Genomic DNA, 57671 nt, shown 5'->3' with positions numbered 1-57671 from the left:
AGGAAGCCGTCGTCCTGCGCCGGCTGCAGCAGATGGTGAACACGGCGATGCTCAATCCGCTGTGGCGCGACCGCCTGCGCAACGCGGGGACCGTGCACGCCCCCGAGACGTACGAGGCGTGGCAGCGCATCCCCCTTTCGGACAAGGACATCCAGCGCGACTTCTTCATGGAGTCGCGCCCCGGCATGGTCGTGCCCCTGACGCGCGGCGCGTTCGAGGTCGTGGCCAGCGGCGGCACCAGCGGCGGGCGCCCGCTCGAAGTCGTCTACTCGCTGCGGGAGTTGAAGGACACGTACGAGATCGCCGGACGCTTCATGGGCACCTATCAGCTCGACCGGTACCTCGCGGGCACCGACCCCAAGTGGCTGTTCACCACGCTGGCCGACTACCAGATGTGGAGCAGCGGCACGATGGTGGGCGGCGTGCTCCAGCACGTGCCCGGCGTCAACTACGTCGGCGCGGGCCCCGTCACGGCCCCCGTCCTGGAGCACATGTTCTCCTACAAGGGCCCCAAGGCCCTGATGGGGATCTCCGCCGGCATCGCCATCCTGAGCGAGCTCGGCGCGGGCATGCGCAGGGAGTCCAGGGAGAGCTTCCGTGTCGCCCTGTACGGCAGCGGGGTGCTCTCGCAGCGCAAGCGGGTGGAGCTGCAGGCGCTGTACCCGAACCTGGCGATCCTCAGCTACTTCGCCGCCACCCAGGCGGAGACCATCGGCCTCCAGCTGGACCCCGGGTCACCCGACCTGTCGGCGGTGCCCGGCCTGCACTTCATCGAGATCGTGGACGAGAACGGCCGCTGGGTGGCCGAGGGCGAGGAGGGCGAGCTCGTCGTCACCCGGCTGCACGCCCACGAGGCGCCCCTCCTGCGGCTCAAGCTGGGCGACCGGATGATCCGGCGGCCCCGGACCGAGGGCCCCGGCCTGAAGACGCAGCGGTTCGAGTTCGCCGGCCGTACCGGTGACGTGCTGCACATCAACGACAGCCAGTACTCCGCCGCCCGCGCCTACGCCGCGCTGCGCGACGAGCTGAAGGCGGTCGAGGCGGTGGACCTGGACGCGGTGGCCCACGAGGTCCAGTTCGTGAACAACCGCGAGGGCAGGACCATCACGCTGTTCGTCTCGGTCGACGACGTGCTCGGCATGACGTACCGGACGGACACGACCCTCGGCCCCTACGGCGTCCAGCAGGTGTTCGTGAACGCCCTGCCGCGTTCCCTCTCGCTGTTCAACCACGGGGAGGCGAACCCCGCGTCGATCGAGAAGACCGGTTACAGCTTCCAGCTCAAGTTCGTGCCCCGGCTCTCGGCCGAGATCGAGCGGACGGCCGTCGGCAAGGTCCCGCTGGTGCGGGACCGGGGCTAGCGCCTCAGCGCCAGGCACCACCGCGCCTAAAGGAGGAGTGAGGATGAAGCATCAAGTCAACATCATCGCGGTCGTCGACGTCATCGGAGCGCTCTCGGGCAGCACACTGCTCGACGGCAACCTCTGCATGATGGACGACGGCGGCCACAACAGCGCCCATCAGGGGACGCCGAACCTGTGCACCGTGGTCAGGCCCGGCCAGGTCGTGTCGTGGACCGCGCTCGCCGTGGACCTGCAGACGCCGGTCGAGATCAAGAACATCTCGTTCGTGCCCGCGAACGGGGGCCAGACGCAGAGCCGGACGCCGGACCGGCAGCCCGACCAGCAGCCGGGCCAGCAGCCCGGCCAACCCCACGGCCAGCAACCCCACGGCCAGCAGCCCCAGGGCCAGGCCCACCCGCAGGGCACCCAAGGCGCCCAGGGCGGCAACCACTCCGAGGGCGACAAGCTCGACCTCGACGTCTGGACCGGCGTGGTGCCCAACTGGCTGACGCCCGGCGTGGCCTACCAGTACCGCCTGGAACTCCAGATGTACGAGGGCGAGAACAGCGTCATGCACGTCGATACACCCGCGTTGATGTGTCAGTAGCAGCCGGAGCGCGACGGCAAGGGCCGGGAATCAAGTAGCGGCGACAAAGGCGGAATCATGCCCCAACAATTGGCGATCATCGTGCTCGTGGACGTCGGCAGTGCGCTGGAGTCCGAGTCACTCGAAGGCAACACCTACCTCTTCGACAACATGAAGCTCCAGGGCTCCACGAATCAGGGAACCGGTGAGCTCGTCACCGCGATCAACGGCTCCTACTGGAGGGACGGATCGCAGGCCAGCGAACAGGTGCTCAACTGGCTGCCGTACAGCCTCGGTTCCATCCCGCCCACCGTGCCGCGCGGTTACGAGTTCGACCGGGCGCGGCAGACCGACGAGCAGGCCCTGGCCGAGCTCCAGGACCTCGCGAGCAAGTCCTCGGTCGCCGGCACCGACCAGACCGAGCAGCTGAGCCAGGTCCGCAAGACCGTCGGCGCCCGCGTCAAGACCACGCGGCGCACGCGCGGCCGTCTTTCCGGGCAGAAGATCCTGGACGTCACCGGCAAGGTCCTCACCGAGGACAACACGGCTGCCTACACCTACCCCGCCCCGGTGATCACCGACATCTACGGCGAGGCCGTCGACTCGAAGATCATGTATCCGGCGGAGTACGGCTCCCCCGACCTGGTCACCGACGGCTGGTACTGGTCCGCGACCGTCGACACCTCGCGGCCGGGCACCTACTCGTACGTGATGCGGATCCAGCTGCACAAGCTGGTGGGGCTCAACGGCGAACTGCGGTGGGAGGCGGTCAACCTGGTCTGCCCCTCGGCCCTCAAGATCACCTCGGAGCCCCGGCGGAACGCCTTCACCAAGGCGGGCATGGGCATGCTGCCCATCCCCCCGGACGCGGCGTCACACCCCGGCACCCCCTGATCCCGCACGGACTTCAGTCAGAAGGAGGAGCAGATGACCACCACGCCCAGGCGGCGGGAGAACAGTGCCGCGAAGCGGCCCGTCTCCATCACCGCCGTTGTGGACTGTGTGGGTGCCCTGGCAGCCGGCAACATGCAGGGCCACCTGTACATGTACGACACGAACAAGTCCGCGGGATCCACCGGCTTCGGCACCGAGGAGCTCCAGACGCACGTACGCAAGGGCGACCAACTCCTTTGGAACGCACTCGCGTTGGAGTGCGAGGCGTACGTCGCCATCGACGGCATCGTGATCGACAGCTCCATCTGCGTGCCGGAGCGGAAGGTCTACCCGGGCACCGACGTCGCCTACTGGATCGGCACGGTGAAGAAGGACGCGGCCAACGTCACGTACCAGATCAAGTTCAAGCTCGGCACGAGGGACGAACCGATCGCCACCACTCTGTCGTCGTCCCTCGTCGGCTAGGGCCGGGCATGACGGCGTACGCGAAGGAGGAGCGTTGAGCAGCAGCGTGCAGGAGAAGTCGGCAAGCGGCGTGCATCAGAAGCAGAACCCCGGACAGCTGAACTCGGTCCAGCTGAACATCGTGACGCTCATCAACATGGAGCGAGCGGTGGAGACGGGCTCCCTGAGCGACTCGATGTACATGATGGACAACAGCATCGGCGGCAAGGGACAGGGCACCTCGTCCCTGGAGACGGTCTGCAAGCAGGGCCAGGTCCTGAACTGGATCGTGCGCCCGATCGACATGGAGAAGCGCCCGGACGGCACCTGGCCCCCCATGCCGAAGATCAACAACATCACTTTCCTGGACACCGAACTGGGTGACGAGGAGGACGTGGCCGAGCGGAAGATCTTCACCGAGCTGAAGATCTACGGGATGCCGGACCGCATGCGGTCGCCGTTGACGCCGGTCTACTACTACTGGGCCGGCACGGTCCTGAGCACCGCCAAGCCGGGCGTGCACCGGTACCGGCTCGTGATGGAGCTGGAGCAGGACCGCAAGAAGGAGAAGCTGTACCTGAACACGGCCATCCACCCGTCGATCAGGATCCTCGGGGTCTGACGGACCGGGTGCGAGCCCTGCCGGACCGCATGACCGCCAGGCCGATTCTCGGTCTGGCGGTCATGCGGCGCCGGGCGTAGAGAGAAAGGTTCACCCCAGGAACCCCAGGGAGGCCGTTCGTGGACAGGACCATCGGCAAGGGCACGTTCCGGGACGCGTTCAAGAACCAGGTCATCGCGCTCTCCGCGCTGGCGCCGGGCACGGGGCGGCGGCTCGCAGAGCGGGCCAACGCGGCGGCCGGACCGACCGATGCCTCGCTGCGGACCAAAGCCGAGTTCAACACGTTGTACGACCTGCTGCTCGCCGAGCAGGCAGGCGCGTCGGGCACATCGGCCGAGGCCAGTCTCGTACTCCTCGACGCGGACGGGCAGCTGACCGCGATCGGCCGGATCGTCGACGCTTACCTCAACTCGGCAGAGAACAAAGCGGAGTTCTTCGCTCAGGACATGTATCAGGTCAAGGTCACCGGCTGGCCGCCCGGCGTCCTGACGGCCGACGAGGTGGTCCAGGCGCCACAGGGCGCCCGGCTGACCCTGGCGAGGAGCAACGCCCCGGACGACACACTGCTCTCGACGCCATCGTTCTCGATGGTCAACAGCGGCAATCTGACGGCGCATGCGCCCAAGCGCTCCTGGAAGATCGACTTCGAGGTCGGCGAGAGCGAGGACCGGCTCTACGGCATGGAGCGGATCAACCTCAAGGCGATGTACAACGACCCCTCGCAGATGCGCGAGGCCGTCGCCTGGCGGCTCCTGGAGCGCGCGGGCATCCCGGCGGCGCAGCACACGTACGCGACGTTCTCGATCAACGACCGCTACATGGGTCTCTTCTCGGTCATCGAGCAGGTCGACAAGAAGTTCCTGAAGGACCACTTCGGCAAGAACTCCGAGGGCAACCTCTACAAGGCGTACTGCGGCGACGTCGGCTGCGCGACCCTGGAGCACCGTACCGGCACGGACGGCGTCGACAGCGGGCGGCAGTACTTCACGGCGGGCAGCCTGGAGGACGACCGTACGTACCGCCTGAAGACGAACGAGGACAACCCGTCGGCCAACACCTACGACGACCTCGCCACGCTCGTGCGGACCATCAACGGCGTCCAACTGGGCGGCGGCGAGGGGAAGTTCGCTACCGACGCCTTCCGTGACTCGGTCGAGCAGGTCCTGAACGTCCCCGCGTTCCTGCGCTGGGCGGGCGCCAACGTCCTCCTGGGCAGCTGGGACAACTACTTCGCGACGCCGTCGAACTACTACCTCTACAACTCGGGCCGGCTCGGCGACCCGACGGGCTTCATGGTGCGCCCGTACTTCACGTTCATCCCCTGGGACTACGACAACAGCTCGGGCATCGACTTCTTCTCGACGCAGTGGCAGTACACGGACCTGCTCGACTGGCCCGCGATGAGCCGCAACTACTGCCGGATCACGCACGCGCCGCACGAGGTGTCACACCTGCCGCTGTTCACCAATCTGCTGCGGCACCACGACTTCTGCCAGTACTACCTCGACCACCTCGAATACCTCCTGGACACGGAGTTCGGCCCCGAGCGGGTCGCCGCGCTGCTCGGCTCGGAGGGTTCGGGGCGGTCCGACGGCCTGTGGCAGCTCATCTCGTCCGCCGCGTACGGCGAGTCGACCAGCCCGCACGGACAGCCCTTCACCGGGCGGCAGTTCACCAACGACGAGGTGTACCGCGCCGCGTACCGGCAGTGGGAGCTGAGCCGGGGCTCGCAGTTCACGTACGGGATCTTCCACTACACGCGCATGCGCTACGACCACGCACGTCAGCAGCTTGCCGAACTGCGCAAGACCTATCCCAACGGCGCCAGTGGGGCGGCGTTCCCCGGTGCGATGGAGGTACTGCCCTCATGACCGCAACGAAGAAGTCGGACAAGTCCAGGACCAAGGCCAAGGAGCCGAGGGAGCTGCGCCTGGTCAAGGAAGCCAAGATCCAGGATCTGATCGGCGACGACGCGGGCACCCGCCTGGAGGCGAGCGGCGTCCTCTACCGCGACGGCGCGTTCCTGATCGTCTGCGACAACCTGCCCTCTCTCATCCGGGTCAGCAGCGAACTCTCGCCCAAGGCTCCCGAGAACGGCGTCCTGACCCACAACAAGGCCAAGAAGGCGGGCGGTTCGGAGGCGAACGTCGGGTACGAGGATCTCGCCCACGACGAGCTGCACGACCACTACTTCACGCTGAGCGAGGCCGAGCCGGTCAAGCCCAAGGGCTTCCGCGCCCGCGTCCACGAGTACGACGAGAAGCTGCGCCCCATCGGATCGGCGCAGCTGGACTTCGACTTGGCGGACGCCAACAAGGGCATGGAAGGCCTGGAGTGGGTCGAGCGCTCGGGCACGGGCCACCTCCTCGCCCTGTGCGAGGGAAACCGGTGCGAGGGCGGCAAGAAGGGCAGGACGCCGGGCGGCGGCCGCATCCAGGTCTTCCGCAAGGGCGGCAAACGCTGGATCAACACGGGCACGATCCAGCTGCCCAAGTCGCTGCCCTTCGAGGACTACGCCAGTGTGTCCGTGCGCGACGGACGGATCGCCGTCCTGTCGCAGGCGTCGTCCGCGCTCTGGGTGGGCCGCATCTCCACCAAGAAGTGGCAGGTCGACGAGGGCACGGTCTACCGCCTGCCCACCGACGGCAAGGGCCGCACGGTCTACGGCAACCCGGAGGGCGTGTCCTGGGTCTCGGCCGACCATGTGGTGATCGTGTCCGACCGGGCGAAGAAGGGCGCGGAGAACTCCCGGTTCCGCGAGAAGGACCAGTCGATCCACCTGTTCCTGATCCCGGGCAACAACATCTGACGCCCGCCGGGCGCGCCGGCCGAGCTAGTCGGCCGCCCACAGGCCGCGCACGTGACCGAGGTGGCGGGTCATCACCGCGCGCACCGCCTCCTCGTCACGGGCGAGCAGCGCGTCCAGGATCTCCAGGTGCTCCTCGGCCGACGCCTCCAGACGGCCCGCGTCGACGAGCGCCTGAAGTCCGTACAGACGTGAGCGCTTGCGCAGGTCGCCGACCACCTCGACCAGGTGGTCGTTGCCCGAGAGCGCGAGCAGACCGAGGTGGAAGCGGATGTCGGCCTCGACGTACGCGATGAGGTCGCCGTCCGCCGCCGCGGTGACGATCTCCCGCGCGGCCGGGCGCAGTGCCTCCAGCTCGGCGGGGTCCGCCGACGTGGCGAGCTCCGCCGTGGTGGGGATCTCGATCAGCGCGCGGACGTGCTTGTACTCGTCGAGCTGCTTCCCGGAGACCGCGGTGACCCGGAAGCCCTTGTTCGGCACCGTGTCGACCAGCCCCTCCTTGGCGAGGTCCAGCATGGCCTCGCGCACCGGAGTCGCGGAGACGCCGAAGCGCACCGCGAGGGTGGGCGCCGAGTAGACCTCGCCCGCGCGCAGTTCGCCCGCGATGAGGGCGGCGCGGAGCGCGTCCGCGACCCGCTCGCGGTAGCTGCTGCGGGTCCCGCCCAGGTTGGGCAGGGCGGGACCGGCGGGGGCGGACGGCGCGCGGTTGCGCTGGGCGGCCATGGGGGCGGTTCCTCCTTGGTGCAATGTCACGTGCCACGAGTATCCCAGCCCGCCGGGCCGGGCGGGCCCCTAGAGGACGAACCCCGCGGGGAAGGGGTCGTCCGGGTCGAGGAGGTACTGCGCGGTGCCGGTCACCCAGGCGCGCCCGGTGAAGCTGGGCAGCACGGCGGGGGTGCCCGCGACCTCGGTGGTGCCCAGCAGCCGCCCGCTGAACTTCGTACCGATGAAGGACTCGTTGACGAACTCGGTGTCCAGCGGCAGCTCGCCGCGCGCGTGCAGCTGGGCCATGCGCGCGCTCGTCCCGGTGCCGCACGGCGAGCGGTCGAACCAGCCGGGGTGGATGGCCATCGCGTGCCGGGAGTGGCGGGCGGTGGCGCCGGGCGCGTAGAGGTGGACGTGGTGGCAGCCGCGGATGGACGGGTCCTGCGGGTGCACCGGCTCCTCCTCGGCGTTGATCGCCGCCATCAGCGAGAGGCCCGCCGCGAGGATGTCGTCCTTGCGGTCGCGCTCGAAGGGGAGGCCGAACTGCTCCAGGGGCAGGATCGCGTAGAAGTTGCCGCCGTAGGCCAGGTCGTACGTCACCGAGCGGCCGTCGGGCAGGGTGATCTTGCGGTCCAGGGCGACGGCGAAGGACGGCACGTTCTTGAGCGTGACCGCCTTCGCCGCGCCGTCCTGGACGGCCACCTCGGCGACGACGAGGCCCGCCGGGGTGTCCAGGCGGATCGTGGTGACCGGCTCGACGACCTCGACCATGCCGGTCTCGACGAGGACGGTGGCGACGCCGATGGTGCCGTGCCCGCACATCGGCAGATAGCCCGAGACCTCGATGTAGATCACGCCGTAGTCGCAGTCGGGCCGGGTGGGCGGCTGGAGGATCGCGCCGCTCATCGCCGCGTGGCCGCGCGGTTCGTTCATCAGGAGCTGCTTGATGTCGTCGCGGTGCTCGCGGAAGTACAGCCTGCGTTCGTTCATCGTCGCGCCGGGGACGGTGCCGATGCCGCCGGTGATCACCCGCGTCGGCATCCCTTCGGTGTGCGAGTCGACCGCGTGCAGGACGAGTTTGCTGCGCATGGGCGGTGCCTTTCGTACGAGTCCTACGAGGGCGGGGCGGGGGACGCGGCTAGGCGAGCCCGGCGGCGACGGCCCGCTCGGTGGCGGTGCGCACCGCCTGCTCCTGCTCGGGAAGCAGCGGCACTCGGGGCGGCCGGCAGGGGCCGCCGTGGCGTCCGGCGATGTCCATGGAGAGCTTGATGGCCTGGACGAACTCGGGCTGGGAGTCCCAGCGCAGCAGCGGGTGCAGCTGCCGGTAGAGCTTGGTCGCCGTGTCCAGGTCGCCCGCCACGGCGGCGCGGTAGAGCTCGACGCACGCGGCGGGCAGCATGTTGGGATAGCCGGCGATCCAGCCCTTGGCGCCCGCGACGGCGAGTTCGAGCAGGACGTCGTCGGCGCCGATCAACAGGTCCAGCTCGGGGGCGAGTTCGGCTATGCGGTAGGCACGGCGGACGTCTCCGGAGAACTCCTTGACGGCGTGCACGTACCCCTCGGCGTGCAGCTTCGCGAGGAGTTCCGGCACCAGGTCGACCTTGGTGTCGATGGGGTTGTTGTACGCCACGACCGGGATGCCCGCCTTCGCGACCTCGGCGTAGTGGGCGAGGACGGAGCGCTCGTCGGCGCGGTAGGCGTTCGGCGGAAGGAGCATCACGGAGGCGCAGCCCGCGTCCTTGGCCTGCTCGGCCCAGCGGCGGGCCTCGGCGGAGCCGTAGGCGGCGACGCCGGGCAGCACCCGCTGCCCGCCGACCGCCTCGACGGCGGTCTCCACGACCTTGGCGCGCTCCTCGGGGGTGAGCACCTGGTACTCGCCGAGCGATCCGTTGGGCACGACGCCGTCGCAGCCGTTCTCGACGAGCCAGGCGCAGTGCTCGGCGAACCGGCCGTAGTCGACGGACAGGTCGTCGTTCAGCGGGAGCGCGGTGGCGACGAGGACGCCGTGCCAGGGGCGGGGGTGAGGGCTGTTCATGGGCGCGTTCATGGGCGTGTTCCCTTCGGTGCGGTGCGGCTGGGTGCGGCTGGGTGCGGCGGCTAGGAGGGGTCGGGGTCCGGCCGGTCGTCGGCGGCCCGTGCGAGTACGCCGAGCGGGACGGGCCGGGCGAACGGCCGCCGCGCGGAACGCTCCGCGCAGCCCGCGAGCCCGGCGACGGCCGCCGAGCACATCCGGCCCTGGCACCAGCCCATGCCGGCGCGGGTCAGGAGTTTCACGGTCCGCGCGTCCGTGGCCCCCAGCTCGTCGACGGCCTCGCGGACCGCTGATGCGGGGACCTCCTCGCAGCGGCAGACGAGGGTGTCGTCGTGGAGCTGTTCGGCCCAGTGCGCGGGCGGTGTGTAGACGGAGGCGAGCACCGCGGCGAACTCCCGCATCCTCGTACGGGACTTGGCGGCGGCGGCCCATGCGCGCGGGTCGGGGGTGATCCCCCGGAGCCGGGCGGCGGCGGAGCGTCCGGCGATGTGACCCTCGGCGAGCGAGAGGGCGGCGCCGCCGATGCCGGTGGCCTCTCCGGCGGCCCAGACGCCGGGGACGTCGGTGCGCTGCTCGGCGTCGACGGCGACGTTCAGGCCGTCTACGCGGCAGCCGAGTCCCTCGGCGAGATCGGTGTGCGGCAGCATGCCGTGACCGACGGCGAGGGTGTCGCAGGGGATGCGCCGCCCGGTGCCGGGCCTGACGCGTCCCGCCGGGTCGAGCGCGGCGATGGTCACCGCCTCGACGGCGTCCTTGCCGTGCGCTTCGACGACGGTGTGCCGGGAAACCAACGGGATGTGGTGCCGGGCGAGTCGGGCGGCGTACTGCGCCCCCTCGGCGAGCTTGTCCGGATGGGCGGCGAGGGTGGCCGTGTGCCGCGCGAAGGCCTTCGGGTCGGCGGACTCGACCAAGGCGGCCACGTCGGCACCTGCGGCCGCGAGCCCGGCGGCGACGGGCATGAGCAGCGGCCCGGTCCCCGCCACGACGACGGTGCGCCCCGGCAGCACGAGACCCCCCTTGAGCATGGCCTGCGCACCACCGGCGGTGACCACCCCGGGCAGGGTCCATCCGGGAAACGGCAGGACCTTCTCGTATCCCCCCGTGGCGAGCAGCACGGCATCGGCACGCACGGCTACGGACTCTTCCTGCTCGGGCCCGAGCAGCGCATGCACGACAAACCCACCTCCCCCGGCATCAACCACGAGCCCCGCAACGGACGAACCCGGCACCCCGGGGGACACCGCCCCGACCCCGTCACCCAACACCCCGGCAGGCAACTGCCCGCCAGGCGCATAAGCAGAGGCGCCGCCCGACGCGCCGGAAGCCAGTGCGTCAGGGCGTGCTTCGGCTCCCCTGCCCGGCCCCGGCGTCGGCGGTCGTCCGGTCGGCGACGCCCCGGCGTGGCGTTCCACGAACCAGACGTGATGTTCCGTCAAGTACGTGACGCGGCCCGCGGCGATCTCCTCCGTGAGGCCGGACCGTAGCCGCTCCCACGTCCGCCACTGGTGGTGCAGTGCCTTCGGGCGCCGCGCGCGGAACGCTTCGGCGGGCTGGCGGTAGAACTGGCCGCCCGCCTGCGGCGCCGAGTCGAGCACCGTCACGTGCACACCGCGCCGCACCGCGGCGAGCGCCGCCGCGAGGCCCGCGGGCCCTGCGCCGATCACGGCGAGCGTGGGCCTCCGGGCCGGGGCCGCAACCGCACCCTCAGCCGTCCTCATCGGCCACCTCCCGTCGACGGCCCGCCACAAGCCGCGGCGCCGCCGTGCCCGCTGCCGTCCTGCGTGCGGATCTCGGCGCCTGGGATGGCCGGGACCAGGCAAGCCCGTTGATTCGCGCGGCCGTTGACCTCCACCAGACAGTCGAAGCAGACGCCGATCCCGCAGAAGACTCCCCTCGGCCCGCCCTCGCGCCGCGTGGTGCGCCACGCCGTGATGCCCGCCGACCAGAGCGCGGCGGCCACCGTCTGCCCCGGCAGGGCCGGGATCTCGCGGCCGTCGAACGTGACGGTGTGCGCTGGGGCGGGGCGGGCGCGGACCAGGTTCAGGGGGGTGCGGTCGCTCACGAAGCCTCCTGGGGCGGGCAGTTGGCGAAACGGTCGGGGAGGAAGGGGGCAAGGGCGAGATCCGGGCTCACCCCGGTAAGCACCTGGGCGATCAAGTGGCCCGTCCCCGCCGCGAGGCCGATCCCCGCGCCCTCGTGCCCGCAGGCGTGGACGAGCCCCGGCACCCGGGCGTCGGGGCCGACGGCGGGGAGGTGGTCCGGCATGTAGGGGCGGAAGCCCACGTACGCGCGCATCGCGCGGACGCCCTCCAGGAACGGGAAGAGCCGGGTCGCCCCCGCCGCGAGGGCCCGCATCACCGGCAGGGAGAAGGAGCGGTCGAAGCCGACCCGCTCGCGGCTCGCGCCGATCAGGACGGGCCCCGCGGCCGTTCCCTCGACCACCGGCGACGTCTGGAGCGCGGCGGATCCGCTGGCCACGTCGGCCACGTAGTCGGCGGCGTACACCTTGTGCCGGACCATGCGCGGCAGCGGCTCGGTCACGAGGACGAAGCCGCGCCGCGGCAGCACGGGGAGGTCGGTTCCGGCGAGGGCGGCGAGCTCGCCGCCCCAGGTGCCCGCCGCGTTCACGACGTACGGGGCGTGGATCTCGCCCCGGTCGGTGCGCACCCCGCGCACCTCGCCGCCCGCGGTCCGCAGCACGGCGGTGACGGTCCAGCCGGTGCGCAGCTCCGCCCCCGACGACCGTGCCAGGCGCACCAGTTGGGCCGCGGCCAGGGACGGCATCACCTGGCTGTCCTGCGGATAGAAGACGCCGCCCGCCGTGCCGGGAGCGAGGTGGGGTTCGAGTTCGTACAGCTCGTCGGCCGCGACGGCTCGCGCGTCGACCCCGGCTTCGCGCTGTCCGGCGGCGAACTCCCCGAGTGCCGCGAGCCCTTCGCCGGACGACGCCACGACGACGCCGCCCTTCGCCTCGTACTCGATGCTCGCGCCCACGCCCGGCTCGGCGGCGAGCTCCGTCCACAGTCGGCCGGACAGGAGGGCGAGTTCGAGTTCGGGGCCGGGTTCCTTGTCGGAGACGAGGAGGTTTCCCTCGCCGGATCCGGTCGTGCCGCCGGCCACGGGACCGCGGTCCACCAAGGCGACGGACAGACCGGCCCGCGCCGCGTACAGAGCACAGGCGGCGCCCACCATCCCGGCGCCGACTACCACAACATCGCAGGTCAGCCGCTTTGTCACGCCAGTACTATGTCACATGTTCCCTTACGGGCCAAGGGTCTCTACGCTGGCGGAATCGCCACTGAGCACTCCGCCACGAGCCCCGGAACGGGGAGGAAAAGGTGAACCCCATGGCCGAGTCCAACCAGGTCAGCACAGCCACCGAGACCGACAAAGCCAGCAAGGCCGGCAAGTCCACGGTGCGCAAGAACGGGCTGTACCCCGAGATCTCCGACGAGCTCTCCGCCCTGATGAGGACGGGCTGGGCCGACACCGAGCAGCGCGACCTGCGCCCTGCCGAGCAGTCCTCGCACGCGGCGCGGCGCCGCGCCGCCCTGTCCGCGCTGTTCCCGGGCGAGCGCCTGGTGATCCCCTCCGGGCAGCTCAAGATCCGCTCGAACGACAGCCATTACCCCTTCCGCCCGTACTCCGCGTACGTCCACATGACCGGCGACCAGGCGCGGGACTGCGCCCTGGTCCTCGAACCCCGCGCCGGAGGCGAGGGCCACGACGCGCACCTCTACCAACTCCCGCGCGACAGCCGGGAGAGCGACGAGTTCTGGATCGGCATGACGGCCGAGCTGTGGATGGGCCGCAGGCGCAGCCTCGCCGAGTCCGAGCTGCTCCTGGGCCTGCCCTGCCGCGACGTGCGCGACGCCCCGGCCGAGCTTGCCGCGTCGCCCGCCGTGCCGACCCGCATCGTGCGCGGCCACGACCCGGCGCTGGAGGAGGCCCTGACGACCGACGAGGAGCGCGACGCCGAGCTGGAGGAGGCACTCTCCGGCCTGCGCCTGGTCAAGGACGACTGGGAGATCGGCGAGCTGCGCAAGGCGGTGGACTCCACGGTCCGCGGATTCACCGATGTCGTACGGGAGTTGGCCACCGCCGTCGCCACCTCGGAGCGGTGGATCGAGGGCACCTTCTTCCGCCGCGCCCGCCTGGAGGGCAACCACATCGGCTACGGCTCGATCTGCGCGGCCGGCGAGCACGCCACGATCATGCACTGGCAGGAGAACGACGGCCCCGTGCGCCCCGGCGAACTCCTGCTCCTGGACGCGGGCGTGGAGACCCACACCCTCTACACCGCCGACGTCACCCGCACCCTCCCCATCGACGGCACCTTCACCCCGCTCCAGCGCAAGATCTACGACGCGGTGTACGAGGCACAGGAGGCCGGCATCGCCGCCGTGAAGCCGGGCGCCGCGTACCGCGACTTCCACGACGCGGCGCAGCGGTACCTCGCGCACAAGCTCGTCGAGTGGGGCCTCCTTGAAGGCGACCCGGAGCGGGTCTTCGAGCTCGCCCTGCAACGGCGCTTCACCATGGCGGGCACGGGCCACATGCTCGGCCTCGACGTGCACGACTGCGCCCAGGCACGCACCGAGGAGTATGTCGGCGGCGTACTCGAAGAGGGCATGGTGCTCACCGTCGAGCCCGGCCTGTACTTCCAGCCGGACGACCTCACCGTGCCCGCGGAGTACCGGGGCATCGGGGTCCGCATCGAGGACGACATCCTCGTCACGGCGGACGGCAACGAGAACCTGTCGGCGGGTCTGCCGCGCGGCGCCGCGGCGGTGGAGGCCTGGATGAGCGGCCTGGCGGGCGGTCGCTGAGCGGGCACCCGCGGCCCGCACCTCCGGCGTACGTCTGCCGCACACAGCGGCGGCGCACACTTGACGACCCCTCTATGCACTGTGTGTATACGCGCTATGTATAGTGCTCGCATGTCCGCTGCGAAAAGCAAGATGAAGAGATCCGTCAAGGGGTTCCGTCGCGCCGCTTCTTTGACGGCCATGGCCTCCGCGGCCATGGCCGTCGCGCTGACGGGATGCACCAAGGTGGACACCACGGCACCCAGTTCCGTCCGCAAGGACGCGGCGGCCGTGAGCCTCAAGAGCCAGGCGAAGCTGGGGACGGTCGACTGCCGCAAGGCGAAGTGCGTGGCCCTGACCTTCGACGCGGGGCCGAGCGAGAACTCGCCGCGACTGCTCGACATCCTCAAGGAGGAGAAGGTGCCCGCCACCTTCTTCCTGCTCGGCAAGAACCACATAGCCGAGCACCCCGGCCTCGTGAAGCGCATGGCGGACGAGGGCCACGAGGTGGCGAGCCACACCTGGTCGCACAAGATCCTCACCGACATCACGCCGGACGAGGCACGCCGGGAACTGCGCAGGACCAACGAGGCGATAGAGAAGCTGATCGGCCACAAGCCGACGCTGATGCGCCCGCCGCAGGGGCGCACCAACCCCGACGTCAACGAGATCTCGCGCGAGGAGGGCCTCTCGGAGGTCCTGTGGAGCGTGACCGCCAAGGACTACACGACCAACGACTCCGCCCTGATCCAGAAGCGCGTCGTCGACCAGACCCGGCGGGACGGCATCATCCTGCTGCACGACATCTACAAGGGGACGGTGCCCGCGGTGCCGGGCATCATCGACGAGCTGAAGAAGCGCGGCTACGTCTTCGTGACGGTGCCCCAGCTGCTCGCGCCGGGCAAGGCGGAACCGGGGAAGATCTACCGGCCCTAGCCTGCGGGTTTCCGCGCCGGGGCCTGGCAGGATCTCCCTGTGGCTCTCTTCCGTATCGACCGGCAATCGTCCCTGCCCGCCGACGAGGTCTGGCGCCGGCTCACCGCGTGGGAGCGGCATGCCGATGTGGTCCCGCTGACGCGGGTGACCGTCCGGACGCCGCCGCCCAGCGGGGAGGGGACGGTGTTCGTCGCGCGTACCGGGATCGGTCCGGTGGGCTTCGACGACGTGATGGAGGTCGTGACGTGGCGCCCGGCCGCCGGGGGCGGGGGCCTGTGCCGCCTGGAGAAGCGGGGACAGTTCGTGACCGGCTGGGCGGAGATCGAGGTCTCCCCCGGGGCGACGGGCCCCGGGTCCGGGTCCGGGTCCGGGTCCGGGTCGACGGTGGCCTGGCGGGAGGACCTACGGGTGCGGTGGCTGCCGCGGGTCTTCGACCGGGTGCTCCTGGCCGCCGCGCGGTGGATGTTCGGCCGGGCGGTGGACGGCCTGCTCTCCTCTCCCCCGCCCCGCCCCTACGCGTGACGGGGACGCCCCCGGTCAGCTCCTCGATGCGCGGACGCGGTGCGTCCGTACGCCGAACCGCGTCGGGGCCCAGGCCCTTATGCCGTCGGGGAGTTCGGCCAGGGCGGCACGGCCGTGCTGCCGCAGCCGGTCCGCCTCCCCGTGGAGATCGCGGCCCGCGGGGTCGGGACGTCGGAGATCAAGATCACCCCAGGTGTCCGTACCCTCCCCCGCGCAAGCCCTCGGCTCAGTTCCGCGAAGCCTGCGACCGGCCGTGCAGCGTCCGCGCCACCCGCGGCCCCAGCCACCGCTTCATCCTGCGCAGCGGCTCCAACTGCTCGGCCGCGCGGTCGATTCGGTAGTACAGCTGCGGCGGGATGTGCGGCAGGAGCGGTGAGTGGCGCTGGCCCAGGAGCGCGAACATCTGGGCCGGGTCGAGGCCGATGTAGCGCGGCAGGTTCTCGTACCACTGGGCGCTGTAGCGGGCCGCGCTCTGCACGGAGAGGAGGGCGGCCCTGCGCTCGCGCTCGTATCCCGCCAGGGCGGGGCCCAGCTCCGGGCTTTTGCGCAGTGCGCCCGCCAGGGCGATCGCGTCCTCCAGGGCGAGCGTCGTGCCCGCGCCGATGGAGTAGTGCGTGGTGTGCGCGGCGTCGCCGAGCAGGACCACGTTGCCGCGGTGCCAGGTGCGATTGGTCAGCGTACGGAAGTTGAGCCACTGCGCGCTGCCGTCGGACTGCGCGCGGCCGATCAGGCGGTGCCCGTCGAGCGGCCCCGCGAACAGCCGCTCCAGCAGGGCGAGCCCGTCGGCCTCGCTCGCCTCGTGCAGGCCGAGACCCGTCCAGGTCTCCGGGGAGCACTCGATGACGCAGGTGCTCTTCTCGTCGCTGAAGCGGTAGCCGTAGCACCAGATCCAGCCGTGCGCGGTCTCCACGAAGGCGAAGGTGAAGGAGTCGAAGACCTTGGTGGTGCCGAGCCAGATGTATTTGTTGCGCCCGAGCGTGACCTGTGCGCCGAAGTGGCCGCTGTGCCGCTCGCGCAGCGTGCTCCTGACGCCGTCGCCCGCGACGACCAGATCGGCGTCGGGCAGCTGCGCCGCGTCCGTGATCTCCCGCTCGAACTCGACGCGTACGCCCAGGGATTGGGCCCGGGTGGCCAGGATGTCGAGCAGCCGGTGGCGCCCGATGCCGAAGCCCTCGTCGCCGTGGTGGACCGTGGTGCGGTCGCCGACGTGCGCGACGCCGTCGCTCCAGCGGACCGAGTGCTCGGCCACGGCGCGCGCGGACTCGGGGTCGCCGTCGCGGAGCTTCTCCAGCAGGCCGCCCCAGTAGGTGACGCCCCAGCCGTAGGTCGATCCGGCCGGGTTCCGCTCGTGGACGGTGATGTCGTGGGACGGGTCCTGCCGCTTGAGCAGAATCGAGAGGTACAGGGCGGCTGGACCGCCGCCGACGCAGGCGACCTTCACACGTGCTCCCATTGCGTCACAAAGTGGTCATTTTGTGACGCAACGTAGCAGGGGTGACGGTCGATCCCGTGGATCTCGGGCGGGCGGCGGACCGAGCCGGGACGTCAGGCCACGGACCCTATGCGCCCCGCGGGACGCCGCGAGCCGTCGTGGTGGATCGGCGTGTGCGCGCCCGTCAGCGAGACACCGCTGCCGCCACGGCGGTTCGCGACGATCTCCGCGGCGATCGACAGGGCCGTCTCCTCCGGGGTGCGCGCACCCAGGTCGAGGCCGATGGGTGAGCGCAGGCGGGTCAACTCCAGCTCGGTGACGCCGACTTCACGCAGGCGCTCGTTGCGGTCCTCGTGCGTGCGGCGCGATCCCATCGCGCCCACGTAGGCGACCGGCAGCCGCAGGGCCAGTTCGAGCAGGGGCACGTCGAACTTGGCGTCGTGGGTCAGCACGCACAGCACGGTGCGGCCGTCGACCTCGGTGCGCTCCAGGTACTTGTGCGGCCACTCGACGACGATCTCGTCGGCGTCGGGGAAACGCGCCGCCGTCGCGAAGACGGGCCGCGCGTCGCACACGGTCACGCGGTAGCCGAGGAACGCGCCGATCCTGACGAGCGCCGACGCGAAGTCGATCGCGCCGAACACGATCATGCGGGGCGGCGGGACGCTCGACTCGACGAGGACCGTGAGGGGCTGCCCGCAGCGCGAGCCGTCCTCGCCGATCTCGGTCGTGCCGGTGCGCCCGGCGTCCAGCATCGCGCGGGCCTCGCCCGCGACGGTGCGGTCCAGCTCGGGATGGCCGCCGAGCCCGCCCTCGAAGCCGGCGTCGGCATCGGAACGTACGAGAAGAGCGCGGCCCACCAGCTCGGCGGGGCCGGAGGTGATGCGGGCGACGGCCGCGGCCTCGCCCGACGCGGCCGCGGCGAGCGCGGCGGCGACGACCGGCCGCACGGAGGAGTCCGCGCGGACCGGGGTGACGAGGATGTCGATGATGCCGCCGCAGGTCAGGCCCACGGCGAAGGCGTCCTCGTCGCTGTATCCGAAGCGTTCAAGAATGCTCTCGCCGTCTTCGAGTGCCTGCCGGCACAGGTCGTAGACGGCGCCTTCCACACACCCGCCGGAGACGGACCCGATGGCCGTGCCGTCGGCGTCGACGGCCAGGGCCGCGCCCGGTTGCCGGGGCGCGCTGCCACCGACCGCCACCACGGTGGCGACCGCGAAGTCGCGTCCCTGCTCGACCCACCGGTTCAGCTCTTCGGCGATGTCCAGCATGTCCGTCTCCTAACGGGTGTGTGATGACCAGGATGGGCTACTTGACGCCCATCCAGTTCTCGATCGGGTGGAGCGCGAAGAAGGCGAGGAACACGAGCGCCAGCACCCACATGAGCCAGCCGATCTCACGGACCTTGCCCTGGGCGGCCTTGATCAGGACGTGGGCGATGACACCGGCCGCGATACCCACCGTGATGGAGTACGTGAACGGCATCAGGACGGTGGTCAGGAACACCGGAATGGCGGTGGCCTGGTCGGTCCAGTCGATGTGCCGGGCGTTGCTCAGCATCATCGCGCCGATGACCACGAGCGCTGCGGCCGCGACCTGCGTCGGGATGAGCTGGGCCAGCGGGGTGAAGAAGAGGCACAGGGTGAAGGCGAGACCGGTGATCACGCTCGCGAAGCCGGTGCGCGCGCCGTCGCCGACGCCCGCGGTGGACTCGACGAAGACGGTCTGCCCGGAGGCACCGGCGAAACCGCCGACGACACCACCGGCACCGTCGATCGCCAGCGCCTTGTTCAGGCCCGGCATCTTGCCGTCCTTGTCGGCCAGGTTGGCCTGCTGGCCGATGCCGATGATGGTGCCCATGGCGTCGAAGAAGCCGGCGAGGACCAGGGTGAAGACGATGACGCCCACGGTGATGGCGCCGATGTCGCCGATCCCGCTGAAGGACACCTCGCCGAAGAGGCCGAAGTCGGGCGACGAGACGATGGAGCCGTCGAGCTCCGGGGCGTTGAGGCCCCAGTCCTGCTGGCTCATGCCCGCGACCTGGTTGACGATCGCGGCGAAGACGGTGCCGCCGACGATGCCGATGAGGATCGCGCCCGGAACCTTGCGGACCTGGAGCAGGAAGATCAGCAGGACGGTGACGGCGAAGCACAGGACGGGCCAGCCGATGAGCTTGTCGTCGATGCCCATCTGGATCGGCTTCGCGCCCATGTCGCCGTGCTTGGACGGCATGGAGGTGACGAAGCCCGCCTGGACCAGGCCGATCAGCGTGACGAACATGCCGATGCCCATGGTGATGGCGTGCTTCAGGGCCAGCGGGATCGCGTCCATGATCAGGGTCCGCAGACCGGTCAGGACCAGCAGGATGATGATGACGCCGTAGATGATGCACATCGCCATCGCGTTGCCCCAGGTCATCTCCGGGGCGACCTGGAAGGCCATCACGGCGGAGACACCGAGTCCCGCCGCCAGGGCCAGCGGCACATTGCCGAGGATGCCCATGACGAGGGTGGTGGCGGCCGCCGCGAAGACGGTGGCGGTGGTCAGCTGATCACCGTCGAGCCGGTGTCCCGTGGCGTCGGGCACCGAGAGGATCACCGGGTTCAGAAGGATGATGTAGGCCATCGCCATGAAGGTGGTGATGCCGCCACGCACCTCCCGACCGACCGTCGATCCTCTGTGCGTTATGTGGAAATACCGGTCGAGCCAGGACCTGCCGGCCGGGACGCGTGAGCCGTTGCCCGCGTCCTCTGCCGTGGTCTTCGGCTCCGTTGACTGCTGGGTCATGGTGCCTAACTCCCAAGGTTCAAAGGGGCACCCGCAACAGGCTGTTCCCTACCGGGACCTGTGGAGACTGCGGGATTTGGGATGGTGCGTTTGGCTGCACGACCCGGGGGACGGCCCGAGACGAACTGGGGCTCCGAGGAGCATGGGTGCTGCGTAGGTACTGCGATGACCGCGAGCGGTGCGGTACTGGGGTTCTCCGGGCGGCACGGGCGACGGGAAGTGTGACGTTCCGTGGGAGGCACGCGCCGCCCGGAGAGATCGTGGGACCAGGCGCCGGTCAGGTACCCGTGAGGTGTTCCGGACGGACCGGGGTCTTGTTCAGCTCCAGGCCCGTCGCGTTCCGGATCGCCGCGAGGACGGCCGGGGTGGACGAGAGGGTCGGGGCCTCGCCCATGCCGCGAAGGCCGTAGGGCGCGTTCGGGTCGGCCAGTTCGAGCACGTCCACCGGGATGGTCGGCGTGTCGAGGATGGTCGGGATGAGGTAGTCCGTGAAGGAGGGGTTGCGCACCTTCGCGGTCTTCGGGTCGACGATGATCTCCTCCATCACCGCGACGCCCAGGCCCTGGGTGGTGCCACCCTGGATCTGGCCGACCACGGAGAGCGGGTTGAGCGCCTTGCCGACGTCCTGGGCGGTGGCCAGTTCGATGACCTTGACCAGGCCGAGCTCGGTGTCCACCTCGACGACCGCGCGGTGCGCGGCGAACGAGTACTGGACGTGGCCGTTGCCCTGACCGGTCTTCTTGTCGAAGGCCACGGTCGGACGGTGCCGCCACTCGGCCTCGACCTCGACGCTCTCGCCTTCGAGCAGCTCGGCCAGGTCCGCGAGGGCCTCGCCGCCGTCGGTGACGACCTTGCCGCCCTCCAGGAGGAGTTCGGCGGTGGCCCACGCCGGGTGGTACGAGCCGAACTTGCGGCGGCCGATCTCCAGGACCTTCTCGCGCACCAGCTCGCAGGAGTTCTTGACCGCGCCACCGGTGACGTACGTCTGACGGGACGCGGACGTCGAACCGGCGCTGCCCACCTGGGTGTCGGCGGGGTGGATGGTCACCTGCTGGACGCCGAGCTCGGTGCGGGCGATCTGCGCGTGGACGGTGATGCCGCCCTGGCCGACCTCCGCCATCGCGGTGTGCACGGTCGCGACCGGCTCGCCGTTGATGACCTCCATGCGCACCTTGGCGGTGGAGTAGTCGTCGAAGCCCTCGGAGAAGCCGACGTTCTTGATGCCGACCGCGTAGCCGACGCCGCGGACGACGCCCTCGCCGTGCGTGGTGTTGGAGAGTCCGCCGGGCAGCGCGCGGACGTCCGCGCCCTCGCTGGACTCCCACTGGCGCTCGGGCGGCAGCGGGCGGGCCTTGACGCGGCGCAGGATCTCGGCGACCGGGGCCGGCGAGTCGACCGGCTGTCCGGTCGGCAGGAGCGTGCCCTGCGACATGGCGTTGAGCTGGCGGAACTCGACCCGGTCCATGCCCACCTTGTCGGCGAGCTTGTCCATCTGGGCCTCGTAGGCGAAGCAGGCCTGGACGGCGCCGAAGCCGCGCATCGCGCCGCACGGAGGGTTGTTGGAGTAGAGGGCGATCGCCTCGATGTCGACGTCATCGACCACGTACGGGCCGACCGACAGGGACGAGGCGTTGCCCACGACCGCCGGGGACGCCGACGCGTAGGCGCCGCCGTCCAGGACGATCCGGCACTTCATGTGCGTGAGCTTGCCGTCCTTGGTGGCGCCGTGCTCGTAGTAGAGCTTCGCCGGGTGGCGGTGCACGTGGCCGAAGAAGGACTCGAAGCGGTTGTAGACGATCTTGACCGGCTTGCCGGTGCGCAGCGCCAGGAGGCAGGCGTGGATCTGCATCGAGATGTCCTCGCGGCCGCCGAACGCGCCGCCGACGCCGGAGAGCGTCATACGCACCTTCTCCTCGGGCAGGCCGAGGACGGGGGCGATCTGTTCGAGGTCCGAGTGCAGCCACTGGGTGGCGACGTACAGGTCGACGCCGCCGTCCTCGGCCGGTACGGCGAGGCCGGACTCCGGGCCGAGGAAGGCCTGGTCCTGCATGCCGAAGGTGTACTCGCCCCTGACGATGAAGTCGGCCTTCTTGGCGGCCTCTTCGGCGTTGCCCCGGACGATCGGCTGGTTGTGCACGATGTTCGGGTGCGGGACGTGCTGGATGTACTCGTCGCTGCGGTCCTCGTGCACGAGGACGGCGTCCGGAGCGGTCGCCGACGCCTCGTCGGTGATGACGGGCAGTTCCTTGTACTCGACCACGATCTTCGCGGCGGCACGGCGTGCGGTCTCCGGGTGGTCGGCGGCCACGAGGGCGACCGGCTCACCGTGGTGACGGACCTTGCCGTGCGCGAGCACCGGGGTGTCCTGGATCTCCAGGCCGTAGTTCTTCATCGCGGCGGGCAGGTCGTCGTACGTCAGGACGGCGTAGACGCCGGGCGTCTTGAGGGCCTCGACGGTGTCGATCGACACGATCTCGGCGTGCGCGACGGTGCTGCGGAGCGTCTGGCCCCAGAGCATGTCCTCGTGCCACATGTCCGAGGAGTAGGCGAACTCGCCGGTGACCTTCAGGGTGCCGTCCGGACGGAGCGTGGACTCGCCGATGCCGCCCTTGTTGTGCTTCTGGGTGACGTCGGTGGGCGCGCCCGTGGTGGTCTTGGTTCCAGCCATGATCAGACCGTCTCTTCCTGACGGGCGGCCGCCAGGCGGACCGCGTCCAGGATCTTCTCGTAACCGGTGCAGCGGCAGAGGTTGCCGGAGAGCGCCTCACGGATGTCGGCGTCCGACGGCGACGCGTTGCGCTCCAGGAGCTCGTCGGCCGCGACGAGGAGACCGGGGGTGCAGAAACCGCACTGGACGGCGCCGGCGTCGATGAACGCCTGCTGGATCTGGGAGAGTTCGCCGCCCTCGCCCGTCTGGCCGTCGGTGCCCTTGGCCTGCCACTGGCGGGCCTCCTGGAGGCTGGTGCCGCCGCAGACGGAGCCGCAGGCGCCGCCCGGGTGGGCGTCGTCGCGGTGCTTGGCGTAGTCCGCCAGGCCCTCGACGGTGACGACCTCCCTGCCCTGTACCTGACCGGCCGCGACGAGGCAGGAGCAGACCGGTACGCCGTCGAGGCGGACGGTGCAGGATCCGCACTCGCCCTGCTCGCAGGCGTTCTTCGAACCGGGAAGCCCCATGCGCTCGCGCAGGACGTAGAGAAGGGACTCGCCCTCCCAGACGTCGTCGGCTTCCTGCTGACGGCCGTTGACCGTGAAGTTCACGCGCATTATGCGACTCCCTCAGTGCTGCGGCCGTTGCCGCGGTACGACTCCCAGGTCCAGCCGAGCGTGCGGCGGGCCATGATGCCGACGGCGTGCCGGCGGTAGTTCGCCGTGCCGCGGACGTCGTCGATCGGGTTGGCGGCACCGGAGGCGAGCTCCGCGAACTGCTTGGCGATCGAGGGGGTGATGATCTTCTTGCTGTCCCAGAAGCCGCCCTCGTCGAGCGCGGCGTTCAGGAATTCCTCGGCCGCCTTCGCCCGGATGGGCGTCGGGGCCGCGGAGCCGATGCCGGTCCGCACGGTCCGGGTCTCGGGGTGCAGCGCGATGCCGAAGGCGCACACCGCGATGACCATCGCGTTGCGGGTGCCGACCTTCGAGTACTGCTGCGGGCCGTCCGCCTTCTTGATGTGGACGGACTTGATGAGCTCGTCCTGGGCGAGCGCGTTGCGCTTCACGCCGGTGTAGAAGTCGTCGATGGGGATGAGGCGCGAGCCCCGCACGGACTCCACCTCCACCTCGCAGTCGGCGGCGAGCAGCGCCGGGTGGGCGTCACCGGCCGGGGACGCCGTGCCGAGGTTGCCGCCGACGCCGCCGCGGTTGCGGATCTGCGGGGATGCGACCGTGTGCGAGGCCAGCGCGAGACCGGGGAGCTCGGTGCGCAGCTCCTCCATGATCGTGGTGTAGGGAACCGAGGCGCCCAGCTGGACCGTCTCCTCGCCCACCGACCACTCGCTCAGCTCGGCGACGCGGTTGAGGTCAAGCAGGTACTCGGGACGACGGTGGTCGAAGTTGATCTCGACCATCACATCGGTGCCACCCGCAATCGGCACAGCGGTGGGGTGCTCGGCCTTCGCGGCGAGCGCCTCCTCCCAGCTGGCGGGGCGAAGGAAGTCCATGAGGCTCTCTTCTTCTTCATATCGAGGGTCGTTCGTTCGAGAGATCCAGCCAAGTCGGACCGGAGGTCCCTCGACTGCTCGTTCATGTGCTGTTAACGCGGAGTGGGCCAAGTACACCGCCCCGTCGTCCGATGGGGTCAGTCACCGAAACCATGAAGGAGTTGGCTGGCCAAGCCGCGCGTCTTGTAGATTCGTATGAAGAACGGGCCTCAGTAACCTCGCGGATTCCCCCTGGAAACCGGAGGCACCCCAGGACACGAGGGGCCCGGGTCGACTGTCGGCGACACAGAGTCGACAGACGTGAACTGTCTGTACATCCCATTCGAGACAAGATCGGCGGCGACCACCATGCGGCTGCGCGCACTCCTTGACACCGACGCGCTGGGCCTGCGGCTGCTCGGCGGTGAGGAAGAGCTCGACCGCACCGTGCGCGGTGTGATGACCACGGACCTGCGCGACCCCAGCCGGTACCTCGCGGGCGGCGAGCTGGTCCTGACCGGCCTCGCCTGGCGCCGCGACGCCTCGGACACCGAGCCCTTCGTACGCCTTCTCGCGAGCGCCGGGGTGGCCGCGCTCGCCGCGGGCGAGGCCGAGCTGGGCGACATCCCGGACGACATCGTCGAGGCCTGCGCACGCCACCGCCTGCCGCTGTTCGCCGTGAACGAGTCGGTCGCCTTCGCCACGATCACCGAGCACGTCGTCCGCCAGGTCTCCGGCGAGCGGGCCGGTGACCTGGCCGCCGTCGTGGACCGCCACCGCCGCCTGATGACCTCGGGCCCGACCGGCGGCGGCCCCGACGTCGTCCTCGACCTGCTCGGCTCCGACCTGGACCTGCGGGCCTGGGTCCTGTCCTCCGCGGGCCGCGCCATCGCCGGGTCGAGCGCGGCGGGCCCCGCCCTGCCCACGGCGGTGTGCGCGCGCCTGGCGGCCGAACACCTGGCCGCGGCCAGGACGGGGCGGCGGGGCCCGCACCGGGTCCAGGTGGAGGGCGCGACGTACTCCCTGTTCCCCGTCCGGAGCAGTGGGCGCGGTGCGACTTCCGCCGCGGCCGCCGCGAGCACGGCGGCCCTGCGCGACGTACGCGAGACGGTCCTTTCGGACTGGCTCCTCGCGGTCGAGGCCGACGCCGGCGACTGGCCCGAGGAGCGGCTCGACCTGCTGCAGGGCGTCACCCAGCTGATCTCGGTGGAGCGCGACCGGCGCGACGCCGCCCGCACCGTGCGGCGCAGGCTGGCCCAGGAGGTGCTCGAACTGGTCCAGACGGGCGCGGCCCCCGCGGAGATCGCGGCGCGCCTGCGGGTGGCCGCCCCCGTGCTGCTGCCCGGCCTGGGCGCGGCACCGCACTGGCAGGTCGTGGTGGCCCGCGTCGAGTGGGACGGGGGCGAGATCGAGGGCGGCCCGGTGGCCCAGTCCCTCCTGGAGGAGATCCTCGTGGACCCGCTCTCCGCGGGCCCCGAACCGTCCGACCGCATCGCGGTGGCCCATACGGGTGACGAGGCGATCGCCCTCGTGCCGCTGCCCGCGGTCTCCTCGGAGCACGACGGCTCGGAGACGGGCCTGCTGGCCGATTCTCTCCTGGAGTCCGTCCGCGACCCCCTGTCGGCGGGCCTGGACGGCGACGGGCGCCTCACGCTCGGCGTCAGCGCGTCCGTGCACTCGGCGGAGGGCCTGCGCGGCGCCCTGGAGGAGGCGCGGCACGCCCGGCGGGTCGCGGCGGCGCGCCCGGGGCGGGTCTGCGCGGCGGGCCACCAGGAGCTTGCCTCGCACGTCCTGCTGCTGCCCTTCGTCCCGGACGACGTGCGCCGGGCGTTCACGGCCCGCCTCCTGGACCCGCTGCGGGACTACGACCGGCGCCACCGGGCGGAGCTCATCCCGACCCTGGAGGCGTTCCTCGACTGCGACGGTTCCTGGACGCGCTGCGCGGCGCGGCTGCACCTGCACGTCAACACGTTGCGCTACCGGGTGGGCCGTATCGAGCAGTTGACGGGTCGTGACCTTTCGCGGCTCGAGGACAAGCTCGATTTCTTCCTGGCACTGCGGATGAGCTGACACGGGCGACCTCGGTCAAACACCTTTCATGGCCAGCCCTTTGTGAATTCTTTCACCCAGCCCCTTGGCCGGGTGCGCCGATCCGTGCTGAGATGCGCCCACGACTCAACAGCTCAATGGCGTGCTCGGGGAGGGCAACGTGGCGCATACCGCCATGTCTGGTTCCGGAACGACTGCAGGGGACGATCCACTCCAGACCGCGGTATGGCGGCTGCGCTCGCGCGGCTGTTGGACCGACGCGGCCGCGCTGCTGGCCTCACGCGAGGGGCCCGCGGCAGCGCTCCAGAGAACCTCGCTCCTGGTCGAGCGCTGCCTGTTCACGGGCGAGGGCTGGGCGGAGGCGGAGGACGGCCTGCGCAGCGCCGAGGCGCAGGCCGTGGCGGACGACGACCGCGGGGCGGCGGCGTGCGAGCGCGGTCAGCTGGCGTACGCGTCCACGGTGCTGGCCGTGCGGGACCGGGCGGACGAGGCGCGTACGGCGCTGGGGCGGGCGGCGGCGCTGCTGGCCCCGAACGCCTCGGGGCGCCCTCTCCTCGACTTCCGCCGGGGCCTGATCGCCGAGCACATCGCGGATTCGCCCCAGGCGGCGCGGGCCGCCTACCGGCGGGCGCATGCGGGGGCGACGGCGCACGGCGATCCCCTGCTGCTGTCCTTCACCTGGCGCCACCTGGCCGGACTCGCCCTGCGGGAGGGGGAGTTGGCGGAGGCGCGGCACGGTTTCGCGGAGTCGCTGCGGATCCGGGAGGAGCTGGGGTACCTGATCGGCACGGCGCCCGCGCTCGCGGCTCTCGCCGACGCGGAGCCGGAGCCCGAGGCGGGGCGTCTGCGGGCCGAGGCGGCGCGGCTGTTCCGGTTGATGGGCGGGGTGCCGTCCTGGCTGGCCCAGCATCTGTCGCCGCCGGCACCGGCGGCCTGAGGCAGGGCCTTGCGTACCGTCAGCACCGGCTTCGCCGAGTTCGTCCTCAAACGCCGGACGGGCTGGACTTCCAGCCCGTCCGGCGTTTGAGGACATCTTGCACCGGGCCTGGGGCGGAGCCCCGCGGGACCGCCCGAACCTAGTCCCCCGCCCCCGCGAAGTGCTCCCGCACCAAGACCTGGACGACCCCGAAGTCCTGTGCCACCAGCGCCTCCAGCAGCGCCATGTGCTCCGCCGCGTCGGCGACGAGATCCGCGCGCCGTCCGGCGACGGGGCCGCTCACGAGGGGCCACTGCGACCGGCGGTGCAGGTCGTCCGCGACCTGCACCAGCTGCCGGTTGCCCGAGAGGCCGAGCACGGCCCCGTGAAAGGCCCGGTCCGCCTCCGCGTACCGGGCCAGGTCCCCGCCGGCCGCCGCCACCGCACTCGCCTCGGCCAGCGGCCGCAGCTCGCACCACCGCGCCGCGGGCACCGTACGGGCCAGCCGCAGCATCACCGGCACCTCGATCAGCGCCCGCACCTCCGCCAGCTCCCCCAGCTCGCTCGCGCTCCGCTCGGTGACGCGGAAGCCGCGGTTCGGTACGACCTCCACCGCTCCCTCGATCGCCAGCTGCTGCATGGCCTCGCGCACGGGAGTCGCCGAGACCCCGAAGCGCTCGCCGAGCACGGGCGCCGAGTACACCTCGCCCGGCGCGAGGTCGCCCCCGACGAGCGCGGCCCGCAGGGCGTCCAGGACCTGTCCGCGGACCGAGTTCCGCCGCACCGTCTTACGGGGCGCGGGCACCACCGGCACGGTCGGCACCACCGGCACGTCGGGCCCCGCCGCTTCCCCGTGCGTGTGCTCGCCCCGGGCCGACGAGGCCCGCACCTGCTCCGGCACACGGACGGCGAGGCGGTACGCGTCATGCGCTCCGGCCTGCTCCACGAGGTCCACCCCAAAGTCCGCTCGGTCCGAAAGGTACGAGAGGCACCATAGGCGGACAGCCCCGCAGTTGAAACCTCGATCATTCCGGGTAAGGTTAGGCTTACCTGCAATCGATCGCGATTCGGTGGTCCCCCCTATGTCCGTTCCCACCCTGGCCAAGCGCGCCCCGAGCGCCCTCGCGGACGCCTACGCACGCCTCAACGAGGTGTTCCCCGGACTGCGCGTGACCGAGCTCGGCGACGAGGAACAGGCCCCACAGGGCGGCGGCTGGGTCACCGCCTCCCGGCTCGCGGAGGGCGGGGCCGACCTCGACGCGTTTCTCGCGTGGGACGAGGCGCAGGTACTGAAGGACTACGGACAGGCGGGGCGTCCGGACGTCATCGCGAGCTTCGCGCTGCACCGCTACGCCTGGCCGGCCACCCTGCTGATCACCATGCCGTGGTTCCTGCACCGCCGCGTGCCCCGCTTCCCCGTACAGAACGTCGCCTTCCAGCGCACCCTGGGCCGCCTGGCCGTCCGCAGCACGGGCTTCGCCTGCCTGCCCGACGACCCGGCCGCCTCGCTGCCCGGCGCCCACGTCGTGCCGGACGAGGAGGCCCTGCGCACGGAGGTGCGGGCCGCCGTCGCCGAGCACCTGGGACCGCTCCTGGACGCCTTCGGGCCCCGGATGCGGCGCCGCTCGCGCGCCCTGTGGAGCGTCGCCACGGACGAGATCGTCGAGGGGCTCTGGTACATCGCCCATCTGCTCGGCGAGGAGCAGCGCGCCACGACCGAGCTGGAGCGGCTGCTTCCGGGCGCCACCAAGCCGTACGTGGGGACGGCGGGGTTCCGTGAGCTCAGGGGGCCGAACGGCGAGTCCCTGCCGACGCGGGACCGCGCGAGCTGCTGCATGTTCTACACGCTGCGCCCCGAGGACACCTGTGTGACCTGCCCGCGCACCTGCGACACGGAGCGTGTCGCACGCCTGAGCGCCGCCGCGGCGGCCTGACCGGAGCCCCGCTCCGAACCGAAATCGCAACCCCTCCCCCTTGAACCACCCTTTCGTGTTCGTTTAATCGAACTCAACTCCCCCGACCGGGCCCTGAGTTCGAGCAAAACGGCGCGCGCCGCACCCCTTTGCACCCCCCTAGGCGTTCTCTTGCCCGAAAACCCCTCTGGGGGCCATCGGGATTGGGTCACTATGGCGCCCGAACGCCCTACCGCGACGCAAGGGACCCCAGATGAGACTGACCGACATATCGCTGGACTGGCTGCTTCCGGGCGGCGTCCTGCTCCTGGGCATGCTGGTGGCGGTGGCGGTACTCGCACGCGGCAAGCGCGCCGGCCACAAGGCCGCCGCCGGCGCCTCCAACGACGACTCCTGGGAACGCAGCGAGGAGCGCCGCAGGCGCAAGGAAGCCGTCTACGGCACGGCCTCGTACGTTCTGCTGTTCTGCTGTGCGGCGGTCGCCGCCGCACTCTCCTTCCACGGCCTGGTCGGCTTCGGCCGGCAGAACCTCAACCTCACCGGCGGCTGGGAGTACCTGGTCCCGTTCGGGCTCGACGGCGCGGCGATGTTCTGCTCCGTACTCGCCGTGCGCGAGGCGAGCCACGGTGACGCGGCCCTGGGCTCGCGGCTCCTGGTGTGGACGTTCGCGGGCGCGGCCGCCTGGTTCAACTGGGTGCACGCGCCCAGGGGACTCGGCCACGCGGGCGCCCCGCAGTTCTTCGCCGGGATGTCGCTCTCGGCAGCGGTGCTCTTCGACCGCGCCCTGAAGCAGACCCGCCGTGCGGCACTGCGTGAACAGGGCCTGGTGCCACGGCCGTTGCCGCAGATCCGGATCGTGCGGTGGCTGCGCGCGCCCCGGGAGACCTTCGGCGCCTGGTCGCTGATGCTCCTCGAAGGCGTACGCACCCTGGACGAGGCGGTCGAGGAGGTCCGCGAGGACCGGCGCGAGAAGGAGCGCACCCGGATCACCAGGCGGGGCCGCGAGAAGCTGGAGCGCGCGCAGCTCAAGGCGATCAGCCGCGGCCATCGCAGCCTCCCCGGGCGCGGTGGCGGGCGCCAGGTCGACCTGCCGGCGGTCGCACCGGCCACCGGGTCCGCGCAGGTCGGCGCGGACCCTGTCATAGCGCAGCAGGAGCAGGATCAGTTGCCGCTGCGCTCCCGTCCCTCCCTCCAGGCCGTACAGAACGGCCCTGAACCCGTCACCGTCGACCTCACCGCCGAGGACGACACCCAGGCGCTGCCACGGCTCGACTCCCTGGAGCGCAAGCTCAAGGATCTGGAGCAGCAGTTCGGCTGATGTCAGCAGCGCGCGACGGGAATCGGGCGGCGGTCCGGATCATGCCGGGCCGCCGTCCAGTTCGAACCACACCACCTTCCCGACCCCGTGCGCCCGCACGCCCCACGCGTCGGCGAGGGACTGCACGAGCATGAGACCCCGGCCGTGCGTGCTGTCGTCGGCGTTCGGCACGCACAGCTTGGGGCGGCGCCCCACGAAGTCCCTGACCTCGACCCGCAGCCTGCCGGGCCGCAAGGTCGCCGTCAGGATGGCGTCACGGTCGGTGTGCACCAGTGCGTTGGTGACCAGTTCGCTGGTCAGCAGCTCGGCTATCTCGGATCGTCCGGGCCTCCCCCAGGACCGGAGCAGTTCGCGCAGCGCGCCCCTCACCTCGGGCACCGCCCGCAGGTCGGATCGCCCCAATCTGCGGCGGAGTTGAGCTCCGTGGAGCTCCACCGGCTTGTTGTCGGTCGGCTCGTCCCTTGCTTTCGGCGAGGAGGCCCCAAGATGAATGGGACCGCCCCCTCTTACCTGCCTTGTCATGATCCCCGCCCACAAACGAGTCAGTTCCTCCCCGCTCGAACACGCTCACGGAATGCATGCCCCACCCGGTTGGCGGCACTCATGTCCATTTATCAACCATTGGAGTGGGTGCACCCGAGCCCGGCGGGGAAGTGAAGCGGTGGACCGTTTCTGCTTGATCCCGACCGGGCCCGCACGCGCCACACCGGGCCCGCCCGAGCATTCCGAGGAGCCGCCGTGCACGACGACCGACTGCTGGTGGAGGGACGCCTGGAGCGCGCCCTGCGGCAGTTCATCCGCCCCGCCCAGTACGCGGACCGTGTGCCGCTCACCCTCTCCGTCTGGCACGCGCCGGGCGAACCGGTCCCCGTCGCCGAGGCCCTCGACGCCTCGTACGTGCCCTTCGAGACGGGGACCGCGTGGGGAAAACCCTGGTCAACCAGTTGGTTCCGGCTGCGCGGTCAGGTGCCCGACGCATGGCGCGGGCGCCACGTCGAGGTGGTGGTCGACCCCGGCTTCACCGGTGACGGTCCCGGCTTCCAGGCGGAGGGTCTGGTGTACGACGCGGCGGGCGTCCCCATCAAGGGGATTCACCCCCGCAACCGGCACATTCCCGTGGCAGCTGCCGCACAGGGCGGTGAGCCGGTGCACCTCCTCCTGGAGGCCGCGGCCAACCCGACCGTTCTGCATGACTTCGAACCGACACCCCTGGGCGACGTACTGACCGCGGGCGATGGCCCCATCTACCGATTCGCGTCTGCCGACCTTGCCGTACTGGACGAGGACGTTTGGCAGTTGACCCTGGACATCGAGGTCCTTTCCGAGCTGATGTACGAACTGGACGCCGCGCGTCCGCGGCGCCACGAGATTCTGCGCGCCCTGGAGAGGTCGCTCGACGCGCTGGATCTGCACGACGTGTCGGGCACGGCCGCGGCCGCCCGCGCCGAGCTGACGGAGGTCCTGGCGAGTCCCGCCCACGCCAGCGCACACCGGGTCTCGGCGACCGGGCACGCCCACATCGACTCCGCCTGGCTGTGGCCGCTGCGCGAGACGGTGCGCAAGGCGTCCCGCACCTTTGCCAATGTGACGGCTCTCGCGCAGGACTATCCCGAGCTGGTCTTCGCCTGTTCGCAGGCCCAGCAGTACGCCTGGGTCAAGGAGCACCAGCCGCACATCTGGGAGCGGATCAAGAAGGCCGTCGCGGACGGCAATTGGTCTCCGGTGGGCTCCATGTGGGTCGAGTCGGACGCCAACATGCCGGGCGGCGAGGCACTGGCCCGGCAGATCACGCACGGGATGCGGTTCTTCCGCGAGGAGCTGGGCGTGGAGACGGAGGAGATCTGGCTGCCGGACTCCTTCGGCTACACGGCGGCGTTCCCGCAGCTGGCCAAGCTCGCGGGCGTGCGCTGGTTCCTCACCCAGAAGCTGAGCTGGAACCAGTCCAACAAGATGCCGCACCACACCTTCTGGTGGGAGGGCATCGACGGCACCCGCGTCTTCACGCACTTCCCTCCGGTGGACACCTACAACTCCCAGATCCACGGCGCCGAACTCGCCCACGCGGAGAAGAACTTCACCGAGAAGGGCCGCGCCTCGCGCTCCCTGGTGCCGTTCGGCTGGGGCGACGGCGGTGGCGGGCCGACCCGCGAAATGCTGGAGAAGGCGCGGCGCACGCGCTCCCTGGAGGGATCGCCGCGCGTCGAGATCGAGAAGCCGTCGGCGTTCTTCGCCGCCGCCGAGGAGGAGTACGGGGCCAAGGCACCGGTCTGGTCCGGCGAGCTCTATCTGGAGCTGCACCGCGCGACGTACACGACGCAGGCGGCGACCAAGCGCGGCAATCGCCGCACCGAACATGCCTTGCGGGAGGCCGAGTTGTGGTGCACGGCCGCCGCGGTGCGCGACCCCGCGTACGTCTATCCCTACGCGACCCTCGACCGGCTCTGGAAGACGGTGCTCCTGCACCAGTTCCACGACATCCTGCCGGGGTCGTCGATCGCGTGGGTGCACCGCGAGGCCCGCGACACCTACGCGCGCGTGCTCGCCGAGCTGGACGAGCTCACCGCGTCGGCGGTCCGTTCCCTCGGCGCGGGAGGACCCGCCGCGCTCAACGCGTCGCCGTACCCGCGCAGTGAGGTCGTCACGGCCGACGACGGCACCCTGGTGCACGTCAACGTCCCGGCCCTGGGGAGCAAGAGCCTCGATGAGGCCGCCTCGTACACGCGGGAGACCGGCGCGACCGCTCTCCTCGCCGACGGCGAGATCCGGCTGCTGAACGAGCACCTCCACGTCGCGATCGACGCGGACGGCCTGCTGACCTCCGTGCACGACGTGGACGCGCACCGCGAGGTCCTCTCCCCCGGCGCGCGCGGCAACCTCCTCCAGCTGCACCCCGACCACCCCACGCACTACGACGCGTGGGACCTCGACAAGCACTACCGCAACACGCACACCGACCTCACGGACGCCGAGTCCGTGGAGCTGGTCGAGGACGGGCCGCTGCGGGTCGCCGTGCGCGTGGTGCGGGCCTTCGGGAAGTCACGGATCACCCAGGAGATCCGGCTCGCGGCGGGCAGCCGTCGCATCGACGTCGTCACGGAGGTCGACTGGCGGGAGTCGGAGAAGGTGCTCAAGGCCGCCTTCCCGCTGGACGTGCACGCCGAACGGTCCGCCGCCGAGATCCAGTTCGGGCACGTGCACCGCTCCACGCACGCCAACACCGGCTGGGACGCGGCCCGTTTCGAGATCTGCGCGCACCGGTGGCTGCGGGTCGCCGAGGAGGCGTACGGAGTGGCGGTGCTCAACGACTCGACGTACGGCCATGACGTGACGCGGACGCCGCACGGCGAGGGGCTCGGCACCACCGTGCGGCTCACGCTCCTTCGCGCCCCGCACAGCCCCGACCCGGAGACGGACCTGGGCGTGCACCGGTTCACGTACGCCCTGCTGCCCGGCGCGACGACGGGCGACGCGGTCGAGGAGGGGCTCGCCCTGAACCTGCCGCTGCGGGTCGCCGCGGCGCCCGTCCTGCCCTCCCTGGTGAGCGTCGACAATCCGGCGGTGACCGTGGAGTCGGTCAAGCTCGCGGACGACGGGAGCGGCGATGTCGTGGTGCGGCTCTACGAGTCGCGGGGCGGGCGCGCGGCGGCCACGCTCACCACGTCGTTCGCGGTGAGCGCGGCCGAGGTGACCGACCTCCTGGAGCGCCCGCTGGAGGCGGCCCACACCGACGACGCGGGGCTCGTGCTCGCCCTGCGCCCGTTCCAGATCGTGACGCTGCGGCTGCGGCCCGCCTGAGCCGCTCGCCGGAGCGTCAGGGACGCGGCACGTTGCGCAGGTTGGAGCGTGCCATCTGGACCATGCGGCCGACCCCGCCGTCCAGGACGATCTTGCTGGCGGAGAGCGCGAAGCCGGTCACCATCTCGGAGCTGATCTTGGGCGGGATGGAGAGGGCGTTCGGGTCCGTGACGATGTCGACGAGGGCGGGACCCTTGTGCGAGAAGGCGTCCTTCAGGGCGCCCGCGAGCTGCTTGGGCTTCTCCACCCGCACGCCGTAGGCACCTGCGGCGCGGGCCACGGCGGCGAAGTCGGGGTTGTGGTTGGCCGTGCCGAACGAAGGGAGCCCGGCCACCAGCATCTCCAGCTCGACCATGCCGAGCGAGGAGTTGTTGAAGAGCACGATCTTCACCGGCAGGTCGTACTGGACCAGGGTGAGGAAGTCGCCCATCAGCATGGAGAAGCCGCCGTCGCCCGACATGGAGATGACCTGGCGCCCGCGGTCGGTGAACTGGGCGCCGATCGCCTGCGGCAGCGCGTTGGCCATCGAGCCGTGGCTGAAGGAGCCGATGATGCGGCGCTTGCCGTTCGGGGAGAGATAGCGCGCGGCCCAGACGTTGCACATGCCCGTGTCGACGGTGAACACCGCGTCGTCGGCGGCGAGTTCGTCGACCACGGACGCGACGTACTCGGGGTGGATCGGGACGTGCTTCTCGACCTTGCGCGTGTAGGCCTTGATGACGCCTTCGAGCGCGTCCGCGTGCTTCTTCAGCATCTTGTCGAGGAACTTGCGGTTGGTCTTGGGCGTGACGCGCGGGGTGAGACAGCGCAGGGTCTCGCGTACGTCGCCCCAGACGGCGAGGTCCAACTTCGAGCGGCGGCCGAGGCGTTCGGGGCGCACGTCGACCTGGGCGATCTTGACGTCGTCGGGCAGGAAGGCGTTGTACGGGAAGTCCGTGCCGAGCAGGATGAGCAGGTCGCACTCGTGGGTGGCCTCGTAGGCGGCGCCGTAGCCGAGCAGCCCGCTCATGCCGACGTCGTACGGGTTGTCGTACTGGATCCACTCCTTGCCCCGCAGGGCGTGGCCCACCGGGGACTTGATCTTCTCGGCGAACGCCATGACCTCGGCGTGCGCGCCGGCCGTGCCGCTGCCGCAGAAGAGGGTGACCTTGTCGGCCTCGTCGATCATCGCGGCGAGCTTGTCGATCTCCGCGTCGCCGGGGCGTACGGAGGGGCGCGAGGTGACCAGGGCGCTCTCGGGGGACTTGTCCGGGGCCGCCTGGTCGGCGATGTCGCCGGGCAGGGTGACGACGCTGACGCCGGACTGCCCGATCGCGTGCTGGATGGCGGTCTGGAGCAGCCGCGGCATCTGCTTCGGGCTGGAGATCATCTCGCTGTAGTGACTGCACTCCTGGAAGAGCCGGTCGGGGTGCGTCTCCTGGAAGAAGCTGAGGCCGATCTCGCTCGACGGGATGTGCGACGCCAGGGCGAGGACGGGCGCCATGGAGCGGTGGGCGTCGAAGAGGCCGTTGATCAGGTGGAGGTTGCCGGGCCCGCAGGAACCGGCGCAGACGGCGAGGTTCCCGGTGATCTGGGCCTCGGCACCGGCCGCGAAGGCCGCGGTCTCCTCGTGCCTGACCTGCACCCAGTCGATGCCCTTGGTGCGCCTGATCGCGTCCACGACCGGGTTGAGGCTGTCGCCCACGACTCCGTACATGCGGCGCACGCCGGCGCTGACGAGGATGTCGACGAACTGTTCGGCGACGTTCTGCTTGGCCATGGCTTCACGAACCCTTCAGTCCCCTTGACTCTCTTGGGTCCATGAATTCACGGTTGGGGCGCTCACGCCTCCCAAACGGCGGCCGCCGTTCGGTCGTCCGCGTACCCCTTGACCCTGACCTGGACGTCCGCGAGGAAGGTCGCAAGACCCGGCGGACCGCTCTTGGCCCACCGCTGGGTGAGGTGCGCGGCGAGCTCGGGCTCGCCGCGCAGGGGCTCCGCGAGGCCGCCGCTGCAGAGCATCAGGGCGTCACCCGGGCGGGCTACGGAGGCGCGGAAGCGGAAGGGTTCGCGGGGCGGCGGCTCGGGGGCGGGCTCGTACGGACTCGGGGGCGTGATGATTCCCATGTCCATGGTGAGCCGATCGCCGTCCGGGGTCTCCGGAGGCACGGACCCGAAGCCGACGACAGGGGGCCCGGCGTCACTCGCGGACTCGCTGACCTGGGGCTCGATGTCCTGCCAGGCTCCGTCCCGCAGCCGGAAGAGTCCGCCGCCGCCGACGCCGAAGAAGACGCGGGTGCGGCACTCGGGGTCGGCGGGCAGCAGGAGGCAGCGCAGGGACGCCGCGTACTCCTCGGGCTCAATGCCGAGGTCGGCCGCGTGCGCGCGGAGCTTGCCGAGGCTGCGGTCCGTGAGGCGGTGCAGGCCGCTCTTGAGGTCCCCGCGCCGGGCGGCCCTGATGTCCTCGGAGAGCCGCTGGTGGCTGCGGCCCACTGCGCGCCCGATCCAGGCGCAGGCCTCGGCGGCGGCGCGGTGGGCGCCCGGCGTGGCCCGCGCGCCGGTGGCCATGGCCACCAGGACCAGGGCGCTCTCCCCGGTGCCGAACCGCGCGGTGAGCAGTGAGTCGCGCCGCGGCTCGCCCCGGTAGCGCGCGGAGTCGCCGCGCACGGAGACGGCGCGCAGCGTGGAGTTTCCGTAGCGGGCGCCGTCGAGCACGGTGTCGGCGACCAGATCGCCGAGGTCGTCCGGGTCGGCGACGGGCAGGACCGTGGGCTCGGCGTCGTAGGTGGGCGGTCCGTCCCCCACGTACGCGACGGCGTCCACGGCGGGCGCCGACACGGCGGCGGCCTCCCGGGCAGGCCCGCTGGGCGCGACCGCGGACACGTCGGGCGGGCGGGGCGCGGGGACGGCGGTGGTGCGGCTGGGCGTTGCTTCCGGCTCGGGGTTCGGCGGCCTGGGCCCCGGCGGGAAGGTCACCGGTCCAGTGGGTGCGGCGGGCGGCTCCCAGGGGGCGGCGCCGGGGGTGCGGGCCGGGGGCGGGGGCGGGGCGGAGGGTGGAGCGGGGGGCTCGCGCGGGGGCGCGGGCTCCGGGGACCGCGGAAGTGTTCCTTCGCCGCTGCGGGCTCCGGGCGGCACCGCGTCCGCCACCGCGTCGCCGCTCGCGCCCCCGCCCTCGTCCTCGCCGGCGGACGCGCTGACCGCCGAGGCGAACCTGTCGTCGAGGGTGTCGGCCGCCTCGGCCGGACCCGTGTCATGAGCGGAGTCGTCGTACAGCTGACCCCACCAGTCGTCCTCCTGGCCGGAGGCCCCGGAGTGCCTCTCCCCCTGCTGGCTCATGCCCCTATTGTCCACCGCGAAGGCCGCACGAAAACGGTTCATCCGGAAATTCCGGCCACCGGAAGAGTGATGGGGGCCGCCGGGCGGGCCCACCCCCCACGGGAGGACCGCCCGGCGGTGTCTGTGTGTTTAGCGCACGTCGTAGGCGCGGGCCACCGTCTGAGTGACGGAACTTCCGTTCGCATCCGTCAGTTCGGCCCTGAGCCAGACCTGCTTGCCCGAGGCGCCCGCGTGGTCCACGGTCGCGGTCCACTTCCCACCGGACGCGGACGTCGTTGCCTCGGTCCAGGTCTCGCCCTCGTCGTACGAGTAGGACAGGGCCGCCGACTTGATCGGCCCCGGCTTGTAGCCCGAGTGCCCTGTCGCCGTGATCCCAATCCTCTGGCCGTCCTTCGCCGCCAGCGTCTTCATACCGTCCTCCGGCAGCCGGTAGCGCGGGAACAGCATCGGGATGCCCTGGGAGTGGACCTCCTCGTCGAGGTGCGAGCGGAACGCCCAGGTGGTCCGCGTGCCCGTGGACCGCTTCCAGACCTTCGAGCCGATCTTCTGGGTGTGGAGCGTGAGTTCGTACGCGGAGTCCTCCGCCGGAACCGTGAACACCCCGAACGGCCAGCCCGATTCGCCCACGATCTCGCCGTCCCGCTTCAGCTGCACACCGCCGATGTCGCCGAACCCGCCCTGGATTCCCATGTGCTCACCGTCGCCCCAGAATCCGGGCGCGACACCGATCAGGTTGCCCTGCCGCTCTCCCGCGAGGCCGAGCCCGCCGTCGGCGTCCCGCGGCGCGACGGGCGTGAGGACTCCCTCGTACCACTTCTCGCTGCGCCGCTCCCCCTTCTCGTACGTCCGCACCGGGTCGATCATGAACTCGCCGAACGGGAAGCTGCTGGACACCTGGTGGCCCCAGCCGGTCGTGCCCGCCGAGTAGTACTCGGTGCGCTTGCCTGGGGCCGGGACCGACTCGATGTCGGCGAAGTAGACCTCGAGGCCCGAGGGGCGGACGGCGGACGGCAGGTCCACGTAGTCCGTGGCGGTGCCCATCGCGCGGTACGTCGCCTCGTTCGCGGCGAGGTCCTTGTCGCGCACCCGGTAGGTGCGGTCGTCGCGGATCTGGCCGGTCTCGGGGAAGGCGAGGTTGTAGACGTAGGGGCTCTTCGCCGTTCCCTTCCATTTCAACTCGACGGGCCCGTCGGAGAGTTGGTCGAGCAGCGCTGTCGCGTCGCCGGTCTGGATGCCGAGGACCGGCAGCGGGGAGCCGCCGAGGCCGACCGAGGGGTACCAGCGACCCGGGGCCGTGCGGTGGGCGATGACGGCGAGCGCTCCGGCCGCCTTCGCGTTCGTCGCGGCGGCGTTCGCGCTGCCGCCGTCCGGGACCTTGACGAGGGCGATCCTGCCCTTGACCCCGGCGGCCTCGAGCTCCGCCGGCGTACCGGACCCGGCGTCCACGAGCGCCGCCCTGCCCGTGCCGTCGAGGTTGGCCGAGCCGGTGGACGCGGTCACGGCGTGCAGCGACCTGCCGCCCACCACGGCGAGTTCGGAGAGCAGGGGCGCCGCGGCGCGCCAGTAGCTGCCGGACTCGAAGGTGCCGTCGGTCGCCTTGCCCTCGACGGACTGGTAGAAGCCGCGGATGGAGCGCGGCCCCGAAGCGGTGCCCGCGTGCAGCCAGTTGTCGGTGCCCCAGGTGCGGGCGAACCCGAGGGTCGCGCCGCGCACCTCGGACTCCTTGTCCGTCCTGACGGTGAGGCGGTGCGCCTTGCGGGCGTCGAGCGTGACGGTCATGTCCTTCTTCACCTCGACCTGGGGCCGGGCGATGTGCGTGAGCGAGTCGGTGAGCGTGCCGCCGTCCGCGTCCGGGGTCGCGATGAAGCCGGTCAGGAAGTAGGAGCCGGGGCGGACTTGGTACGTCTGGTCGTTCGCGCCCTCGTTGAAGCGGCGCTCGCCGGTGGCGTCGTCGGTGCCGATGAGGTCGACGGACGAGGGCCCGTCGGCGGGCTTTCCGTCGCGGCCGACGAGCTTCACGCGGAGGCTGACGGTCTGGGGCTGCACGTAGAGGGAGAAGGGCGTGGAGACCGCGACGCCCCCGTCGGCCTTCGCCAGGACGCGGCCGGTGACGTCGCCGTACTGGGCGTTCTTGAGGTCCGCGTCGGGGTCCAGTTTCAGCGGGACCTCGACCGTGGCCCCGGCGGGAACCTTCACGGAGCGCTCGCCGAGCCTGGCGATGTCCGAGCGCACGGCGGAGCCGTCGTTGCCGGTGACGCCCCGCACGAACAGCTTCAACTGCACCGCCTTGTCCGTGGTGTTGGTGTACGGGACGTCGACCGCGGTGCGGTCCGAGGCGTCCTGCGGCCAGCCGAAGCTGCCGCCCTGCACCGCGGGTGAGCCGAGCACCTTCTGGTCGACGGCCGCCTTCACGTCCAGGCGCCCACCGCCCGTCTCGGTCACGTCTCCGGGGATGGCGCTGTCCGCCGACGACACGAGGGCCGACTTGATCTGCCGCGCGCTCCAGTCCGGATGGCGCTGCTTGACCAGGGCGGCCGCGCCCGCGACGTGCGGGGTCGCCATCGACGTACCGCTCATGGACCGGTACGCGTAGACGCCCCTGCCGCCCGCGGCGGCGGCGGAGATGTCGACGCCGGGCGCGGCGATCTCCGGCTTGAGGGTGTGCGAGCCGTACGCGGGTCCCCGGCTGGAGAAGGAGGCCGTCGAGTCGTCGCGGTCGACGGCGCCGACGGTCAGGACGCTCGGCGCGCACCCGGGCGAGGAAACGGAGTTGAAGCCCGGTCCTGTGTTGCCCGCGGCGAGGACGAAGAGTGTGTCCTTGCTCGCCCGCGCGAGCTCCTCGGCGGCCGTGCTCATCGGGTCCGCGCAGTCGGTCCGCGCCGGGTTGCCCAGGCTCATGGAGACGACGTCGGCCTTCTCGTCGACGGCCCACTGCATGCCCGCGATGATCCACGAAGTGGCGCCGGAGCCACTGTCGTTGAGGACCTTGCCGTGCAGCAGCTCGGTGCCGGGCGCGACGCCCTTCTTCTTGCCGTCGCTCGCCGCGCCGGTGCCGCCGACGGTGGAGGTGGTGTGGGTGCCGTGGCCCTGGCGGTCCTCGCCGTCCGGGGAGTCGGTGAAGTTCTTGGTGGCGCCGATACGGCCCTTGAGATCGGGATGCCCGGCGTCGGCGCCGGTGTCCAGGACGGCGACCTTGGTGCCCTTGCCGTCGTAGCCCGCGGCCCAGGCCTCGGGGGCGTGCACCTGCCGTGTCGACCGGTCGAGGGTGGCCTCGACCTTGGCGTCGAGCCAGAGCTTCTTCAGGTCGGACGCGGACCGGGACGTGGGTGACGTGATGTCCGCCCAGAAGTCCGCGGCCTTCTTCTTGTCGGCCTTCAGCGCGACGCCGTCGACCGGTTCGAGGACGGTCCCGCGCTCGGCGCCGCGCGGCGTCGCGGGCACCGAGCGCGTGACGTCGACGGACGTGTCGTACACGGCGATCAGCGGCAGCTTCTTGGCGTGCGCGTCGTCGTAGCCCTGGCGGACCAGCCCGGTGACGTTGAAGAGCTCCTCGTCGACCTTGCCCTCGGCGATCGCGTGGACGGCGCCCTCGGGGTAGACGTACAGGTCCTTGCCGGACTGCCTGGTCTGGACCAGGGGCGCCGTGCCGTCGGCGCCGGGCAGCGCGCTCGCGCCCGCGCGGTCCTTGCCGTCCGACGTGACCAGGATGCGGTCGCCGGTGACGAGGGTGACGACGGAGCTTCCCTCGCCGCGCGAGGCACCCCCCGCGCCGCCCGCGCTTCCCACCGGCGCACTCGTGTCCGCCGTGGCCGCGCGCGGCTCGGCCGCGGACGGGACGGCCGCGGTGACGGCGAGGACGGCGGCGGTCGCCGCCCCCAAGGCCGTACGCGATATCGGGCGCATCGCTCTCCCCAGGGTTGTCGGGCATGCGGGTTGTCGGGCATGAAGGCTGTCGGGCATGCGGAACCACAGCCGAAATCGGGACCAATGGCCGTATTCGCGGCTGCCGTTGGTGCTGCGGTGGCGTCACCTTGGCAGAGAGGCGGGGGGTGCGGGGATGATGTCCCGGGGCGGGTTTACGCCGTGGCTGTTTTCCGCCAGGGCGCCGTCGGAACGCATCCTTGGGGAGGGACGTCGCCGCATGCTGGCTGCGATAGGTCTGGACGAGACGCACGAGACGGCGTACCGCGCCCTGGTGGCGGTGGGCGCCGCCGACGTGCCCGATCTCGCGCGGCGGCTCTCGCTGGGCGAGCCGGAGACGGTGCGCGCGCTGCGCCACCTGGAGCTGCACGGCCTCGCGGCCCAGGCGTCCGGCAAGGCGGGCCGGTGGGTGGCGGCCCCGCCGGGTGTCGCTCTCGGCGCGCTCCTGACCCAGCAGCGGCACGAACTGGAGAAGGCCGAGCTTGCGGCGAAACTGCTCGCCGAGGAGTACCGCGCCCAGGCCGCCGAGCCCGCGGTGCACGACCTGGTCGAGGTGGTCACCGGCGCCGGCGCGGTCGCACAGCGCTTCCTCCAGCTCCAGCTGGGCGCGAGCGACGAGGTGTGCGCCCTGGTCACCGGCAACCCCGTGGCGATCACCGGCATGGAGAACGACGCGGAGGAGCAGGCCGCGGGCCGCGGCGTCACCTACCGCGTGGTGGTCGAACGCTCCGTCCTCGCGCTCCCCACCGGCCTCGTCGAACTGTCGACGGCGATCGGCCGCGACGAACAGGTGCGCGTCGTGGACCGCGTCCCGACGAAGCTGGTGATCGCCGACGGCTCGCTCGCGATGGTGCCGCTGACCTCGCGCAGGGCGGAGCCCGCCGCGCTCGTGGTGCACGCGAGCGGCCTGCTCGAATCCCTGACGGGCCTCTTCGAGGCGGTGTGGCGGGACGCGCTGCCGCTGCGGCTCGGCGAGGGCGGCCACGCGGTCACCGAGGACGCCCCCGAGGGGCCGGACGGCGCGGACCTGGAGATCCTGTCGCTGCTGCTCGCGGGCCTGACGGACGCGAGCGTCGCCAAACAGCTCGACCTGGGCCTTCGGACGGTGCAGCGCCGGGTCAAGCGCCTGATGGAGCTGACGGGCGTGACGACACGGCTCCAGCTGGGCTGGCACGCGTACGAGCGGGGCTGGGTGGCCCGGTAGTCGGCCGGAACGGGGCCGACGGGGCTCGCGCGACCTGCGGTTTTCTCCCGTTTCCTGCACGCTTGGCAGATGGGAGCGTGGGAACTCCTGCTGGTCTCAGTGGTGCTGCTGCTGGGAATCGGCGGAGTGCTTGTGCCCGGGGTGCCGGGACCGTGGCTGGTGTGGGCCGCCATTCTGTGGTGGGCGCTGCAGGACCCGGAGCCGGTCGCCTGGGGAGTCCTGGTCGGCGCGTCCGTCGTACTCCTCGTGGCACAGGGCATCCGATGGCTGCTGCCGCCCCGGCGCTTCCGGCAGAGCGGCGCCACGCGCCGGACGGCCGTGTACGCGGGTGCCGGGGCCCTGGTCGGGTTCTGCGTGGTGCCGGTGATCGGATCACTCCCGGGGTTCGTCGGAGGGATCTACCTGGCGGAGCGGCTGCGGCTCGGCAGGCACGGGGAGGCGGTGGCGGCGACGCGGACGGCCATGCGGGCGGGCGGCTGGAGCGTGCTGACCGAGCTGTTCGCGTGCCTGCTGATCGCGGGGGCGTGGCTGGGGGCCGTGATCTGGGGCTGAGCAGCCCCGCCGGCCACCCACTCGCCACGCGCGCACATGCCCACTTGCCCACACCCCCCACGCACGTTCATGTTCACGTACATGTCTTCCCATCGGATCTATCCCGACTCATTGACTGGATGCCGCACCCTCTCTAGCTTTCAGCGAGGTAAAGCTCCGATGACTCAGCCGATGACTCCGGGAGAAGCGATGCCAAGCCCGTCCAGAAGAACCGTGCTCGCCACCACCGGAACCGCGGTCGGCGGCGCACTGATGGCGGGCGGCCTGCCCGCCCAGGCCGCCGCCGCGTCACATGAGCCCACGGAGGTGAGCGCGCCCGGCGACCCCTGGCGCACCGTGCTCGACGACGCCGATCTGGTCTGGCAAAAGCTGCCGAAGACTTGGTACGAGGGCCCTTACCTCGGCAACGGCTTCCTCGGCTCGGGGATCTACGCCGAGCCGAGCACGCGGCCGAGCACGCAGCCCGGCGCACAGCAGGACGGCGCGACGACGGCACTGCGCTTCAACGTCCAGCACTCCGAGGTGCAGGACCTCCCCCAAGCTCTTAAGGAGCAGGGGGGACCCCCATCCCGAGTTCGGCTCCCTCTTCGGGCTCGCCCGCCTGCCGATCGGCCACTTCACGCTCGAACCCGTCGGCGCGATCACCGGCATCGACTGGCGCCTGCGGCTGCGTGACGCCGAGCTGACCGGCACCCTCACCACGGACAAGGGCACCCTGGAGCTCCGCGCGCAGGTGCACACCACGCGCTCCGTCCTCGCCGTCGAGGTCACCCCGAGCGCGGGCGAGCGCGGCTTCCGGTGGGTGTTCCACCCGGCGGATGCGATCAGCCCGCGCGCCGCGTTCAAGCCGCTGCCGGAGGGGTACGGGGGCAACCCGCCCGCCGAGGTCAAGGAGTACGACGGTGTCACGGCCGCCGTGCAGCCGCTGCTCGCGGGCGGCCAGCACGTCACCGCGTGGCGGGAGCGGACGCGGGGCGCGGCCAGGACGCTGTACGTGAACGTGGCGCACTCACACCCCGGGACGACGGCGCGCGACCGTGCGGTGCGGGCGGTGCGGAGTGCGGCGGGCCTCTCGTACGACGGTCTCGCGGCGTCGCACCGGGCCTGGTGGCACGCGTACTACCGCAAGAGCTTCCTGTCGCTGCCCGATGCCCGGATGCAGCGCTTCTACTGGATCCAGCTCTACAAGACGGCGGCCGCCGCCCGCCGCGACGCGCCGGTGATGGCGACCTGCGGTCCCTGGCTGGAGCCGACGCCGTGGCCCAACACCTGGTGGAACCTGAACGTGCAGCTGGAGTACTGGCTGATCCACGGCTCCAACCACCTCGAACTGGACGCCGTCACGCGCGCGTTGAGCGAGTTCCGGTCCAACCTCACCAAGGAGATGGCGGCCCCCTACCGCGCCGACTCGCTCGGCATCCCGCGCACCACGGACCCGTCCCTGGTGAACGGGGCATCGGTCACGGACGGCGGGTACGGAGTCGGCATCCCCGGCCAGGACCCTCCCCCAAACTCTCAAGGAGCAGGGGGGACCCCCAACTCCCGAGGTGGGCAACCTCACGTGGGCTCTGCACAACGTCTGGCTGAGCTACCGCCACACCATGGACAAGTCGATCCTGCGCGACGTGCTCTTCCCGCTCCTGCGCAAGGCGATCAACTACTACCTGCACTTCCTGGAGCCGGGCGCGGACGGCAAGTTGCACCTCCCGGCGACGTACTCGCCCGAGTACGGCGGCAATTCGCGCGACTGCAACTACGACTTGATGCTGCTGAGGTGGGGCTGCCGCACCCTGCTGGAGGCCTCTGAAATCCTGGGCGTGGAAGACGATCTGGCGCCGCGCTGGAGGGAGGTGGGCAGCAGGCTGGCCGCGTACCCGGCCGACGCGAACGGCTACATGATCGGCGCGGACATCCCCTTCGCGAAGTCGCACCGCCACTACTCCCACATGCTCGCGGTGTACCCGCTGTACGAGGTGACGGGCCGCACGGCGGACGAACGCGCCCTGATCGAACGGTCCTTGGCCCACTGGGTGGGCTTCGAGGGAGCCCTGCAGGGCTATACGTTCACGGGCGCCGCGTCCATGTCGGCGCTGCTCGGCAAGGGCGAGGACGCGCTGAAGTACCTCGGGCAGCTGATGTCGCGCTTCATCCAGCCCAACACCATGTACAAGGAGTCGGGCCCGGTCATCGAGACCCCGCTCTCCGCCGCGCAGTCCCTGCACGACATGGTCTGCCAGTCCTGGGGCGACGTCATCCGCGTCTCCCCCGCCCTGCCTGCGGCGTGGGCGGACCTCACGGTGCACAACTTCCGTACGCAGGGGGCGTTCCTGCTCAGCGCGGTGCGGAAGGGCGGGACGACCCGGTGGGTACGGCTCGTGAGCGAGGCGGGGGCACCGTGCGTGGTGCGGCACGGGATCGCGGGGGCGATCGAGGTGCGGGACGGGCGGGGGCGCCGGCTGTCGTACGAGGACGTGGGAGGGGGCGCCGTCAAGGTGGCCATCGGGCGGGGCGAGTCGGCGCTGATCACGGCCAGGGGCGACCGTCCGGATCTGCGGATCGCGCCGGTCGAACCGAACGGGGCGGCGCCGCGGTGGGGCCTGCCCGCGGCTTAGGCTCGCGCCATGACCGAATTCAGCGAGGCCGAGCGGGCGTACCTCAAGTCCCAGCGTCTGGGCCGGATGGCCAGCGTCGACGCGACGGGGCAGCCGCAGGCGAATCCTGTCGGGTTCTTCCCGCAGGACGACGGGACGATCTTGATCGGTGGTTATGCGCTGGGGACCACCAAGAAGTGGCGGAACCTACAGGGGAATCCGAAGGTGTCGCTGGTGGTGGACGACGTGGTGAGCGAGAGGCCGTGGAAGGTGCGGGGGGTCGACATCCGGGGCGATGCGGAACTCCTCACGGGACCGCACGAGTTGGGCCCTCACTTCAGTGAGGAGCTGATTCGGATTCATCCTCGGCGGATCCACAGCTGGGGGCTGGAGGAGTGAGGAGTCCCCCCGACCCCGCCCCTTCCCGAAAACCGTGCCTGCGCCCCGGGCCTACCTGGGGCTCCGCCCCAGACCCCGGACAAGATGTCCTCACACGCCGGACGGGCTGGATTTCCAGCCCGTCCGGCGTGTGAGGACGAACTCGGCGAAGCCGGTGATGACGGCAGCCAAGGCGGGGTTGGGGAGAATTCCCTACCCTGCCGCCAGCAAGTGCCGGACCCCATAGGACCGCCAAGGCCGCCACCCCTCACGCACATCCACCCCCGGCAAACCCACATCCGGATCCCCCAGAGCCCGCATCCGAACAACCGCCGCAACCCCCGCACCCACCCCCTCCAAGGCCAAGAGGCCCGCCTCCGCATCCTCCCGATCCGCCCCCGCGTCCAGCCGCACCCGCCCATCGGCAAGGGCAGTGGCCAACTCCCCCAGCGGCCCCGGCTCCCCGGCCAGTGCGCCCGGCTCCGGGAAGACGTGCGTCAGGGCTCCGCACGGTGCGTCCAGCGCCTTCCCGTACCGCTCCACCAGCACCGAGGCCTCCCCCCGCCCCACCAGCGCCCGCACCGCGAACTCCTCCGGATCCGCCGCACCCGGCGAGCGGAGGCCGGGGCGCGCCGCGACCAGCGGAGCGAGCCGCGCGTCCGCGCCGAGCCGCTCGTCCACCGCGTACGGGTCCGCGTCGAGGTCGAAGAGCCGCCTCAGCCGCTGCACGGCGGTCGTGAGGTCCCGCAGATCGGTCAGGTGGAGCCTGGCGTCCAGCCAGCCGCCCGGCCCGTGGTCGCTCTCCTCGACGGCCACGATCCCCGTGCCGTACGGCAGCCGCAACGTACGCCGGTACGTCCGACCGCCCCGCTCCCCGCTCACCTGCTCGACGCCTGCGACGGCCTCATCGGAGAGCAGGTCGAAGACCGCACCGGCCTGGTAGGCCCCCCGGTAGGCGAGCCGCAGCGGCACCCCGGCCGCCGGGGTCGCCCGCCCCGCGCCCCCGCCACGCGGCGCAGCGGCCCGCAGCGCGGTGGGCGTCAGGGCGTACACCACCCGGATCGTGTCGTTGAACTGCCGCACGCTGGCGAACCCCGCGGCGAACGCGATCTCCGTGATCGGCAGATCCGTGGTCTGCAGCAACACCCGTGCGGTGTGGGCGCGTTGGGCCCGGGCGAGCGCGACGGGCCCCGCGCCCAGCTCGGCGGTGAGCTGGCGCTGCACCTGCCGGGCGCTGTAGCCGAGCCGCACGGCGAGACCGGAGACGCCCTCGCGGTCGACGACACCGTCACCGATCATGCGCATGGCGCGGCCTACGACGTCCGCGCGTACGTTCCACTCCGCGGACCCCGGCACGGCGTCCGGGCGGCAGCGGCGGCAGGCCCGGAATCCGGAGCCCTGGGCGGCTGCCGCGGTGGTGTAGTAGCGGACGTTCTTGCGCTTCGGGGTGACGGCGGGGCAGCTGGGCCGGCAGTAGATGCCGGTGGTCTCGACGGCGAAGAAGAACTCCCCGTCGAAGCGCGCGTCGCGGCTGCGAACCGCCTCGTACCTGGTCTCTTCATCGATCACGTCTCCCAGTGTGCGACGCCGCCGACGCTTCGGCTGGCGGAATTCGGACGCCACGCTGGACGGAACGGGCCACGCCTCCAGGCGGGCCGCGGCGCGATCGCCCGCCGCGGCGCAGGCTCTCCGCCGCCGGAGGCCGGCGGCGGGGCGGGTGCTCGCACCGCACCCGCCCCGCGCCGCCGCCCCTAGCGGATCCGGCCCCGCTTCGCCTCCATGGCCGCCTTGCCCTCCGCGCCCCGCAGTTTCCACATGCGGCGCATGTCCGCCCGGAGCTTCGCGTCCGTCTTGGCGACGATGCGCTGGTTCTCGCGGATCAGCTTGCGGTAGCTGTCGAGGCGGCGGTCCGGGAGCGTGCCGTCCTCCACGGCCGCGAGGACCGCGCAGCCGGGCTCGGCGGTGTGGGCGCAGTCGTGGAAGCGGCAGTCGGCCGCGAGCTCCTCGATCTCGGAGAAGACCTGGCCGACGCCCGACCCCGCGTCGAAGAGGCCGACACCTCGCAGGCCCGGCGTATCGATGAGGACGCCACCTGCGGGGAGCACCAGGAGGTTGCGGGTCGTCGTGGTGTGGCGGCCCTTGCCGTCCACGTCACGGGCGGCGTTGACGTGCATGACGTCCTCGCCGACCAGGGCGTTGGCCAGGGTCGACTTGCCCGCTCCGGACTGGCCGAGCAGGACGGACGTGCCGCCGGAGACGACGGCACAGAGGATGTCGACTCCTTCTCCCGTCGTGGCGCTGACCGGGAGCACCTGCACGCCGGGTGCCGACGTCTCCACGTCCTCGACCAGGTAGGACAGGCCCGTGGCGTCCGGGACCAGGTCGGCCTTGGTGAGGACGACCAGGGGCTGGGCCCCGGACTCCCAGGCCAGGGCCAGGAACCGTTCGATCCGGCCGAGGTCGAGCTCGACGGCGAGCGAGACCGCGATGATCGCGTGGTCGACGTTGGCCGCGAGGATCTGCCCCTCGGACCGCTTGGACGAAGTGGAGCGCACGAAGGCGGTGCGGCGCGGCAGCAGCGTACGGACGTACCGCGGGTCGCCGCCCTCGGGGTCGAGCGCGACCCAGTCGCCCGTGCACACGACCTTCATCGGGTCGCGGGGCACGACGAACTCGGTGTCGGCCCGCACGGTGCCGTCGGGGGTGACCACGTCGCACTGACCGCGGTCGACCCGCAGGACACGGCCGGGCAGCAGGCCCTGCGCCGCGTACGGGGTGAAGTCGGCTTCCCAGTTCTCGTCCCAGCCGTAGGGCGCGAGAGGGTGCGAAGTCGGAGAAGAAGAGGAAGAAGGCTGCTGGGATGCAGAGGAAGACAAGGGGGACCCTTCACAGGGGTGGCCCCGGCGCACGCGCACACTGGCGCGGAAAAGAGGAAGGTCAGCCGGTGACCACGGAGGTGGAATGAACGGACTTCTCGATGCGGGCAGCGCCCATCTCAACGACAGCCATCGGTCACACCTCCTGGTACACACTCAACCGGCACCGGCAGCCAGAGAGGCCGCCGGGCGAACAGAAGGAACCCTAGCTCCGGGCTCAGGCGGAGCGCCAGCTCTTTTCGGGGCCGGGCCCGGCAGCTGCTGCCGCGCCCACCGCGGGCTGCTCGGAGACCGCCGTACGGGCCCCGCGCACGGCGGAGAGCGGTGTGGGCGCGAGCGTCTTGCGCAGGTTGGTGCGCATCGTCGACGCCGCGTCGAGCACGTAGTTCTGCCGGACCTTCCAGGGGCCGCGGTCGCCCTGCCGGGGGAAGGCGTCGATGGAGCGCTGGACGTATCCGGAGGCCAGGTCGAGCAGCGGGCGTTCGTTGAGGGTGCTGGTGGGCCTCGGCTCCACCGCCGCGTAGTCGTTATCGCGCATGTGGTTGAGCACCTTGCACACGAGGCGCGACGTGAGGTCGGCGCGCAGGGTCCAGGACGCGTTGGTGTAGCCGATGCAGACGGCGAAGTTCGGGACGCCCGTCATCATCGCGCCGCGCCACACGAACTGCCGGTTCAGCTCCACGGGTTCGCCGTCGACGTGCGGCGCGATGCCGCCGAAGGCGAGCAGTTGGAGTCCGGTGGCGGTCACGACCACGTCGGCCTCCAGGACGCGGCCGGACTTCAGCCGGATGCCCTCGGGGACGAAGCGGTCGATGTGGTCGGTGACTATCTCGGCCTCGCCCGTCTTCAGGACCTGGAACAGATCGGCGTCGGGCACCGCGCACAGCCGCTGGTCCCACGGGTCGTACGACGGCGTGAGGTGGTCGGCGACCAGTTGGTCGTCCTTGACGATGCGCTTGTTGAGGCCGGTGAGCACCCGCCGCGCGACCTTCGGGCTGCGGCGGCAGAACTGGTAGAGGCCGATGGCGAAGAGGATGTTCTTCGTCCGTACGACCCGGTGGGCCGCGTTCGCGGGCAGTACGGCGCGGATGCCGTCGGCCAGGATGTCCCGCGAGGGCAGCGAGCCGATCCAGGTCGGGGTGCGCTGCAACATGGTGACGTGCGCGGCGCTCCGCGCCATCGCGGGCACCAGCGTGACGGCGGTGGCGCCGCTGCCGATGACGACCACGCGCTTGCCCGCGTGGTCCAGGTCCTCGGGCCAGAACTGCGGGTGCACGACCGTGCCGGCGAAGGAGTCGACGCCCGCGAACTCGGGGGCGTGTCCCTGGTCGTAGTCGTAGTAGCCCGCGCAGGAGTAGAGGAAGTCGCAGGTGACGGTGGTCAGGGTGCGGCTGCCGTCCTCCCCGGTGCGTTCCAGGGTCACCGTCCAGCGTGCCGTCGCGGTGGACCAGTCGGCGCCGACGACCTTGGTCCCGTAGCGGATCCGGCGGTCGATGCCGAACTCCGCGGCGGTCTCCTTGATGTAGCTCAGGATGGACTCCCCGTCGGCGAGCACCTTCGACTCGCGCCAGGGCTTGAAGGCGTAGCCCAGGGTGAACATGTCGGAGTCCGAGCGCACCCCGGGGTAGCGGAACAGGTCCCACGTACCGCCCATGGACTGCCGCGCCTCGATGATCGCGTACGAACGCTCGGGGCACTCGGTCTGCAGCCGGTAGGCGGCGCCGACGCCGGAGAGACCGGCGCCCACGATCACCACGTCGATGTGCTCGATGCCGTCGTGCTCGCCCGGGGCGTCGGTGCTGCCGGTACCGGCGGTGCTTGAGTCTACGGAGTGCGTCATTCCTTCAGTGTCCGGAAGCACACCCGGCAGGAATTGACCCGGGACGACAGATCTTTGACCCTGGACGACATGTCCGTGATCAGATCGGCGGGGCTGCGCGGCTTCCGCGCCACGGTGGCGGAGCTCGGCGGTGACGCCGAGTTCTACGCCCGGCAGGCGGGCTGCCCCGTCGCCGCGCTCGACGGTGACGACCTCCTGGTGCCCGAGGAGGCGATGGCCGCCGTACTCGAACTGGCCGCCGAGGATCTCGGCTGTCCTGATCTGGGCCTGCGCATAGCGGCCCGGCAGGACCTGGGCATGCTCGGCGCCCTGGCCCTCGCCATCCAGAACTCCGCCACGCTCGGGGACGCCCTGGAGTGCACCACGCGCTATCTGTTCGTCCACGCGCGCTCGCTGAGCCTCAGCCTGGAGCCCGATCCGTACGGCACGCCGGGGGTCGCCGCGCTGCGCTACGGCGTGCGTGAGGGCGTCGAGGCGCCGCCCCAGGGCATCGACCTCTCCCTGGGCTTCATGCACCGGGCCATCGTCTACCTGGTCGGCCCGTACGGCCTCGGCTCCGTCGAACTGCCGCATCCGCTGCTCGCCCCGCTGTCGGTGTACGAGGACTTCTTCGGCGTACCCGTGAAGACAAACCGCCCCGCGGCCCTGCTGCGGGTCCCGCTCAGCCTGGCCGACCGGCCGCTCGACGGCGGCAACGCCCATCTGCGCCGCCTCGCGCTCGCGCACCTGGACGAGCAACTGCCCAAGGAGCGGACGGACGTCGTCAGCGGCGTCCGCGCCGTCGTCGAGCGCTCGCTGGGCACCTCACCGCCGGAGATCGACACCGTCGCGCGCCTGCTGAACGTCCATCCGCGGACCCTGCAGCGCCGGCTGCGCGCCGCGGGCACTACCTTCGCCGCGGTGCTGGACGAGGAACGCCGCGGCGCCGCCCGCCGCTATCTCGTGGAGACCGACCTGCCGCTGGGCCAGGTCGCCCTGCTCCTCGGCCTCTCCGAGCAGTCGGCCCTGAACCGCTGCTGCCGGCGCTGGTGGGGCGTGACGCCGCGAGCGGTGCGGGCGCGCGGCTACGGAGCCGCCGAGCCGTCGGCCTCCTGAAGCAGTCGCGTACGGAAGAGGTCGAGGACCTCGTCGAGCGCGGCCCGCGTCGGCTGCCCCGGCGCGTCGACGAGGTGCTCGGTCAGGACGGAGTGCGGCGGCAGGACGCCCTCGGGGTTGGCGTCGCCGTCGTCGAGCTCGACGGCGGTGAACGCATCGCCGAGCTCGCGGCGCAGGAAGGCGAACCGGTCGCCGGGAACCAGCCGGTCGCCCCGGAACCGCGCCCCGAGGACCCGCAGCCCGTCCCGCTCGCAACGGCCCTTCACCACGGCTAGTTCCTCGTCGGAGATGTCGATGGCGCACGCACGGCGGCCGGTGACGGCCAGCGGCAGCGAGGGCTGGGAGAGGACCGGCGCGAGGAGCCGGTCGTCGGTGGCCATCGCCAGGGCGAAGCCGCCGGTGAGGCACATGCCGACGGCCCCGACACCCGGGCCGCCGCAGCGCTCGTGCTCGTGCGCGGCCAGGGCGCGCAGCCAGGTCACCACGCGCGAACTGCGGCCGGTGGCCAGCAGGTTGAATTCCCGGCTCACGCACACCTTCAGGACGGACGACGCCGTGTAGAGCCCCGACCGCAGCGAACCGTGGGCCGTGGGGTGGGCGTCCCGGCCCGGCGTGCCGAACAGGACGGGGAGCACCGCCGTGCAGCCGATGGCGGCGACCTTCTCGGCGAAGGCGAGGACCTTGGGGGTGATGCCAGGGATCTCCGCCATCACGACGACGGCGGGGCCTTCACCGCGCCGCAGGATCTTGCGGGTGGTGCCCTCGTGCGTGAACCGGCTCCGGGTGAATCCCGTCAGGTCGTGGTCAGCCACGGATCACAGCCTCCAACTCGGCGTCCGGCACAGGATGTTGTCGTACGGGATCACCGTACGGCGCGGCTTCGCCCGCCGGTCGCCCCGGCCTGCGGCCATGGACGCGGGAAGGTTGAGCGGAGGGTGTGATTCCGGCCAGAATCGTCCGCCGAACGGGCCGCTATCTGGCTTGTCTTGTCGTGGACCAAGTAGATGCCCCAGGCATCCAATGAGAGAGGTAAAAGGAGCCTCTCCGCTTGTGAGGTACGTCCATGACGGAATCAGTCGCGTCCGAACCAGTCGCCTTCCCGCAGGACCGCACGTGTCCCTACCACCCGCCCACCTCGTACGAACCACTCCGCGAAGCCCGGCCGCTCTCCCGGGTCCGGCTGTTCGACGGCCGTTCCGTCTGGGTGGTCACCGGACAGGGAACGGCCCGTGACCTGCTCATCGACCCACGCCTGTCCACCGACCGCGAGAACGAGGCGTTCCCCGCGCCGACCGAGCGCTTCGCGAAGGTGAGCAACCGCCGAGTCGCCCTGCTCGGCGTCGACGACCCCGTGCACAACACGCAGCGCCGCATGCTGATCCCCAGCTTCTCCGTCAAGCGGATCGCCGCCCTGCGCCCCCGCATCCAGGAGACGGTCGACCGGCTCATCGACGCCATGGCCGCACAGGGTTCACCGGCCGAGCTGGTGAACGCGTTCGCGCTGCCGGTGCCCTCCATGGTGATCTGCGCCCTCCTCGGCGTCCCCTACGCCGACCACGAGTTCTTCGAGGAGCAGTCGCGCCGGCTGCTGCGCGGTCCGCGCGCCGAGGACACCGAGCGCGCCCGGGACGAACTGGACGCGTATTTCCACGCGTTGATCGACGGCAAGCGGAGGCAGCCGGGCGACGGGCTCCTGGACGAGCTCATCCACCGCCAGCTCTCCGAGGGTGCGCTCGACCGCGAGGAACTGGTCAGCCTGGCGACGATCCTGCTGGTGGCGGGGCACGAGACCACGGCGAACATGATCTCCCTGGGGACGTTCACACTCCTCCAGCACCCGGAGCAGCTCGCCGAACTGCGCGCCGAGCAGACGCTGATGCCCGCGGCGGTCGAGGAGCTGCTGCGCTTCCTGTCCATCGCGGACGGCATGCTGCGGGTGGCGAAGGAGGACATCGACGTCGCGGGAAGCACCATTCGCGCGGACGACGGCGTCATCTTCTCCACCTCCCTCATCAACCGCGACGGCACGGCCTACGAGGCGCCGGAGGAGCTGGACTTCCACCGCGCCAACCGCCACCACCTGGCCTTCGGGTTCGGCATCCACCAGTGCCTCGGGCAGAACCTCGCCCGCGCCGAGATCGAGATCGCCCTGCGGACGCTCTTCCAGCGGATGCCGGACCTGCGCCTCGCGGTGCCCGCGCGGGAGATCCCGTTCAAACCGGGCGACACGATCCAGGGGATGCTCGAACTCCCCGTCATCTGGTAGGAGATGAACGTGCGGGTCCATGTGGAAAAGGAGCGGTGCGTGGGCGCCGGGATGTGCGCGCTCAACGCGCCGAGCGTCTTCACCCAGGACGACGACGGCTTCAGCGAGGTGCTCCCCGGCCGCGAGGACGGCGGCGGCGATCCCCGGGTGCGCGAGGCGGTGCGGTCCTGCCCGGTGCGGGCCGTCACCGTCGAGGAGTCCTCAGAGCCCTGAAAGTCCTGAGCGTCCTGAACGGGCCGGGCGGGCTCAGTGGTCACGCTGCCAGACGGCGAGGTCCTTGCGGCGCACGGAACGCACACCTGCGATGTCCGTGTCGTAGAGCTCGCCCGTCCAGCTCTCGCGCACCGAGTTCCGGGTGCTGCCGCCGAAGTTCTCCCGGAGCCAGTACCAGGGCTGGAGCGGCAGCCAGCACAGTCCGGCGAGCCAGCGGCGCAGGAGACGGACCGGTCCGGGGCGGCCCGCGTCGGCGGCGCGCATCACCCGTACGCCGAGGAGCAGCTTGCCGACGCTGCCCCGGAACAGCAGCGTCAGGACGCACTGGTTGGTGAAGGACACCACCGGAACGAGGGCGTAGAGCGTCCACCAGGGGCTGGTCTCCGGGGCAAGGCCGGCGATGCCCACCGCGCCGTACAGCGCGACGACCAGGTCGACGATCACCGCGAGAAAGCGGCGCGCGTCCCCGGCCAGGCCCGGCAGCCGCCGGGAGAGCAACTGCCCGCCGTACGGGATCTGTCCTCCGTACGGCGCCAGTTGCCGGCCGTGCCGCTGGTACGTCCCCCGTAGATCACTCATGTCGGCATCATGCCCCACTCCGGCGACAACACCCCAAACGCCCCAAGTGCGCGGGAACTAGCCGCGCAACGTCACCGTGAAGCTCCGTCCGTAGGCGTGGTGGGTGTCGACGTCGATCCGGGTCCCGCCGCGGGCCCGGCTCACGCGCACCCCCTCGTCGGCCGTGACCTCCCGCAGCAAGGGGCCGCGGAGCAGCACCGTGATCCTGTCGCGGTCCATCGTCGGATCGGACACCGCCACGGTGGTCGGGCCGCGCCGCTCGCGCCGCACGAGCACCGACGCGGGCCCCTCGATCCGGACCCCGGCGGCCTCATGGCGGCCCGCCGTGAAGCTGTTCGCGGCGGTCAGGCCCAGGCCCGCGTGGCTGACGGCCTGCAGGCGCACCGTGTTCGCGAGGACCTTCAGCGGCTGCCCGCCCCGGTAGGACCGCAGCCCCGCCTCGCCCGCGTTCGGCACCAGCGCGTAGGCCAGGGAGACCGGCCTCGCCCCGGCCTCGCGGTCCACGCTCACGCCGAGGACCGTGCGCGTCACCGCGGTGTCGGGGTTCGCGGTGCGGACGACGCGGCGGCTGCGGGTCACCGTGTCCAGGGCGACCCGCACCTTCGGGGTGTCCAGGAAGACGTAGCCGACGGAGGTGCGCTGCGTGGCGTTGGCGTAGCGCAGCCACCGGAGGTCGGCCGCGCCCGCGCCGCTCCACGGGCGGCCGTCGCGCCGCTCCCCCGTCACGGAGACCTGGTCGCCGGGGGCCGCGGTCCGCGCGTCGACCGTCGTCGTCACGGCCCGCCCCGCCGCGTCGCCCACGCCCGCCGCGAGCACCACGATCTCCTCGTCGAGCAGGAACCACGACTTGGTCGCCGTGGCGTTGCGGTGGACCACGAAGTCGTCCGGCAGCAACTCCCGGTCGCGGAAGGCGGCATCACTGGACTGCACGGCCCCGGCCGCGCCGTACGCCCCGAGGACGGCGCCACCCGAGTGCCGGTTGGTGCCGCGCGGGAAGTAGACGTACTTGTTCTGCGACTCGGAGGAGGAAGTGAAGTTCAGGGGGTGTCCGGGGTTGTCGTAGTACGGCTTGCCGTAGAGCTCGGGGACCGTCCCGCGCCGCTCGACGGGCGCGGTGACCCCCGCGAGGCCGTACGGCGAGACCGTGGTGAAGTAGTCGACTCCGTACGCCTGGGTCTGGTCCTGGCCGGAGAGGTAGAGGTAGTACGCGCCGTCGCCCTGGAACCACGGCATGAGGTTCTCGCCGCTCATGTACTCGTACTTGCTGATCCGGTCGGAGCTGCGCGCCAGCGCGAAGGCGTAGCCCGCTCTGCGGTGGACGTTCTTGTCCATGGCGTTGAAGGCGACGCTGCGCGAGACGGGGTTGAGGTCGGCGGGCGGGATTGAGGCGTCGCCGATGATGTCCGTGTAGCGCACGATGCTGATCGGTGAGACGAAGCTGGTCGGGTTGAGGGCGGCGCGCGAGGTCGCCCGGATGTGCTTCACATAGCTCTTCAGGGCGGTGGCGTCGGCGCCGGTGGACAGGGAGGAGAGGTCGACGACGGCCTCGACGACGACCGCGACGTCCACGTAGCCGCCGTCCGGCCGCGACACCGCGCGCCCCTTGACGATCTCCATCATCCAGCCCTCGAAGATAAGCGGCGCGAAGCCGTCGCGCACCCACTTGTGGACGGTCGGCACCAGCTCCTCGCCGTGCGCGAAGCCCGTGCCGTCGAGGATCTTGAGGGTCTGCACGACCCGCGTGAGCAGGCCCTTTCCGTACGAGCCCGTATAGGCGACGGAGGCGTGCTGGATGAAGGAGCCGTCCGCGTAATGGCCGTCCGTCACCCCGTGGTCGAGGTGGTAGGGGTCGATGGTGACGAAGACCGTCAGCTGGTCGGTGAGGGCCTTGCGGATGCGGGCCTCGCCGCCCGCGCCCAGGAGCGCGCCCTGCAGGATGCGGTTGGTGGTGATGTCGGCGAGGTTGGCGCCGGTGTGGAAGCGCGAGTCGAGGTTCACGTCCCCGTCGGTGCCGTTGCGCAGATAGGCGTCCATCGAGGCGACGTACGTGGCGATGAGGTCGGGCCGATAGGTCCGCACCTCGTCGACGAGGAGGGCCAGAGCCTTGCTGACGTGCTGGGAGATGCCGATCTCCCAGTTGAACCAGTTGCCGTAGTAGCCCTTGGACTGGTCGCCGTAGAAACGTTCGTGCAGCCAGACGAGGGCGTCGATCACCCGGCGCTGCACGGCGGTGTTGCCGTAGAGGTCGGAGGGGGTGCCCGGGGTGCGGGTGGCGAGGGCGATCTCGTACAGCCGCCTGAAGGCCGTGTTGAGGTTGGCGTCGTCCGTGCCGAGCGCCAGGCCGGCGAAGAGCTCGCCCTCGCCCGCGTCGTCCATCGACTTCAGGTTCGTCCGCGCGGTCCTGTCCACGACGGCGAGCTTGGCGGCCGTCTCGGGGCGCGCGTTGGACTCGGCGGTCCCCGCGAAGATCCCCACGGTGTTGGCCAGGAGGCGCGCGCTGTCCGCCGCGGCCTGTGCGGCGGACACGGGCAGCGCGGGGACCACCGCCAGGAGTCCGGCGGCCGACAGGGCGGACAGCAGGCGTCTGCGGGTGATGTCCATGGCGACCTCCGCCGGTGAGTAGGTGCTCTGGCGTTCTGGCGGGCGGAGTCAAGCAGATGCCCCGGTCGGCGACAAGGGTGTGCTCCGCCGCTCGGCGGCACGGCACCGATCGGACCGGCAGCCGATAGGCTCGACGGTGTGAGGTCGGAACAGCACGCATCAGGGCCGTACGCCATCGTGGCTGTCGCGTCGTCCGCCG

General features: G+C 71.3%; 47 protein-coding genes (2 of these 47 running past the window's edge). 24 read left to right on the top strand and 23 right to left on the bottom strand.

Going from position 1 to position 57671, the window contains the following annotated elements; all coding sequences use genetic code 11:
- From ACZ6ZP_RS08305 to ACZ6ZP_RS08275, 7 genes are all read left to right on the top strand, one after another.
- Positions 1–1361, top strand: the 3' portion of a protein-coding gene (locus ACZ6ZP_RS08305; RefSeq protein WP_469406053.1) for a phenylacetate--CoA ligase family protein. It extends 214 nt beyond the left edge of the window; the window shows 1361 of its 1575 coding nt (coding positions 215–1575); the start codon falls outside the window, past its left edge; the stop codon is at positions 1359–1361.
- A 43-nt stretch (positions 1362–1404) separates the two neighbouring features.
- Entirely contained in the window at positions 1405–1950 is a 546-nt protein-coding gene (locus tag ACZ6ZP_RS08300) for a hypothetical protein (RefSeq protein ID WP_351158714.1), read from the top strand.
- 57 nt (positions 1951–2007) lie between these two features.
- Positions 2008–2823, top strand: coding sequence for a hypothetical protein (locus ACZ6ZP_RS08295; protein WP_351158711.1), 816 nt, complete (start codon positions 2008–2010; stop codon positions 2821–2823).
- 33 nt (positions 2824–2856) lie between these two features.
- Positions 2857–3288, top strand: coding sequence for a hypothetical protein (locus ACZ6ZP_RS08290; protein WP_351158708.1), 432 nt, complete (start codon positions 2857–2859; stop codon positions 3286–3288).
- Positions 3289–3322: 34 nt separating this feature from the next.
- A complete protein-coding gene (locus ACZ6ZP_RS08285; protein WP_361472044.1) occupies positions 3323–3889 on the top strand; it encodes a hypothetical protein in 567 nt (188 codons plus the stop codon).
- 119 nt (positions 3890–4008) lie between these two features.
- Positions 4009–5760, top strand: coding sequence for a CotH kinase family protein (locus ACZ6ZP_RS08280; protein WP_469406048.1), 1752 nt, complete (start codon positions 4009–4011; stop codon positions 5758–5760).
- Positions 5757–6698, top strand: coding sequence for a hypothetical protein (locus tag ACZ6ZP_RS08275; RefSeq protein ID WP_351158700.1), 942 nt, complete (start codon positions 5757–5759; stop codon positions 6696–6698). Before ACZ6ZP_RS08280 ends, ACZ6ZP_RS08275 begins: the two co-directional genes overlap by 4 nt.
- A gap of 24 nt (positions 6699–6722) precedes the next feature.
- On the opposite strand, the gene ACZ6ZP_RS08270 is transcribed toward ACZ6ZP_RS08275, so the two are convergent.
- From ACZ6ZP_RS08270 to ACZ6ZP_RS08245, 6 genes are all read right to left on the bottom strand, one after another.
- The gene (locus ACZ6ZP_RS08270) at positions 6723–7418 is read right to left on the bottom strand and encodes a GntR family transcriptional regulator (protein WP_351158698.1); all 696 of its coding nucleotides are present in this window, start codon (positions 7416–7418) and stop codon (positions 6723–6725) included.
- 69 nt (positions 7419–7487) lie between these two features.
- Positions 7488–8489: a proline racemase family protein gene (locus tag ACZ6ZP_RS08265; protein WP_366463683.1), complete on the bottom strand. Its 1002-nt coding sequence runs from the start codon at positions 8487–8489 to the stop codon at positions 7488–7490.
- 49 nt (positions 8490–8538) lie between these two features.
- Positions 8539–9447: a dihydrodipicolinate synthase family protein gene (locus tag ACZ6ZP_RS08260; protein WP_383817372.1), complete on the bottom strand. Its 909-nt coding sequence runs from the start codon at positions 9445–9447 to the stop codon at positions 8539–8541.
- Between the two features lie 50 nt (positions 9448–9497).
- Complete coding sequence (locus tag ACZ6ZP_RS08255; protein ID WP_383817370.1) at positions 9498–11150, bottom strand: FAD-dependent oxidoreductase; 1653 nt, start codon at positions 11148–11150, stop codon at positions 9498–9500.
- A complete protein-coding gene (locus tag ACZ6ZP_RS08250; protein WP_361472060.1) occupies positions 11147–11494 on the bottom strand; it encodes a (2Fe-2S)-binding protein in 348 nt (115 codons plus the stop codon). Before ACZ6ZP_RS08250 ends, ACZ6ZP_RS08255 begins: the two co-directional genes overlap by 4 nt.
- Positions 11491–12669 (bottom strand): NAD(P)/FAD-dependent oxidoreductase, encoded by a 1179-nt coding sequence (locus ACZ6ZP_RS08245; protein ID WP_399973239.1) that lies wholly within the window; start codon positions 12667–12669, stop codon positions 11491–11493. The genes ACZ6ZP_RS08250 and ACZ6ZP_RS08245 overlap by 4 nt, the downstream gene beginning before the upstream one ends.
- A 230-nt stretch (positions 12670–12899) precedes the next feature.
- Here ACZ6ZP_RS08245 and ACZ6ZP_RS08240 point away from each other — a divergent pair, with 230 nt between their 5' ends.
- The 3 genes from ACZ6ZP_RS08240 to ACZ6ZP_RS08230 all read left to right on the top strand — a co-directional run bounded on the left by ACZ6ZP_RS08240 (position 12900) and on the right by ACZ6ZP_RS08230 (position 15698).
- Complete coding sequence (locus ACZ6ZP_RS08240) at positions 12900–14261, top strand: aminopeptidase P family protein (protein ID WP_383817918.1); 1362 nt, start codon at positions 12900–12902, stop codon at positions 14259–14261.
- A 111-nt stretch (positions 14262–14372) separates the two neighbouring features.
- The gene (locus ACZ6ZP_RS08235; RefSeq protein ID WP_383817364.1) at positions 14373–15176 is read left to right on the top strand and encodes a polysaccharide deacetylase family protein; all 804 of its coding nucleotides are present in this window, start codon (positions 14373–14375) and stop codon (positions 15174–15176) included.
- Positions 15177–15215: 39 nt separating this feature from the next.
- A complete protein-coding gene (locus ACZ6ZP_RS08230; protein ID WP_469406043.1) occupies positions 15216–15698 on the top strand; it encodes an SRPBCC family protein in 483 nt (160 codons plus the stop codon).
- Between the two features lie 226 nt (positions 15699–15924).
- Here ACZ6ZP_RS08230 and ACZ6ZP_RS08225 read toward each other — a convergent pair whose 3' ends face one another.
- From ACZ6ZP_RS08225 to ACZ6ZP_RS08200, 6 genes are all read right to left on the bottom strand, one after another.
- Positions 15925–17151, bottom strand: coding sequence for an FAD-dependent monooxygenase (locus tag ACZ6ZP_RS08225; protein ID WP_469406041.1), 1227 nt, complete (start codon positions 17149–17151; stop codon positions 15925–15927).
- Positions 17152–17243: 92 nt separating this feature from the next.
- Positions 17244–18401 (bottom strand): XdhC family protein, encoded by a 1158-nt coding sequence (locus ACZ6ZP_RS08220; protein WP_361472072.1) that lies wholly within the window; start codon positions 18399–18401, stop codon positions 17244–17246.
- 37 nt (positions 18402–18438) lie between these two features.
- Positions 18439–19917, bottom strand: coding sequence for an NCS2 family permease (locus tag ACZ6ZP_RS08215; protein ID WP_351158680.1), 1479 nt, complete (start codon positions 19915–19917; stop codon positions 18439–18441).
- A 277-nt stretch (positions 19918–20194) separates the two neighbouring features.
- A complete protein-coding gene (pucD, locus tag ACZ6ZP_RS08210; protein WP_351158678.1) occupies positions 20195–22585 on the bottom strand; it encodes a xanthine dehydrogenase subunit D in 2391 nt (796 codons plus the stop codon).
- 2 nt (positions 22586–22587) lie between these two features.
- Positions 22588–23181, bottom strand: coding sequence for a (2Fe-2S)-binding protein (locus ACZ6ZP_RS08205; RefSeq protein ID WP_351158675.1), 594 nt, complete (start codon positions 23179–23181; stop codon positions 22588–22590).
- Complete coding sequence (locus tag ACZ6ZP_RS08200; RefSeq protein ID WP_351158673.1) at positions 23181–24071, bottom strand: FAD binding domain-containing protein; 891 nt, start codon at positions 24069–24071, stop codon at positions 23181–23183. The genes ACZ6ZP_RS08205 and ACZ6ZP_RS08200 overlap by 1 nt, the downstream gene beginning before the upstream one ends.
- 348 nt (positions 24072–24419) lie before the next feature.
- Between ACZ6ZP_RS08200 and ACZ6ZP_RS08195 the strand changes: the two genes are divergently transcribed.
- Together ACZ6ZP_RS08195 and ACZ6ZP_RS08190 are read left to right on the top strand one after the other, a co-directional pair.
- Positions 24420–26120, top strand: coding sequence for a PucR family transcriptional regulator (locus ACZ6ZP_RS08195; RefSeq protein ID WP_351159349.1), 1701 nt, complete (start codon positions 24420–24422; stop codon positions 26118–26120).
- A 154-nt stretch (positions 26121–26274) separates the two neighbouring features.
- Positions 26275–27036 carry a hypothetical protein gene (locus ACZ6ZP_RS08190; protein WP_351158671.1) on the top strand — a complete coding sequence of 254 codons (762 nt, stop codon included), beginning with the start codon at positions 26275–26277 and terminating at the stop codon, positions 27034–27036.
- A gap of 139 nt (positions 27037–27175) precedes the next feature.
- On the opposite strand, the gene ACZ6ZP_RS08185 is transcribed toward ACZ6ZP_RS08190, so the two are convergent.
- Positions 27176–27961 (bottom strand): GntR family transcriptional regulator, encoded by a 786-nt coding sequence (locus ACZ6ZP_RS08185; RefSeq protein WP_351158668.1) that lies wholly within the window; start codon positions 27959–27961, stop codon positions 27176–27178.
- Positions 27962–28097: 136 nt separating this feature from the next.
- Here ACZ6ZP_RS08185 and ACZ6ZP_RS08180 point away from each other — a divergent pair, with 136 nt between their 5' ends.
- Together ACZ6ZP_RS08180 and ACZ6ZP_RS08175 are read left to right on the top strand one after the other, a co-directional pair.
- Positions 28098–28949, top strand: coding sequence for a (2Fe-2S)-binding protein (locus ACZ6ZP_RS08180; protein WP_351158665.1), 852 nt, complete (start codon positions 28098–28100; stop codon positions 28947–28949).
- Positions 28950–29181: 232 nt separating this feature from the next.
- Complete coding sequence (locus ACZ6ZP_RS08175) at positions 29182–30246, top strand: DUF2637 domain-containing protein (RefSeq protein WP_351158662.1); 1065 nt, start codon at positions 29182–29184, stop codon at positions 30244–30246.
- Between the two features lie 39 nt (positions 30247–30285).
- On the opposite strand, the gene ACZ6ZP_RS08170 is transcribed toward ACZ6ZP_RS08175, so the two are convergent.
- Complete coding sequence (locus ACZ6ZP_RS08170; protein ID WP_469406038.1) at positions 30286–30768, bottom strand: ATP-binding protein; 483 nt, start codon at positions 30766–30768, stop codon at positions 30286–30288.
- Between the two features lie 216 nt (positions 30769–30984).
- Between ACZ6ZP_RS08170 and ACZ6ZP_RS08165 the strand changes: the two genes are divergently transcribed.
- Complete coding sequence (locus ACZ6ZP_RS08165) at positions 30985–34041, top strand: alpha-mannosidase (RefSeq protein WP_383817348.1); 3057 nt, start codon at positions 30985–30987, stop codon at positions 34039–34041.
- Positions 34042–34057: 16 nt separating this feature from the next.
- On the opposite strand, the gene ACZ6ZP_RS08160 is transcribed toward ACZ6ZP_RS08165, so the two are convergent.
- The 3 genes from ACZ6ZP_RS08160 to ACZ6ZP_RS08150 all read right to left on the bottom strand — a co-directional run bounded on the left by ACZ6ZP_RS08160 (position 34058) and on the right by ACZ6ZP_RS08150 (position 41259).
- Positions 34058–35800 carry a pyruvate dehydrogenase gene (locus ACZ6ZP_RS08160; RefSeq protein WP_351158655.1) on the bottom strand — a complete coding sequence of 581 codons (1743 nt, stop codon included), beginning with the start codon at positions 35798–35800 and terminating at the stop codon, positions 34058–34060.
- 62 nt (positions 35801–35862) lie between these two features.
- Positions 35863–37356 carry a protein phosphatase 2C domain-containing protein gene (locus ACZ6ZP_RS08155; RefSeq protein ID WP_469406034.1) on the bottom strand — a complete coding sequence of 498 codons (1494 nt, stop codon included), beginning with the start codon at positions 37354–37356 and terminating at the stop codon, positions 35863–35865.
- Between the two features lie 129 nt (positions 37357–37485).
- Complete coding sequence (locus tag ACZ6ZP_RS08150; RefSeq protein ID WP_469406033.1) at positions 37486–41259, bottom strand: S8 family serine peptidase; 3774 nt, start codon at positions 41257–41259, stop codon at positions 37486–37488.
- Positions 41260–41497: 238 nt separating this feature from the next.
- Here ACZ6ZP_RS08150 and ACZ6ZP_RS08145 point away from each other — a divergent pair, with 238 nt between their 5' ends.
- From ACZ6ZP_RS08145 to ACZ6ZP_RS08125, 5 genes are all read left to right on the top strand, one after another.
- Positions 41498–42481 carry a helix-turn-helix transcriptional regulator gene (locus ACZ6ZP_RS08145; protein ID WP_351158649.1) on the top strand — a complete coding sequence of 328 codons (984 nt, stop codon included), beginning with the start codon at positions 41498–41500 and terminating at the stop codon, positions 42479–42481.
- A 69-nt stretch (positions 42482–42550) separates the two neighbouring features.
- Positions 42551–43033, top strand: a complete 483-nt coding sequence (locus tag ACZ6ZP_RS08140) for a DUF456 domain-containing protein (protein WP_351158646.1) — start codon at positions 42551–42553, stop codon at positions 43031–43033.
- Between the two features lie 213 nt (positions 43034–43246).
- Positions 43247–43708, top strand: a complete 462-nt coding sequence (locus ACZ6ZP_RS08135) for a hypothetical protein (RefSeq protein WP_384311902.1) — start codon at positions 43247–43249, stop codon at positions 43706–43708.
- Between the two features lie 926 nt (positions 43709–44634).
- Positions 44635–45645 (top strand): glycosyl hydrolase family 95 catalytic domain-containing protein, encoded by a 1011-nt coding sequence (locus ACZ6ZP_RS08130; RefSeq protein WP_469406030.1) that lies wholly within the window; start codon positions 44635–44637, stop codon positions 45643–45645.
- Between the two features lie 9 nt (positions 45646–45654).
- On the top strand, positions 45655–46023 hold the full coding sequence (locus ACZ6ZP_RS08125) for a PPOX class F420-dependent oxidoreductase (RefSeq protein ID WP_351158643.1): 369 nt from the start codon (positions 45655–45657) through the stop codon (positions 46021–46023).
- Positions 46024–46215: 192 nt separating this feature from the next.
- Here ACZ6ZP_RS08125 and ACZ6ZP_RS08120 read toward each other — a convergent pair whose 3' ends face one another.
- The 3 genes from ACZ6ZP_RS08120 to ACZ6ZP_RS08110 form a co-directional block, all read right to left on the bottom strand.
- Complete coding sequence (locus tag ACZ6ZP_RS08120; protein WP_383817914.1) at positions 46216–47568, bottom strand: DNA-3-methyladenine glycosylase 2 family protein; 1353 nt, start codon at positions 47566–47568, stop codon at positions 46216–46218.
- Positions 47569–47753: 185 nt separating this feature from the next.
- Positions 47754–48878, bottom strand: a complete 1125-nt coding sequence (gene rsgA / locus ACZ6ZP_RS08115) for a ribosome small subunit-dependent GTPase A (RefSeq protein ID WP_366464032.1) — start codon at positions 48876–48878, stop codon at positions 47754–47756.
- A gap of 217 nt (positions 48879–49095) precedes the next feature.
- Positions 49096–50718 carry a flavin-containing monooxygenase gene (locus ACZ6ZP_RS08110; protein WP_469406028.1) on the bottom strand — a complete coding sequence of 541 codons (1623 nt, stop codon included), beginning with the start codon at positions 50716–50718 and terminating at the stop codon, positions 49096–49098.
- A gap of 69 nt (positions 50719–50787) precedes the next feature.
- On the opposite strand from ACZ6ZP_RS08110, the gene ACZ6ZP_RS08105 reads away from it, so the two are divergent.
- Positions 50788–51813 (top strand): AraC family transcriptional regulator, encoded by a 1026-nt coding sequence (locus ACZ6ZP_RS08105; RefSeq protein WP_361474027.1) that lies wholly within the window; start codon positions 50788–50790, stop codon positions 51811–51813.
- On the opposite strand, the gene ACZ6ZP_RS08100 is transcribed toward ACZ6ZP_RS08105, so the two are convergent.
- Positions 51783–52625, bottom strand: a complete 843-nt coding sequence (locus ACZ6ZP_RS08100) for a dienelactone hydrolase family protein (RefSeq protein ID WP_383817333.1) — start codon at positions 52623–52625, stop codon at positions 51783–51785. The two genes, ACZ6ZP_RS08105 and ACZ6ZP_RS08100, sit on opposite strands and share 31 nt — an antisense overlap.
- Before the next feature lie 251 nt (positions 52626–52876).
- On the opposite strand from ACZ6ZP_RS08100, the gene ACZ6ZP_RS08095 reads away from it, so the two are divergent.
- Positions 52877–54079: a cytochrome P450 gene (locus ACZ6ZP_RS08095; protein WP_351158632.1), complete on the top strand. Its 1203-nt coding sequence runs from the start codon at positions 52877–52879 to the stop codon at positions 54077–54079.
- A gap of 9 nt (positions 54080–54088) precedes the next feature.
- On the top strand, positions 54089–54292 hold the full coding sequence (locus ACZ6ZP_RS08090; protein WP_351158630.1) for a ferredoxin: 204 nt from the start codon (positions 54089–54091) through the stop codon (positions 54290–54292).
- A gap of 33 nt (positions 54293–54325) precedes the next feature.
- Here the strand turns inward: ACZ6ZP_RS08090 and ACZ6ZP_RS08085 are convergent, their stop codons facing one another.
- Together ACZ6ZP_RS08085 and ACZ6ZP_RS08080 are read right to left on the bottom strand one after the other, a co-directional pair.
- Positions 54326–54871, bottom strand: a complete 546-nt coding sequence (locus ACZ6ZP_RS08085; RefSeq protein WP_469406026.1) for an RDD family protein — start codon at positions 54869–54871, stop codon at positions 54326–54328.
- Positions 54872–54928: 57 nt separating this feature from the next.
- The gene (locus tag ACZ6ZP_RS08080; RefSeq protein ID WP_469406024.1) at positions 54929–57472 is read right to left on the bottom strand and encodes a polysaccharide lyase family 8 super-sandwich domain-containing protein; all 2544 of its coding nucleotides are present in this window, start codon (positions 57470–57472) and stop codon (positions 54929–54931) included.
- A gap of 138 nt (positions 57473–57610) precedes the next feature.
- Between ACZ6ZP_RS08080 and ACZ6ZP_RS08075 the strand changes: the two genes are divergently transcribed.
- Positions 57611–57671, top strand: the beginning of a protein-coding gene (locus tag ACZ6ZP_RS08075) for a chemotaxis protein CheB (RefSeq protein ID WP_469406023.1). Its footprint extends 539 nt past the window's final position; only the first 61 of its 600 coding nucleotides appear in the window; it begins with the start codon at positions 57611–57613; its stop codon lies beyond the right edge, outside the window.

The organism is Streptomyces sp. NPDC054047, from assembly GCF_055585065.1.
Note: the sequence above shows the minus strand (reverse complement) of the source record. Positions and strands in the feature narration are given on the sequence as shown.

What these genes read in the sequence shown, in the direction of transcription:
- ACZ6ZP_RS08300 (WP_351158714.1), top strand. Translation starts at nt 1,405, where the DNA reads ATGAAGCATCAAGTCAACATCATCGCGGTCGTCGACGTCATCGGAGCG.
- ACZ6ZP_RS08295 (WP_351158711.1), top strand. Translation starts at nt 2,008, where the DNA reads ATGCCCCAACAATTGGCGATCATCGTGCTCGTGGACGTCGGCAGTGCG.
- ACZ6ZP_RS08290 (WP_351158708.1), top strand. Translation starts at nt 2,857, where the DNA reads ATGACCACCACGCCCAGGCGGCGGGAGAACAGTGCCGCGAAGCGGCCC.
- ACZ6ZP_RS08275 (WP_351158700.1), top strand. Translation starts at nt 5,757, where the DNA reads ATGACCGCAACGAAGAAGTCGGACAAGTCCAGGACCAAGGCCAAGGAG.
- ACZ6ZP_RS08270 (WP_351158698.1), bottom strand. Translation starts at nt 7,418, where the DNA reads ATGGCCGCCCAGCGCAACCGCGCGCCGTCCGCCCCCGCCGGTCCCGCC.
- ACZ6ZP_RS08265 (WP_366463683.1), bottom strand. Translation starts at nt 8,489, where the DNA reads ATGCGCAGCAAACTCGTCCTGCACGCGGTCGACTCGCACACCGAAGGG.
- ACZ6ZP_RS08260 (WP_383817372.1), bottom strand. Translation starts at nt 9,447, where the DNA reads ATGAACGCGCCCATGAACAGCCCTCACCCCCGCCCCTGGCACGGCGTC.
- ACZ6ZP_RS08255 (WP_383817370.1), bottom strand. Translation starts at nt 11,150, where the DNA reads ATGAGGACGGCTGAGGGTGCGGTTGCGGCCCCGGCCCGGAGGCCCACG.
- ACZ6ZP_RS08240 (WP_383817918.1), top strand. Translation starts at nt 12,900, where the DNA reads ATGAGGACGGGCTGGGCCGACACCGAGCAGCGCGACCTGCGCCCTGCC.
- ACZ6ZP_RS08235 (WP_383817364.1), top strand. Translation starts at nt 14,373, where the DNA reads ATGTCCGCTGCGAAAAGCAAGATGAAGAGATCCGTCAAGGGGTTCCGT.
- ACZ6ZP_RS08225 (WP_469406041.1), bottom strand. Translation starts at nt 17,151, where the DNA reads ATGGGAGCACGTGTGAAGGTCGCCTGCGTCGGCGGCGGTCCAGCCGCC.
- ACZ6ZP_RS08220 (WP_361472072.1), bottom strand. Translation starts at nt 18,401, where the DNA reads ATGCTGGACATCGCCGAAGAGCTGAACCGGTGGGTCGAGCAGGGACGC.
- ACZ6ZP_RS08215 (WP_351158680.1), bottom strand. Translation starts at nt 19,917, where the DNA reads ATGACCCAGCAGTCAACGGAGCCGAAGACCACGGCAGAGGACGCGGGC.
- pucD (WP_351158678.1), bottom strand. Translation starts at nt 22,585, where the DNA reads ATGGCTGGAACCAAGACCACCACGGGCGCGCCCACCGACGTCACCCAG.
- ACZ6ZP_RS08205 (WP_351158675.1), bottom strand. Translation starts at nt 23,181, where the DNA reads ATGCGCGTGAACTTCACGGTCAACGGCCGTCAGCAGGAAGCCGACGAC.
- ACZ6ZP_RS08200 (WP_351158673.1), bottom strand. Translation starts at nt 24,071, where the DNA reads ATGGACTTCCTTCGCCCCGCCAGCTGGGAGGAGGCGCTCGCCGCGAAG.
- ACZ6ZP_RS08195 (WP_351159349.1), top strand. Translation starts at nt 24,420, where the DNA reads ATGCGGCTGCGCGCACTCCTTGACACCGACGCGCTGGGCCTGCGGCTG.
- ACZ6ZP_RS08190 (WP_351158671.1), top strand. Translation starts at nt 26,275, where the DNA reads ATGTCTGGTTCCGGAACGACTGCAGGGGACGATCCACTCCAGACCGCG.
- ACZ6ZP_RS08180 (WP_351158665.1), top strand. Translation starts at nt 28,098, where the DNA reads ATGTCCGTTCCCACCCTGGCCAAGCGCGCCCCGAGCGCCCTCGCGGAC.
- ACZ6ZP_RS08175 (WP_351158662.1), top strand. Translation starts at nt 29,182, where the DNA reads ATGAGACTGACCGACATATCGCTGGACTGGCTGCTTCCGGGCGGCGTC.
- ACZ6ZP_RS08170 (WP_469406038.1), bottom strand. Translation starts at nt 30,768, where the DNA reads ATGACAAGGCAGGTAAGAGGGGGCGGTCCCATTCATCTTGGGGCCTCC.
- ACZ6ZP_RS08160 (WP_351158655.1), bottom strand. Translation starts at nt 35,800, where the DNA reads ATGGCCAAGCAGAACGTCGCCGAACAGTTCGTCGACATCCTCGTCAGC.
- ACZ6ZP_RS08155 (WP_469406034.1), bottom strand. Translation starts at nt 37,356, where the DNA reads ATGAGCCAGCAGGGGGAGAGGCACTCCGGGGCCTCCGGCCAGGAGGAC.
- ACZ6ZP_RS08150 (WP_469406033.1), bottom strand. Translation starts at nt 41,259, where the DNA reads ATGCGCCCGATATCGCGTACGGCCTTGGGGGCGGCGACCGCCGCCGTC.
- ACZ6ZP_RS08145 (WP_351158649.1), top strand. Translation starts at nt 41,498, where the DNA reads ATGCTGGCTGCGATAGGTCTGGACGAGACGCACGAGACGGCGTACCGC.
- ACZ6ZP_RS08140 (WP_351158646.1), top strand. Translation starts at nt 42,551, where the DNA reads ATGGGAGCGTGGGAACTCCTGCTGGTCTCAGTGGTGCTGCTGCTGGGA.
- ACZ6ZP_RS08130 (WP_469406030.1), top strand. Translation starts at nt 44,635, where the DNA reads ATGGACAAGTCGATCCTGCGCGACGTGCTCTTCCCGCTCCTGCGCAAG.
- ACZ6ZP_RS08125 (WP_351158643.1), top strand. Translation starts at nt 45,655, where the DNA reads ATGACCGAATTCAGCGAGGCCGAGCGGGCGTACCTCAAGTCCCAGCGT.
- ACZ6ZP_RS08110 (WP_469406028.1), bottom strand. Translation starts at nt 50,718, where the DNA reads ATGACGCACTCCGTAGACTCAAGCACCGCCGGTACCGGCAGCACCGAC.
- ACZ6ZP_RS08105 (WP_361474027.1), top strand. Translation starts at nt 50,788, where the DNA reads ATGTCCGTGATCAGATCGGCGGGGCTGCGCGGCTTCCGCGCCACGGTG.
- ACZ6ZP_RS08095 (WP_351158632.1), top strand. Translation starts at nt 52,877, where the DNA reads ATGACGGAATCAGTCGCGTCCGAACCAGTCGCCTTCCCGCAGGACCGC.
- ACZ6ZP_RS08085 (WP_469406026.1), bottom strand. Translation starts at nt 54,871, where the DNA reads ATGAGTGATCTACGGGGGACGTACCAGCGGCACGGCCGGCAACTGGCG.
- ACZ6ZP_RS08080 (WP_469406024.1), bottom strand. Translation starts at nt 57,472, where the DNA reads ATGGACATCACCCGCAGACGCCTGCTGTCCGCCCTGTCGGCCGCCGGA.